This is a genomic window from Streptomyces sp. NPDC048514, from assembly GCF_043199955.1.
Lineage (GTDB): Bacteria > Actinomycetota > Actinomycetes > Streptomycetales > Streptomycetaceae > Streptomyces.
In genome coordinates, this window is the sequence record NZ_JBICWT010000017.1 from 1 (window position 1) to 56,953 (window position 56,953).

General features: G+C 72.2%; 48 protein-coding genes and 1 tRNA gene (1 of these 49 cut by a window edge). 25 read left to right on the forward strand and 24 right to left on the reverse strand.

Annotated elements, in window-relative coordinates:
- Positions 1–202: 202 nt before the first annotated feature.
- A complete protein-coding gene (locus ACGFT2_RS31950; RefSeq protein WP_393285616.1) occupies positions 203–673 on the reverse strand; it encodes a DoxX family protein in 471 nt (156 codons plus the stop codon).
- Here ACGFT2_RS31950 and ACGFT2_RS31955 point away from each other — a divergent pair.
- Positions 564–788: a hypothetical protein gene (locus ACGFT2_RS31955; RefSeq protein WP_393285633.1), complete on the forward strand. Its 225-nt coding sequence runs from the start codon at positions 564–566 to the stop codon at positions 786–788. The genes ACGFT2_RS31950 and ACGFT2_RS31955 overlap by 110 nt on opposite strands.
- Positions 789–956: 168 nt before the next feature.
- Here the strand turns inward: ACGFT2_RS31955 and ACGFT2_RS31960 are convergent, their stop codons facing one another.
- Positions 957–1,637 carry a class I SAM-dependent methyltransferase gene (locus ACGFT2_RS31960; RefSeq protein WP_393285165.1) on the reverse strand — a complete coding sequence of 227 codons (681 nt, stop codon included), beginning with the start codon at positions 1,635–1,637 and terminating at the stop codon, positions 957–959.
- A gap of 74 nt (positions 1,638–1,711) precedes the next feature.
- Complete coding sequence (locus ACGFT2_RS31965; RefSeq protein ID WP_393285167.1) at positions 1,712–2,623, reverse strand: acyltransferase domain-containing protein; 912 nt, start codon at positions 2,621–2,623, stop codon at positions 1,712–1,714.
- A 280-nt stretch (positions 2,624–2,903) separates the two neighbouring features.
- On the opposite strand from ACGFT2_RS31965, the gene ACGFT2_RS31970 reads away from it, so the two are divergent.
- Complete coding sequence (locus tag ACGFT2_RS31970; RefSeq protein WP_393285170.1) at positions 2,904–3,200, forward strand: DUF6343 family protein; 297 nt, start codon at positions 2,904–2,906, stop codon at positions 3,198–3,200.
- A gap of 202 nt (positions 3,201–3,402) precedes the next feature.
- On the opposite strand, the gene ACGFT2_RS31975 is transcribed toward ACGFT2_RS31970, so the two are convergent.
- The 4 genes from ACGFT2_RS31975 to rpsA form a co-directional block, all read right to left on the reverse strand.
- Positions 3,403–3,783, reverse strand: coding sequence for a tetratricopeptide repeat protein (locus ACGFT2_RS31975; protein ID WP_353600820.1), 381 nt, complete (start codon positions 3,781–3,783; stop codon positions 3,403–3,405).
- Between the two features lie 50 nt (positions 3,784–3,833).
- A complete protein-coding gene (gene coaE / locus ACGFT2_RS31980; protein ID WP_393285173.1) occupies positions 3,834–4,481 on the reverse strand; it encodes a dephospho-CoA kinase in 648 nt (215 codons plus the stop codon).
- Positions 4,482–4,577: 96 nt separating this feature from the next.
- Positions 4,578–5,516, reverse strand: a complete 939-nt coding sequence (locus ACGFT2_RS31985; protein WP_393285174.1) for a PAC2 family protein — start codon at positions 5,514–5,516, stop codon at positions 4,578–4,580.
- A gap of 795 nt (positions 5,517–6,311) precedes the next feature.
- Complete coding sequence (gene rpsA / locus ACGFT2_RS31990) at positions 6,312–7,805, reverse strand: 30S ribosomal protein S1 (RefSeq protein ID WP_393285177.1); 1,494 nt, start codon at positions 7,803–7,805, stop codon at positions 6,312–6,314.
- A 276-nt stretch (positions 7,806–8,081) separates the two neighbouring features.
- Between rpsA and ACGFT2_RS31995 the strand changes: the two genes are divergently transcribed.
- Positions 8,082–9,005: a class I SAM-dependent methyltransferase gene (locus ACGFT2_RS31995; RefSeq protein ID WP_393285179.1), complete on the forward strand. Its 924-nt coding sequence runs from the start codon at positions 8,082–8,084 to the stop codon at positions 9,003–9,005.
- A 318-nt stretch (positions 9,006–9,323) separates the two neighbouring features.
- The gene (locus ACGFT2_RS32000) at positions 9,324–12,062 is read left to right on the forward strand and encodes an ATP-dependent helicase C-terminal domain-containing protein (protein WP_393285182.1); all 2,739 of its coding nucleotides are present in this window, start codon (positions 9,324–9,326) and stop codon (positions 12,060–12,062) included.
- Here ACGFT2_RS32000 and ACGFT2_RS32005 read toward each other — a convergent pair.
- From ACGFT2_RS32005 to ACGFT2_RS32015, 3 genes are all read right to left on the reverse strand, one after another.
- Positions 12,052–13,044, reverse strand: coding sequence for a DUF3068 domain-containing protein (locus tag ACGFT2_RS32005; protein WP_393285184.1), 993 nt, complete (start codon positions 13,042–13,044; stop codon positions 12,052–12,054). The two genes, ACGFT2_RS32000 and ACGFT2_RS32005, sit on opposite strands and share 11 nt — an antisense overlap.
- Positions 13,045–13,071: 27 nt before the next feature.
- Entirely contained in the window at positions 13,072–13,206 is a 135-nt protein-coding gene (locus ACGFT2_RS32010; RefSeq protein WP_393285187.1) for an SPW_0924 family protein, read from the reverse strand.
- A 219-nt stretch (positions 13,207–13,425) separates the two neighbouring features.
- On the reverse strand, positions 13,426–15,180 hold the full coding sequence (locus tag ACGFT2_RS32015) for a lytic transglycosylase domain-containing protein (protein ID WP_393285189.1): 1,755 nt from the start codon (positions 15,178–15,180) through the stop codon (positions 13,426–13,428).
- Between the two features lie 319 nt (positions 15,181–15,499).
- On the opposite strand from ACGFT2_RS32015, the gene ACGFT2_RS32020 reads away from it, so the two are divergent.
- Complete coding sequence (locus tag ACGFT2_RS32020) at positions 15,500–16,378, forward strand: DUF4184 family protein (RefSeq protein ID WP_393285192.1); 879 nt, start codon at positions 15,500–15,502, stop codon at positions 16,376–16,378.
- Between the two features lie 735 nt (positions 16,379–17,113).
- Here ACGFT2_RS32020 and polA read toward each other — a convergent pair.
- A complete protein-coding gene (gene polA / locus ACGFT2_RS32025) occupies positions 17,114–19,840 on the reverse strand; it encodes a DNA polymerase I (RefSeq protein WP_393285193.1) in 2,727 nt (908 codons plus the stop codon).
- 291 nt (positions 19,841–20,131) lie between these two features.
- On the opposite strand from polA, the gene ACGFT2_RS32030 reads away from it, so the two are divergent.
- From ACGFT2_RS32030 to ACGFT2_RS32070, 9 genes are all read left to right on the forward strand, one after another.
- A complete protein-coding gene (locus ACGFT2_RS32030; RefSeq protein ID WP_393285196.1) occupies positions 20,132–22,444 on the forward strand; it encodes an FdhF/YdeP family oxidoreductase in 2,313 nt (770 codons plus the stop codon).
- 167 nt (positions 22,445–22,611) lie between these two features.
- On the forward strand, positions 22,612–23,103 hold the full coding sequence (locus tag ACGFT2_RS32035) for a PaaI family thioesterase (protein WP_393285198.1): 492 nt from the start codon (positions 22,612–22,614) through the stop codon (positions 23,101–23,103).
- A 177-nt stretch (positions 23,104–23,280) separates the two neighbouring features.
- Entirely contained in the window at positions 23,281–23,718 is a 438-nt protein-coding gene (locus ACGFT2_RS32040; protein ID WP_393285200.1) for a hypothetical protein, read from the forward strand.
- A complete protein-coding gene (locus ACGFT2_RS32045; protein WP_393285203.1) occupies positions 23,715–24,350 on the forward strand; it encodes a Tat pathway signal sequence domain protein in 636 nt (211 codons plus the stop codon). Before ACGFT2_RS32040 ends, ACGFT2_RS32045 begins: the two co-directional genes overlap by 4 nt.
- 303 nt (positions 24,351–24,653) lie before the next feature.
- Positions 24,654–25,889 (forward strand): branched-chain amino acid ABC transporter substrate-binding protein, encoded by a 1,236-nt coding sequence (locus ACGFT2_RS32050; RefSeq protein ID WP_393285205.1) that lies wholly within the window; start codon positions 24,654–24,656, stop codon positions 25,887–25,889.
- Between the two features lie 111 nt (positions 25,890–26,000).
- Positions 26,001–26,933, forward strand: a complete 933-nt coding sequence (locus ACGFT2_RS32055) for a branched-chain amino acid ABC transporter permease (RefSeq protein WP_393285208.1) — start codon at positions 26,001–26,003, stop codon at positions 26,931–26,933.
- Positions 26,934–26,938: 5 nt separating this feature from the next.
- A complete protein-coding gene (locus ACGFT2_RS32060) occupies positions 26,939–28,771 on the forward strand; it encodes a branched-chain amino acid ABC transporter permease (protein ID WP_393285211.1) in 1,833 nt (610 codons plus the stop codon).
- A 3-nt stretch (positions 28,772–28,774) separates the two neighbouring features.
- Positions 28,775–29,713, forward strand: coding sequence for an ABC transporter ATP-binding protein (locus ACGFT2_RS32065; protein WP_393285213.1), 939 nt, complete (start codon positions 28,775–28,777; stop codon positions 29,711–29,713).
- Complete coding sequence (locus tag ACGFT2_RS32070; RefSeq protein ID WP_393285216.1) at positions 29,710–30,426, forward strand: ABC transporter ATP-binding protein; 717 nt, start codon at positions 29,710–29,712, stop codon at positions 30,424–30,426. The genes ACGFT2_RS32065 and ACGFT2_RS32070 overlap by 4 nt, the downstream gene beginning before the upstream one ends.
- Positions 30,427–30,559: 133 nt before the next feature.
- Here ACGFT2_RS32070 and ACGFT2_RS32075 read toward each other — a convergent pair whose 3' ends face one another.
- On the reverse strand, positions 30,560–31,210 hold the full coding sequence (locus ACGFT2_RS32075) for an ANTAR domain-containing response regulator (RefSeq protein ID WP_393285219.1): 651 nt from the start codon (positions 31,208–31,210) through the stop codon (positions 30,560–30,562).
- Between the two features lie 95 nt (positions 31,211–31,305).
- Here ACGFT2_RS32075 and ACGFT2_RS32080 point away from each other — a divergent pair.
- Positions 31,306–31,389, forward strand: a tRNA-Leu gene (locus ACGFT2_RS32080).
- A gap of 107 nt (positions 31,390–31,496) precedes the next feature.
- Here ACGFT2_RS32080 and pyk read toward each other — a convergent pair.
- Positions 31,497–32,933, reverse strand: coding sequence for a pyruvate kinase (pyk, locus tag ACGFT2_RS32085; protein WP_393285222.1), 1,437 nt, complete (start codon positions 32,931–32,933; stop codon positions 31,497–31,499).
- Positions 32,934–33,140: 207 nt separating this feature from the next.
- Between pyk and ACGFT2_RS32090 the strand changes: the two genes are divergently transcribed.
- Positions 33,141–34,946, forward strand: coding sequence for a bifunctional metallophosphatase/5'-nucleotidase (locus ACGFT2_RS32090; protein WP_393285225.1), 1,806 nt, complete (start codon positions 33,141–33,143; stop codon positions 34,944–34,946).
- 35 nt (positions 34,947–34,981) lie between these two features.
- Here the strand turns inward: ACGFT2_RS32090 and ACGFT2_RS32095 are convergent, their stop codons facing one another.
- The 5 genes from ACGFT2_RS32095 to ACGFT2_RS32115 form a co-directional block, all read right to left on the reverse strand.
- Positions 34,982–36,394, reverse strand: a complete 1,413-nt coding sequence (locus ACGFT2_RS32095) for a lysine N(6)-hydroxylase/L-ornithine N(5)-oxygenase family protein (protein ID WP_393285228.1) — start codon at positions 36,392–36,394, stop codon at positions 34,982–34,984.
- Entirely contained in the window at positions 36,391–37,752 is a 1,362-nt protein-coding gene (locus ACGFT2_RS32100) for a pyridoxal phosphate-dependent decarboxylase family protein (protein ID WP_393285230.1), read from the reverse strand. Before ACGFT2_RS32100 ends, ACGFT2_RS32095 begins: the two co-directional genes overlap by 4 nt.
- A 288-nt stretch (positions 37,753–38,040) precedes the next feature.
- Positions 38,041–40,527, reverse strand: a complete 2,487-nt coding sequence (gene pepN / locus ACGFT2_RS32105; RefSeq protein ID WP_393285233.1) for an aminopeptidase N — start codon at positions 40,525–40,527, stop codon at positions 38,041–38,043.
- 107 nt (positions 40,528–40,634) lie between these two features.
- Positions 40,635–40,967 carry a chorismate mutase gene (locus tag ACGFT2_RS32110; protein ID WP_393285235.1) on the reverse strand — a complete coding sequence of 111 codons (333 nt, stop codon included), beginning with the start codon at positions 40,965–40,967 and terminating at the stop codon, positions 40,635–40,637.
- A 33-nt stretch (positions 40,968–41,000) separates the two neighbouring features.
- Complete coding sequence (locus ACGFT2_RS32115; RefSeq protein WP_393285238.1) at positions 41,001–41,891, reverse strand: helix-turn-helix domain-containing protein; 891 nt, start codon at positions 41,889–41,891, stop codon at positions 41,001–41,003.
- Between the two features lie 277 nt (positions 41,892–42,168).
- Here ACGFT2_RS32115 and ACGFT2_RS32120 point away from each other — a divergent pair, with 277 nt between their 5' ends.
- Together ACGFT2_RS32120 and ACGFT2_RS32125 are read left to right on the forward strand one after the other, a co-directional pair.
- Positions 42,169–43,923, forward strand: coding sequence for a beta-galactosidase family protein (locus tag ACGFT2_RS32120; RefSeq protein ID WP_393285619.1), 1,755 nt, complete (start codon positions 42,169–42,171; stop codon positions 43,921–43,923).
- 69 nt (positions 43,924–43,992) lie between these two features.
- Positions 43,993–44,904, forward strand: coding sequence for a hypothetical protein (locus ACGFT2_RS32125; RefSeq protein WP_393285239.1), 912 nt, complete (start codon positions 43,993–43,995; stop codon positions 44,902–44,904).
- Between the two features lie 300 nt (positions 44,905–45,204).
- Here the strand turns inward: ACGFT2_RS32125 and ACGFT2_RS32130 are convergent, their stop codons facing one another.
- Both ACGFT2_RS32130 and ACGFT2_RS32135 read right to left on the reverse strand, forming a co-directional pair.
- On the reverse strand, positions 45,205–46,110 hold the full coding sequence (locus ACGFT2_RS32130; RefSeq protein WP_393285242.1) for an SDR family oxidoreductase: 906 nt from the start codon (positions 46,108–46,110) through the stop codon (positions 45,205–45,207).
- A 31-nt stretch (positions 46,111–46,141) separates the two neighbouring features.
- Positions 46,142–47,044, reverse strand: coding sequence for an SDR family oxidoreductase (locus ACGFT2_RS32135; RefSeq protein ID WP_393285622.1), 903 nt, complete (start codon positions 47,042–47,044; stop codon positions 46,142–46,144).
- Between the two features lie 136 nt (positions 47,045–47,180).
- Here ACGFT2_RS32135 and ACGFT2_RS32140 point away from each other — a divergent pair, with 136 nt between their 5' ends.
- Genes ACGFT2_RS32140 through ACGFT2_RS32160 form a run of 5 tightly spaced genes read left to right on the forward strand, consistent with a single transcriptional unit; the run spans position 47,181 to position 51,215 of the window.
- Entirely contained in the window at positions 47,181–47,924 is a 744-nt protein-coding gene (locus ACGFT2_RS32140) for an enoyl-CoA hydratase family protein (protein ID WP_393285243.1), read from the forward strand.
- On the forward strand, positions 47,925–48,776 hold the full coding sequence (locus tag ACGFT2_RS32145) for a CoA transferase subunit A (RefSeq protein WP_393285246.1): 852 nt from the start codon (positions 47,925–47,927) through the stop codon (positions 48,774–48,776).
- On the forward strand, positions 48,773–49,513 hold the full coding sequence (locus ACGFT2_RS32150) for a CoA-transferase subunit beta (RefSeq protein WP_393285249.1): 741 nt from the start codon (positions 48,773–48,775) through the stop codon (positions 49,511–49,513). Before ACGFT2_RS32145 ends, ACGFT2_RS32150 begins: the two co-directional genes overlap by 4 nt.
- Positions 49,513–50,577: an NAD(P)H-dependent flavin oxidoreductase gene (locus tag ACGFT2_RS32155; protein ID WP_393285252.1), complete on the forward strand. Its 1,065-nt coding sequence runs from the start codon at positions 49,513–49,515 to the stop codon at positions 50,575–50,577. The genes ACGFT2_RS32150 and ACGFT2_RS32155 overlap by 1 nt, the downstream gene beginning before the upstream one ends.
- On the forward strand, positions 50,574–51,215 hold the full coding sequence (locus tag ACGFT2_RS32160) for an SIMPL domain-containing protein (protein ID WP_393285255.1): 642 nt from the start codon (positions 50,574–50,576) through the stop codon (positions 51,213–51,215). The genes ACGFT2_RS32155 and ACGFT2_RS32160 overlap by 4 nt, the downstream gene beginning before the upstream one ends.
- A 134-nt stretch (positions 51,216–51,349) precedes the next feature.
- On the opposite strand, the gene ACGFT2_RS32165 is transcribed toward ACGFT2_RS32160, so the two are convergent.
- Genes ACGFT2_RS32165 through ACGFT2_RS32175 form a run of 3 tightly spaced genes read right to left on the reverse strand, consistent with a single transcriptional unit; the run spans position 51,350 to position 53,957 of the window.
- Positions 51,350–52,507: an acetyl-CoA C-acetyltransferase gene (locus ACGFT2_RS32165; RefSeq protein ID WP_393285257.1), complete on the reverse strand. Its 1,158-nt coding sequence runs from the start codon at positions 52,505–52,507 to the stop codon at positions 51,350–51,352.
- A gap of 26 nt (positions 52,508–52,533) precedes the next feature.
- Positions 52,534–53,145, reverse strand: a complete 612-nt coding sequence (locus tag ACGFT2_RS32170; protein ID WP_393285259.1) for a TetR/AcrR family transcriptional regulator — start codon at positions 53,143–53,145, stop codon at positions 52,534–52,536.
- Between the two features lie 26 nt (positions 53,146–53,171).
- Positions 53,172–53,957 carry an SDR family oxidoreductase gene (locus tag ACGFT2_RS32175; RefSeq protein WP_393285262.1) on the reverse strand — a complete coding sequence of 262 codons (786 nt, stop codon included), beginning with the start codon at positions 53,955–53,957 and terminating at the stop codon, positions 53,172–53,174.
- Between the two features lie 38 nt (positions 53,958–53,995).
- On the opposite strand from ACGFT2_RS32175, the gene ACGFT2_RS32180 reads away from it, so the two are divergent.
- Entirely contained in the window at positions 53,996–55,150 is a 1,155-nt protein-coding gene (locus ACGFT2_RS32180) for an acyl-CoA dehydrogenase family protein (RefSeq protein ID WP_393285264.1), read from the forward strand.
- Positions 55,150–56,106, forward strand: a complete 957-nt coding sequence (locus ACGFT2_RS32185) for an acyl-CoA dehydrogenase family protein (RefSeq protein ID WP_393285266.1) — start codon at positions 55,150–55,152, stop codon at positions 56,104–56,106. The genes ACGFT2_RS32180 and ACGFT2_RS32185 overlap by 1 nt, the downstream gene beginning before the upstream one ends.
- A gap of 156 nt (positions 56,107–56,262) precedes the next feature.
- Here ACGFT2_RS32185 and ACGFT2_RS32190 read toward each other — a convergent pair whose 3' ends face one another.
- Positions 56,263–56,953, reverse strand: the 3' portion of a protein-coding gene (locus ACGFT2_RS32190) for a vWA domain-containing protein (RefSeq protein ID WP_393285269.1). 35 nt of this gene lie beyond the right edge of the window; 691 of the gene's 726 nt are visible here — the last part of the coding sequence; the start codon falls outside the window, past its right edge; its stop codon occupies positions 56,263–56,265.

Genomic DNA, 56,953 nt, shown 5'->3' on the forward strand with positions numbered 1-56,953 from the left:
AAGGAGACCCTCACCCTGAAGCCCGAGGGCATCACGCTGACGCTCAACCCCCGCACCCCCGCCCACCCCCGCCACCCCCCCCAGCCCGGCGACCCCCCCCCCCCCCCCCCACAAAACCCCCCCCCCCCCCCCCCCCCCCCCCCGCGCGGGGCCCCCCCCCCCCCCCCCCCCCCCCACGGCACACGTGACCGTCCGAGCGGAGTCACCGCTGCCGCACCAGGCGCATCAACTCCCCGTTGGAGCCGCGGCGGGCCCAGGCGATCAGGGTGAGCGGCACGATCAGGATGAGCGGGGTGGCCGCGTTCTGGCCGTCGAACACGGTGAGCTGGACGATGAACGCGCCCACCATGAGCGCGCCGAGAGCCATCGCGGCGACGGACTGCAGGACGGGGATCAGCAGCGCCGCGCCACCGGCGAGTTCGAGCGCGCCTATCGTGAACATCGCTCCGCTGCCCCAGCCCATCTTGTCGAAGGACTCGACCGCCGACGGGTGGGCGATGAGCTTGGGCAGCGCGCTGGCGACGCCGTAGAAGAGGGCCAGCAGCACCTGCACGGAACGCAGGGTGATCCGCGCCCACCGGGCCCACCGGACGTGGCCGGACGCCGAGACAGCGGACGTCAAGACGGTAGACGTCGACACGGCGGAGGCAGTGGCCGAGCGGTCACGGCCCACCGACGGCATAGACCCGGTGGTCGCCTCGGACGACGTCGGCGTCGGCGTCGGCGTCGGCGTCGGCGTCGAAGAGCCGGCCGGAGCGGTGGTTCTGGACATGGAGGTCTCCCGGTGAAGCGGTGCGGATTGCTTTCACCGAGGTAGACCGGCGGTGTCCCGACAACTCATCGCTCGCCGCGGACCCGGTACGAAGGCGGTTTACTGGACCCGTCCCTTCGCACGGCTCCTCTCGCACCTCTCGCCCCTCGCGCCCCTCTCGCCCCACGACAGGCGCCGCGGTCGCCTACGTCTTCGGTACCGCTCTCACCCATGTCCCGTCCGGCGTGAGATAAGCGTCCACCTCCAGTCCCGCCTCCGCCAGGGCCGATTCGAACTGCTCCTTCGTCAGCGGCCGGGACAGGAATCTCTGTGTCCAGACCGCGTCCGGGAACACGTACTCCGCCAGGACCGAGTGCACCCCCTCTCCGACAGGCTCCACCGACACGATCCGCACGGTGAGACCGCTGGGATCGACCCGCTCTCGGGGGACGTTCGTGTGGTAGTCCTCGCCCTCCCGCTGGAGGAGCACGCAGCCGCCCTCCACGACATGCTCGGCGCAGGCACGCAGCATGCCCCTGCGCACCTCCTCGTCACCGTTGTGCACGAGGAACGACGCGAGCATCACCACGTCGAACCTCTCACCGAGGTCCAGGTCCTCGATCGGGCTGCATATCGTGCGCGCCCCACGGACCCGGGACAGCATGTCGGCGGACTCGTCCACCGCTGTGACCGTGAAGCCGCGCTCCACCAGGGGACGCGTCACCCGGCCCACTCCGCTGCCCAGCTCCAGGATGTGCGCCCCGGCCGGTACCGCCCCGGCGATGATGTCCGGCTCCTCGCCCACCGGCAGCCGCTCGTACAACTCGACCGCACAGCCGTCCGGGGTGATCGCCCCGGGGCCCGTGCCCTCGTATCCCTCACGCATTTCGACCGTCATGCCCGATCAACGGCCCTGCGCCGCAACCCCGTTCCCGTTCGACCATGGTTCACCCGTTCGAGTTATCCGGTCCGGAACGGGAACCATCCGTGTCCGATGTACCAGTGGCCGCCCGACCGCAGATGGTCCCCCACCGCGCGCTCCACCGACGTGCGGCGGGGCAGCTCGGCCACCGGCAGGTCCGGCTTGCCGAAGACGAACTGGACGGGCTCGGTGTCGACCGGTTCGGTGTCCTCGCGGGCGACCCGGAACCTGTCCTGGAAGCGGACGATGTTGGAGTCCGCGGGCAGGTATGGCCTCAACTGCGGGTCGAGCAGCCAGGAATGGCACAGCACCGCCTGCGGGTGCTCCTCGGGAAAGTGCAGTGCGAAGAATTCGCGGGCCAGCGCCAGGGCGCGGTCGCAGGCGGACGGGGTCAGCCGGCCGTGGAAATCGGGGATGTGGAGGTTCAGGCAGGGATCGCCCGGCGCCGAATCCAGTCCGGCGGCGGCGAGTACAGGCGCCGTGCGCTGTCCGATCCGGGACCGCTCGAACTGCAGCCGCCCGAGTTGGTACAGCTCGCCGCGGAAGTGCCGGACCAGCCAGCGCCGGGACTGGACCCCGGTCCTGCCGTGCCGCCGGCGGTGCACCGCGATATGACGGCCCAGGTCGGCCAGGGTGCGCCGGGAGACGTCGGCCGGGATCCCGCGTTCCCGGTGGTGGGCGAGGGTGTACGGGTGCGCGGCGAGGAAGACGTACAGGGGAAAGGTGTCGGTGAGTTCGGCCGGCGCCGAGGCGAACAGCTCGCCCAGGGCGGGGGTGCGCCCCAGGTCTCCGAGGTCCTGGAACAGTTCCTCGACGCAGGCTTCCAGAAGCCTCAGCGTGTCCGGATCGCCGGCCACCCTGGGGCGCAGTGCGATCAGGTCGTTGATGTCCTCGTGCGGCACGGTCAGGTCAAGGAGCAGGTCGGGCAGGTCGTCCGCATCCGGCAGCACGACGGTTCCCCCTTCGACTTACGGCGTGGTCCACGGCACCCGCACCCGTCGGCGCCCGGGCGCCGGGCACCCAGCACCGAGCCCCGAGCCCCGAGCCCCGAGCCCCGAGCCCCGAGCCCCGACAAGCCTGGCCGTCCGGCCCCGGCGTTCGGCGCCATCGCGCGGCGCCATCGTGCGGCCCCGCGTTCCGGCCCGGCGCTCGGCGCCATCGGCCCGGCCCCGGCGAGCGTTGATGCGCCTTGTCGTCGAAGAGTACGTTGCAAGGAGGAGAAGTGATCCGATGCGTACGGGTAGTGAACCGGCGACCGCGCGCAGTGCACTGCGAGCGCGGTTCTGGCTGAGCGTGTGGGGGCTGGCCTGGGCGGTCTTCGGCACGGCGGCGTTCGCGCTCGCCGGGCGCCCCGGGTGGGCGGCGGCCTGCGGAGTACTGTGGCTGGTCGTCACCGTGGACATGGCCATGATCCTCAGGCACATCCGGCAGGGTCCGCACTACCAGCCGGGTCACGACGTACCGCCGTACCGGCCACCGGAGAACGGGCCTACCGTCCCGAGGCCGCCGAGGCACCGGCATCCGTGACCGGGCCGCACGCCACGGCTCGTGGATCCGCACGCCACGGCTCGTGGATCCGCACGCCACGGCTCGTGGATCCGGCGCACGCGCCGCGATGCGGCCGAAGCACCGCCAGGGCGCTCGCCGGAACGCACGTGGGCGCTCAGCGCGCTTGCCGGAACGGCACGTGGGCGCTCCGGGCGCTCGCCGGAACGGCACGCGGGGCCGCTCAGTCGTCGAAGTGGGCCGCCTTCAGGTACTCCGGGTTCGGGTCGAGCGCGGCGGCCAGCCGGAAGTGGCGCTTGGCCTGATCGGGACGGCCCTGGCGCTCATAGGTGCGGGCGAGCGCGAAGTGCGCGAACGCGTTGTCCGGCTCGCGCTCCAGCACGATGGTGAACTCCAGCTCGGCGGGACGCAGTTGCGCCGCGGCGAAGAAGGCTCGCGCGCGGAGCAGACGAGCGGCCGTGTTCTCGGGGTACGCGGCGATGACTCCGTCGAGCAGCTTCACCGCGCCCCGCGGGTCCCGTGCGTTGAGCAGGTGTTCGGCGGCACGGAAGTCGATGACATGCGTCTCCGGAGTACGTCCGGCGGAACCGCTGATCTCGGGCACGGCAAAGTCCTTCCCTCGCTACGCCCTTTCAACGCCCGCGGGCGCGCCCGTTATTCCACGCCGCCGGCCTCGGGACCGCCGCCGCCGGCAGCCTTCTCGCCGCCACGTTCCCGCCGCACCAGCTCTTCCCACACCTCGGCGACGCGCTGTCGCAGGGCGTCCAGCGGTACGTCGTTGTCGATCACGAGGTCCGCGATCTCCCGGCGCTGCTCGCGGGTCGCCTGCGCGGCCATACGCGCGCGTGCGTCCTCCTCGGACATGCCGCGCAGCCGGATCAGCCGGTCGAGCTGGGTGGCGGGGCTGGCGTCCACGACGACCACGAGGTCGTAGAGCGGTGCGAGGCCGTTCTCGGTGAGGAGGGGGACGTCGTGGATCACCACGGCGTCGTCGGCCGCGGCGGCCTCCAGCTCGCGGGAGCGGCCACCCACCAGGGGGTGGACGATCGAGTTGAGCACGGCCAGCCGGTCGGGGTCGGCGAAGACGACCGCGCCGAGACGCGGCCGGTCCAGGCTGCCGTCGGCGGCGAGGATCTCCTCGCCGAAGGCCTCGGCCACGGCCGCGAGGCCGGGGGTACCGGGCGCCACGACCTCGCGCGCGATGCGGTCCGCGTCGATCAGCACGGCCCCGTGCTCCACGAGCAGCCGTGACACCTCGCTCTTGCCGGCACCGATACCGCCGGTCAGGCCCACTTTCAGCATGAGCGGAAGCTTAGGCCCTGCCATCGGCGGAGCCACCACCCCCCGCAGCCACCACCCCCGCAGCCCCCATGACCGTCTCCCTACGGCGCCCGGCCCCTAGCTGTCGCCTTCGCGCTCGGCGAGGAAGCGTTCGAACTCCTGGCCGATCTCGTCGGCCGAGGGGATCTCCACCGGCTCGGCGAGCATGTTGCCCCGGCTCTCGGCTCCCGCCGCCGCGTCGTACTGGTGCTCGAGGCCCTGGATGAGAGCGGTCAGTTCCTCGTCGCCCTCCTGGATCTGCCGGTCGATCTCCGTCTGCGTGCGGTGCGCGTCGGCGCGCAGGGCGTGCGCGACACCGGGGAGGACGAGGCCGGTGGCCGCCGTGATGGCTTCCAGCACGGTCAGCGCTGCGTCCGGGTACGGAGAACGGGCGATGTAGTGCGGGACGTGCGCGGCGACGCCCAGGACGTCGTGCCCGGCCTCCATCAGGCGGTACTCGACCAACGACTCGGCACTGCCGGGCACCTGGGCCTCCTCGAAGGGGCTGCGGTGGCCGGGGACGAGGTCGGTGCGGTTGCCGTGCGGGGTCAGGCCCACGGGGCGGGAGTGCGGCACGCCCATGGGGATGCCGTGGAAGTTCACGGAGAGACGGACCCCCAGCCGCTCCACGATCTGGCGGACGGCACCCGCGAACCGCTCCCATTCGACGTCCGGCTCGGGACCGGACAGCAGCAGGAAGGGGGCGCCCGTGGCGTCCTGGACGAGGCGCACCTCGATGGCCGGCACCTCGTAGTCGTCCCAGCGGTCCCGCTTGAAGGTCAGCAGGGGCCGGCGGGCCCGGTAGTCGACGAGCCGGTCGTGGTCGAAACGGGCCACGACCTGGTGGGGCAGTGAGTCGAGCAGGCGCTCGACGATCTGGTCGCCGGTCTCACCCGCGTCGATGTATCCGTCGAAGTGGTAGAGCATGACAAGGCCGGCCGACTCCTGGGCGAGCGCCATGTCGACAACGGCGAGGCCCTTCGGCTCCCATGCGTACAAACCCTGCGGATCAAGCACTGTGACCGCTCCTCCTCGTATCCGACATGGACAACGCGCCCTGGGGTGTGGGCATTCCCGTCCCGGATCGCTGATCAGGCATCTCCTGTCGCACCTCTTGACGGCCCGTCAACCGGTTCGCACGTGCACGGAGAAGGCGTTCACATACACGTCCACTATTCATGAACGAGATCTCGCACGGGACTTCGCCCGCACGGTCAGTGGGCCGACCGTGACCAGCGGCCGGAAAGACATCGTGGTCGACACGGCCAAAGGGTGTGTCGCGGACGGGGTCACGGTGCACGGGCTGGACATGGAGGGTGGGCACTGCGATCGAGCACGGGCGGCGCGCTCAGGAACTCGCGGTTCTGCGACACCGGGCACGACGGCAGGGGCATGGGCGAGGGCGTGCACGTGGGCCGACAAGTCGACTTTGACGGGCGCCGCCGGCTCGACCCGTCTGGCGATCGTCGTCACCAGCTACGGCACCGGCTCCGGCACGACGGTCTCCAGCTCCAACACACTGACCAGGGGGCAAGAGCCTGACCAACATCACCGTGCCCCCTGACAGGCGCGCGGCACGGGAACTGCGCCGCAGGCCACGACGAGCCGCACCCGACGACGGCGACCAGGGCCCCCGCGCGCGAGTCCGCCCGGCGACGGTCAGCCACCGCGCGAGCACGCGCCCCCATCCGCGGCGGCGCGCCCGACGACGGCGACCAGGGCCCCGCGTGAGCAGGGCCGGGGCATGCAAGAGGGGCCGCACCCTGCAGGGTGCGGCCCCTCCGACTACCGGCTAAGCCTCAGCGGCAGCGTTCAGCTCTGGCCACCGGCCAGCTTCTCGCGAAGCGCGGCGAGCGCCTCGTCCGAGGCCAGGGCACCGGAGGTGTCCGCACCCTCGGAGGAGTACGAACCGCCACCCGACGCGGCCGGAGCGGCAGCCTCGCCACCCTCGGCGGCAGCGGCGGCGTCGGCCTCGCGGGACTTGATGACCTGCTGCTGGTGCTGCTCGAAGCGGGTCTGCGCCTCGGCGTACTGGTGCTCCCACGCCTCCCGCTGGGTCTCGTAGCCCTCGAGCCAGTCGTTGGTCTCGGGGTCGAAGCCCTCGGGGTAGATGTAGTTGCCCTGGTCGTCGTAGGACGCGGCCATGCCGTACAGGGTCGGGTCGAACTCGACCGAGGCCGGGTCGGTACCGAAGGACTCGTTGGCCTGCTTCAGCGAGAGGCTGATGCGACGGCGCTCGAGGTCGATGTCGATGACCTTGACGAAGATCTCGTCGTTGACCTGGACGACCTGCTCCGGGATCTCCACGTGGCGCTCGGCCAGCTCGGAGATGTGGACCAGACCCTCGATGCCCTCGTCCACGCGGACGAACGCACCGAACGGAACCAGCTTCGTGACCTTGCCGGGCACGACCTGGCCGATCTGGTGGGTGCGGGCGAACTGCTGCCACGGGTCTTCCTGGGTCGCCTTCAGCGACAGGGAGACACGCTCGCGGTCCATGTCGACGTCGAGAACCTCGACGGTGACCTCCTGGCCGACCTCGACAACCTCGGACGGGTGGTCGATGTGCTTCCAGGACAGCTCGGAGACGTGGACCAGGCCGTCGACGCCACCCAGGTCCACGAAGGCACCGAAGTTGACGATCGAGGAGACGACGCCGGAACGGACCTGACCCTTCTGGAGGGTCGTGAGGAACGTCTGGCGGACCTCGGACTGGGTCTGCTCCAGCCAGGCACGGCGGGACAGGACCACGTTGTTGCGGTTCTTGTCCAGCTCGATGATCTTGGCCTCGAGCTCCTTGCCCACGTAGGGCTGGAGGTCGCGAACACGGCGCATCTCGACCAGGGAGGCCGGGAGGAAGCCGCGGAGGCCGATGTCGAGGATGAGACCACCCTTGACGACCTCGATGACGGTACCGGTGACGATCCCGTCCTCTTCCTTGATCTTCTCGATGGTGCCCCAGGCACGCTCGTACTGGGCGCGCTTCTTCGAGAGGATCAGGCGGCCTTCCTTGTCCTCCTTCTGGAGAACAAGGGCTTCGATCTCGTCACCGACGGCGACGACCTCGTTGGGGTCGACGTCGTGCTTGATCGAGAGCTCGCGGCTCGGGATAACGCCTTCGGTCTTGTAACCGATGTCGAGCAGGACCTCGTCCCGGTCGACCTTCACGATGACGCCGTCGACGATGTCGCCGTCGTTGAAGTACTTGATCGTCTCGTCGATCGCGGCGAGGAAGGCTTCCTCGTTACCGATGTCGTTGACCGCTACCTGCGGGGTGGTGGCGGTGGTCTCGGTGCTGCTCGTCATGTGGGAAAGGGCTCCGGTACGGACATTGAGTCGTAGGTACTGCTACGCCGGGAGCCCGTATCGCTCTGAAGAAGCCGGACAGCCAAGGAAGCGCCACCCCGAAAACACTGGTGACGCCTCGAAAACCGAGGGGACATACAACAGATGCGAGCGCAGCCTACTACGTCTGAGGTGCGCAGGCCCGCAGCGCAACTTGTAGCATACGGGGGCAGCCGGGAAGGGTCAATGCGCGAAGGCGCACACCCGGGGCGGATCCCCGCAATCGCGGACAAAGAAATGTCCCAGGAGGCCGCGCAGGGCCTGTGGCGACGCTTCCGCGGCCACCCCCGGCGGCTTGGACGGAAGAGTACGACGAGGGAGCCGATCATCCAAGAGTCGGAGACGTACGAGCCCGGCGGTCCCGAAGACCTCGACGCGGAGGCGACCCGGCGTGACGCGGGGATCGCGGAGAGTTCCCGCGCGAACCGGGGCTGGTGGGACCGCAACGCGGACGAGTACCAGATCGATCACGGCACGTTCCTCGGGGACGACCGTTTCGTGTGGGGCCCGGAGGGCCTGGACGAGGTGGAGGCCGAGCTGCTGGGTCCCCCGGAGGAGCTGAAGGGCAAGGACGTCCTGGAGATCGGCGCCGGTGCGGCGCAGTGCTCGCGGTGGCTGGCCGGTCAGGGGGCCCGCCCGGTGGCCCTGGACCTCTCGCACCGCCAGTTGCAGCACTCGCTGCGGATCGGCGGATCGTTTCCCCTTGTCTGTGCCGACGCCGGCGCGCTGCCCTTCGCGGACGGCTCCTTCGACCTCGCGTGCTCCGCGTACGGGGCGCTGCCGTTCGTGGCCGACCCGCGGCTGGTACTGCGCGAGGTGCGGCGGGTGCTGCGGCCGGGTGGCCGGTTCGTCTTCTCGGTGACGCATCCGATCCGCTGGGCGTTCCCGGACGAGCCGGGTCCGGAGGGCCTGTCGGTGTCCTCGTCCTACTTCGACCGCACGCCCTACGTCGAGCAGGACGCGGAGGGCCGCGCGGTCTACGTGGAACACCACAGGACCCTCGGCGACCGGGTGCGGGACGTCGTGGCCTCGGATTTCCGTCTGGTGGACCTGGTGGAGCCGGAGTGGCCGTCCTGGAACAGCTCCGAGTGGGGCGGCTGGTCGCCGCTGCGCGGGAACCTGATCCCGGGGACGGCGATCTTCGTGTGTGAACGGGACTGACGCCTCTTCTCACGTCTCGCCTCTCTTCACGTCTCGCCTTTTCTCACGTACGTGCGCGAGCGGGCGGGGCTGACACCTGCTGTCTCTCGCCGCCTTCTCTTGCCCGCGCGCAGGCCCGCGCGGGCCTGCGCGCGGGCAAGAGCGCGGACGAGAGCGCGGACGAGAGCGCGTGACCGGCCAGCACGTGCGACCGACGCAACCGCGTGCGCGCGCACGCGGTTGCGCGTGGATATGCGCACGCGCGCGTGGGCCCTCGCCGGGTGCGGGGAAGGGCGTACGCGCGCGGGATCGTTCCCGGCGTCGTACGACACTGGGGGCGTGATCCGTTACGACGCCCTGGACGCGCTGCCCGTGCGCTCCGCCCTGCCCGACCTGACCGACGCCCTGGAGACGGACGGCACGGCGGTGCTCGTGGCCCCGCCCGGCACCGGCAAGACGACGCTGGTGCCGCTGGTACTGGCGGGGCTCGTCGGTGACGGCCCCGCGCGCCGGGTCGTGGTGGCCGAGCCGCGGCGGATCGCGGCGCGGGCCGCGGCCCGGCGGATGGCCTGGCTGCTCGGCGAGGGGCCCGGCGAGAGCGTGGGCTTCACGGTGCGCGGCGAGCGCGCGGTGGGCCGCCACACGCGCGTGGAGGTCGTGACGACCGGAGTGCTGCTGCAGCGGCTGCAGCGCGACCAGGAGCTGGCGGGCGTCGATGCCGTCGTCCTCGACGAATGCCACGAGCGGCATCTGGACGCCGACACGGTGGCCGCGTTCCTGTGGGACGTACGGCAGGCACTGCGGCCGGAGCTGCGGCTGGTGGCCGCGTCGGCGACCACCGACGCGCAGGGGTGGGCGCGGCTGCTGGGCGGGGCGCCCGTGGTGGAGGCCGCAGGCGTCGCGCATCCCGTGGAGGTGCTGTGGGCCGCTCCGGCCCGCCCGGTACGGCCGCCGCACGGGATGCGCGTCGATCCCGCGCTGCTCGCGCATGTGGCGTCGGTGGTGCGGCGGGCGCTGTCCGAGCGGGCGGGGGACGTGCTGTGTTTCCTGCCCGGTGTGGGGGAGATCGCGCGTGTGGCCGGTCAGCTCGGGGATCTCGGTGGCGTCGACGTGCTCCAGGTGCACGGACGGGCGCCGGCGGCCGTGCAGGACGCGGTGCTGGCGCCGGGGGCACGGCGCCGGGTGGTGCTGGCCACGTCCGTGGCGGAGTCGTCGCTGACCGTACCCGGGGTCCGGGTGGTGGTGGACTCGGGACTCGCGCGGGAGCCCCGGGTGGATCACGCGCGGGGGCTGAGCGGCCTCACGACGGTGCGGGCGTCACGGGCGGCCGGGCGGCAGCGGGCGGGGCGCGCCGGGCGTGAGGCGCCCGGGGTGGTGTACCGGTGCTGGACCGAGGCCGAGGACGTCCGTCTGCCGGCGTTCCCGGCGCCGGAGATCAAGGTGGCCGACCTGACCGCGTTCGCCCTTCAGGCCGCCTGCTGGGGCGATCCGGACGCCTCGGGCCTCGCGTTGCTCGATCCGCCGCCGGGCGGGGCGATGGCGGCGGCGCGGGACGTGCTGTCGGCCGTGGGGGCGGTGGACTCCGCCGGGCGGGCCACGGAGGTCGGAGCACGACTGGCCCGGCTGGGGGTGCACCCGCGGCTGGGGCGAGCTCTGCTGGACACGGCCGGCGACGGTGCCGCGGTGGTCGCTCTGCTCTCCGAAGAGGTGCCGCGGGAGTACGGCGACGATCTGGCCGGTGCCCTGCGGCGCGCGCGGCGTGGTGGTGACGGCTACGCGGCGCGCTGGGCCGCGGAGGTGCGGCGGCTGCGGGCCGTGGCGTCGGGGCCGTCCCGGCCGGCAGCCCAGCGCTCCCGTCCGGAGGAAACCACCGGAACCGGACCGCGCCCCCGGCCCGAAGAGACCGCCGGAACCCCAGCGCGCCCCCGGCCCGAAGAGACCGCCGGAAGCCCAGCGCGCCCCCGGCCCGAAGAGACCGCCGGAACCCCAGCGCGCCCTCAGCCCGAAGAGACCGCCGGAACCCCAGCGCGCCCTCAGCCCGAAGAGACCGCCGGAACCCCAGCGCGCCCCCGGCCCGACGAGAGCGCCGGGACCCGAGCGTGTGGGGACGACGAGCTCACCGGGGTCGTCGCGGCTCTCGCCTTTCCGGAGCGGGTCGCCAGGTTCGACGGCGGCTCGTATCTCATGGCGTCCGGCACCCGGGCCGAGGTGGCGGACGGGTCGGCGCTGCGCGGGGCGCCCTGGATCGTCGTCGCCGTGGCCGACCGGCCCACTGGAAAGGGGCACGCGCGCGTGCGGCTCGGGGCCGTCGTGCGTGAGGACGTGGCGCGGGCCGCGGCCGGGGCGCTGCTGGCGGAGGCGGACGAGGTGCACTGGGCGGACGGGGAGGTGGTGGCCCGGCGTGTGGAACGGCTGGGAGCCGTCGAACTGGCCGTGCAGCCTCTCGAACGCGCCGACCCGGCCCTCGTGCGCGCCGCCCTGCTCCAGGGGTTGCGGCAGGAAGGGTTCGGGCTGCTGCGCTGGTCGCCGGACGCGGAGACGCTGCGGCAGCGGCTGGCGTTCCTGCACGCGCACCTCGCAGAGCCGTGGCCCGACGTGTCGGACGACGCGCTGCACGCGCGCGTGGCGGAGTGGCTGGAGCCGGAGCTGAGCAGGGCCCGGCGACGGGCCGACCTCGCCCGGATCGACGCCGGGCAGGCGCTCGCGCGGCTGCTGCCCTGGGCGAGCGGGGACGCGGCGCGGCTGGACGAGCTGGCGCCGGAGCGGATCGCCGTACCGAGTGGGTCCAGGATCCGGATCGACTACGGAGATCCCGAACGGCCGGTCCTCGCGGTCAAGCTGCAGGAGATGTTCGGACTGCGGGAGACGCCGGCCGTGGCGGGGGTACCGCTGCTCGTGCATCTGCTCTCCCCCGCCGGGCGGCCCGCCGCCGTGACGGCCGACCTGGCCTCCTTCTGGACGGGCGGCTACAAGGGCGTACGGGCGGAGCTGCGCGGGCGTTACCCGAAGCATCCCTGGCCGGAGGACCCGTCGACCGCCGAGCCGACGCGGCACACCAACGCGCGGCTCAGGCGCTGACCGGCTCGGGCTCCTGCGGCTGCGCGGGCGTGGGGTCCCGCGGGCGGCGGGCGCGGGCCTCCAGCGCGAGGGAGAGCCCGAGGAGCAGCAGGCCGACGGCCAGGGAGCCCCACGGCGCGTACGAGGTGAGTGCCAGGACCAGGGTGCGGTTGTGCCTGACGAGGGCGACCGTGTGCTCGATGTAGTCCTCGCGCATCTTCACGTGCCCGGAGAAGGCGGTGACCTTGGCGCGGCCGCCGAGCAGGGTGCCGCCGCGCAGTTCCTCCCGGTGGATCTCCTCACCGTAGACGGGGGCGCCGGTGACGGGTTCGACCCAGAACCTGCGGACGGTGGTGTACCAGCGGGTGGTGCCCGTCCTGGCGACCGACTCCGGCGTGATGCCCTGGACCGGCATGGTCTTCGGCATCGGGACCTTGGTCCACGGGACGGTCTGTTCGAAGTAGTAGACCTCCAGGCCGCGGAAGTTCCGGGTGCCCTGGTAGTGGATGGGGCTGGTGGTGCGGGTCTGGGCGTCGAAGTACTCGTAGTCCCTTCTCTGGGTCAGGAAGGGCCACTTGAACTCGATGCCGTCGCGCCGGACCGGGTCGCCGTCGACCGACTCACCGGTCGCGTGGACGGGGGCCTGGCTGTGGGCGTCGAAGATGTAGCGCTCCGGGACGCGGGAGACCATCTTGCCGTCGGGGCCCTGCACGTACGACAGGCTGTCCCAGACGACGACCGGCCGCCCCGCCGTCCGCTCGATGCTCCGCGCGGCCTCCACGTTGCCCTTGAGGGTCTGCACGATGGTGACCCGGGAGACCTTTTTCGCCCGCATGGTGCCGTAGTCGAGGAGGGTCGCCCCCCTGGCCTCCAGGACCATGTCCTGGTACTGGTTCGCGGGGATGCGGGCCAGGCGGGGAAAGGCGTACCAGCGCAGCAGTGGGGCCAGCGCCGCGCAGAACACGGCACAGGCGAGCAGGGTCAGGCTTGCCTTGCGGCGCATCGCGGCCTCCTTCCCGGGCGGGTGCGGCTACGGGTGCGAGGGCACCGTCGTCAGCAGCGGCTTGGGGGACGTCCGGCCCGACGGTGAGCCCGTCGCGCTGATCGTGAGGACCAGGACGAGCGCGAGGGCGAGACCGGTCGCGGCGGCGATCAGGGCGCGCATGCGGGGCCTCCCGGCGGGCGGTCGGTGTCCTGAGTGGATGCCGGCGGCTCGCCAGGGTTCCTCGCGGGCCGCCGGACCTCGGACGGGCCAAGGTTCCTGATGGCTCGTCAGGTCCGGCACCGTAGCAACGGCCGGGTGAGATGAGAACAGGGGTGCACGCACGAACGAGGGCGCCCTCACCGCCGGAGCGGGAAGGGCGCCCTGTCGTGACGCGTGGGCTCAGGAGGAGGCGGAGCGGCTCGGGGACGGGCTGTCCGAGGGTTCGGCGGCGACGGCCACCGTCAGTTCCACGGTGAGCGTCGCGCCGCCCGTGGTGGTGATGCGGAGCAGGAAGGTGCCGGAAGTGTCGTCCGCGTACAGCTTCGGCAGCTTCAGCAGGCCCTTGCCGTCGGTCAGGAGGCCGGTGAGCGTGCGTACGGGCTTGCCGTCGGCGTCCTTGAAGTAGGGGCCCTTGTCGTTCTCGGTGGCGTCGGTCGCGGACTTGATCAGGGTGGCGGTGGCCGCGACCTTGTCCGCCACGGCGGTCTTGTAGGTCGCCTTCACCTCCACCTGCTCGGCGAACTCGGCGCCCGGGGCGCAGGTCAACGGGGTGTCGGTGGTGCGGGCCAGGGTGTCGGCGGCGCGCGCGGTGACGGCGGCCGTGTAGTCGACGCCCTTGACCGAACGCCCGACGACGGCCGCGGTCACCTTGAAGTCGCCGATCTTCTCGCCCGCTCGGAGCACCGGGGCGAGAGCGACGCCCTTGCCGTCCGTGGCGACCGTGGCGACCGTCTCGCCGCCGCTGAAGGTGGCGTCGGTGTCCCCGGTGATGGTGAACCTGACCCTGACCTTGCCGACGGACTTGCCGGTTCTGGTCTCGGCACGGGTGCTGATCCGCTGGGTGAAGGCGTCGCCGGCCATCGTCGTGAGCTTGGCGGTACCCGCGTCCTCGAGGTGGTCCACGATGTCGGTGTTCGTCGGCGGCGGCGTCGGCGGGACGGGCGGCTTCGGCGGGGTCGGCGGCTTCGGCGGGGTCGGGCTGGGGCTTTCGTCTCCGCCGCCGGGCTGCTGCGGCTTCGGGGGCTTCGAGTGGGGCCTGGTCCGCGGCGGGTCCGAGGGCTTGGGGGCCGGGCCGGGCCGGGTGCCCTGGTCGCCGTGGTCGCTGCGGTGGGACGGCACGGTGCCGGTTCCGTCGGGCACCGAGTGGGAACCCTTGCGGTAGTACTCCAGCCAGTTCAGGACCAGGTCCAGATAGTCCTGCGAGTTGTTGTAGCTGAGGATCGCGCGGTGCAGGCCCTGGTCGGTGGACATGTCCCAGTCGTTGCGGCACAGATAGTGGCCGGCGGCGTGGGCGGCGTCGTAGACGTTGTTCGGATCCTTCTTGCCGTCGATGTTGCCGTCGCGGCCCGCCCATGCCCAGGTGGACGGGATGAACTGCATGGGGCCGACGGCCTGGTCGTACTGGCTGTTGCCGTCGTACGCGCCGTGGTCGGTGTCCGGGATGAGGGCGAAGCCGTTGCCGTCGAGCTGCGGGCCGAGGATCCGGCCCAGCGTGGTGCCGTTCGCGTCGACCCGGCCACCGCGGGCCTGGCCCGACTCGACCTTGCCGATGGCTGCGAGCAGCTGCCAGGGCAGGTTGCAGCCGGGTTTGGTGGCGCGCAGTTCGGTCTCGGCCTTCTTGTAGGCGTCGAGGACCGTCGCCGGGATACCGGCCTCGGTGTCACCCCGGGAGACGGGGGTGCCGATGGGCGACGTGGGGCCGGGGTTGGGGCTGTTCAGCGGCGGCAGGTCCGTGTAGTACGGCGAGCTGCCGGTGGCGTCCTGACCGGTGGCCGTGTCGGGTGCGGGCGTGGAGGCGCCGGCCGCCTCGTGTCTGCCCTGGTCCTCGCCGGTCGCTCCCGGAGCCTGGGACGCGGAGAGTGCCGCGACCGCCACCGCGGCCACGGCGGTGGTCGCCGCTCCCTTGCGCAGCCGCCTGCCGAAATGCGCCGCCATAGAGTGAACCCCTCCCGCTGGACGCCCCGGGGCGCCCTCTCCGTCCGTCTGCCTCGCCCTGGTCTGACGGCTGAACCGGTACTGCGGTTGCCCCTGTGCCGCTTTTTCCTTGAGTGCGAAGTGTGTTCGACCGTGCGCCCGGCACGGTGACCGAGGTGACCCTACGACAACTTGCTTTGCACGGGCAGGTGCACGCCCGGTTTTCACCGGTTGGCCGACTTTCGTTGTCGCACGGGTCGCCGGTGGGCGGTCACGCATACTTGACGGGCGTGATCACCGGTTCCGGCGCCATGGCCGACGACCTGACGAGGGGGCCCTGTTGCCGTTCACTCTCAGCCACGCGGCGGCCGTGCTGCCGGCGGTCCGGGCGGACGGAAGCCGTCGCGCCCGGCTGGTGCCGGCGATCCTCGTCGCCGGCTCCTTCGCGCCCGATCTGACCTTCTACGCGGCGAGTTTTCTGCCCGGTGCCATGGAATTCGGCGCCGTCACCCACGCGTTCGCCGGGGTCGCCACGGTGGACGTGCTCATCGCCTGGGCCCTGACGGGGCTGTGGCTGCTCGTGCGGGAGCCGTCGGTGGCACTGCTGCCGCGCGCCCGGCAGGGCCGGCCGGCCGCTCTGCTGCGCTGCGGCGGCCCGCACGCGCGCGTGCGGGCCGCCGAGGTGGCGTGGTGGTACGTCTCCGCGGTGCTGGGTGCGCTGACCCATGTGGTGTGGGACGCGTTCACCCATCACGACCGGTGGGGGACGCGACTGGTTCCGGCCATCGGGCGGGACCGTCCGGCGGGCCTGCCGCTGTACTCGTGGCTGCAGTACGGCTCGTCGGCGGCGGGCGCCCTGGTGCTCGCGGTCTTCCTGGTGCGAGCGCTGCGGCGGACACCCGACGGCGAGCCGGTGGGGGTGCCGGCGCTGTCCGTGCGGGACCGGTGGTGGGCGCTGCTGGTGATCGGCGGCTGTGTGCTGGCCGGTGCCGTGCAGCGGGTCGCGCGGTGGTCGGGGCGGCAGGGCGCGTCGGGACGGCTGTGGGAGCTGGTGCCCACCCTGTGCTTCGGGGCGGGCACCGGAGGGGCGCTGGGACTGCTGCTGTACGCCGTCTGCGTCAGGGTGTGGCGTCCGGTCCCGGTTCCGGACGGCTCCGTGGCTGCGGTGAGCGCCGCCGGCCCGGCCGGGGCGAGCCGGGGGCGGGCGGTCTCTCGGTGAGCGAGGCGACGAAGACGGTGAGGGTGTGCCGGGGGCGGCGCGCCCGCGAAGTCAGGGTGAGCACGAGGGCGAGGTAGCCGCGGACCAGGTCCGCCCATGCGCGCCAGTCCGGGGCGTGGTCCGCGCGGGCGGTCGGACCGGCGAATCTGCGCCGGAGGCCGCGGGCGGTCCTGCGGACGGTCGTGTCCAGGTCGGCCGGGATGCGGGCGGTGCTTGCGTCGGCCGCGAGGGCCGGGACCGGCGAGGCAGGCAGGGCCTGCGCGGAAGCGGTGTCCGCCCGGACCCAAGGGGCTGCCTCGGGCGTCCGGCGGTGAAGCATGCGTATACCCATGCCCGCAGTTTTGCGGCTTCGAGGGGTGGGGGGCGTTCTGGCGGGGGCCACGTGAGTGACGGCCCCTCCGGAGGTTCGGCCGACCTGATGGCCGGCGCGGTGTGGCTTGCGCTGATGAGGGCGGGGAGCGGAGGTGCCGTGGCGGGGCACGGCGCCGGGAAGCCGAGTGTCGTGCACACGGCACCCTTGCCGGAGCCCCCCGGGGCTCCGGCAAGGGTGCCGAAGCCCGGGGCCGGGAGTGCTGTCCGACAACGCGCGTCGTCGCCCGAAGAGCGGCCGCGCGGCATCGGGTACGTGCTCTCGGCGTGCCGGCTCCAGGCCCGCGTACCGGGCGTACTCGGGTCCGGGGCCGGCGAGAGTGCGTGCCGGCGTCGCGCGGCAGACGGCAATCGTCGGACAGGCCCCTAGTGCGCTGCGGACTCCCAGTCCGGGCCCACGCCCACCGAGACGTCCAGCGGGGCGCGGAGCTGGACGGCGTTCGCCATCTCCCGGCGGACGATCTTCTCGGCGGCCGCCCGCTCACCGGGCGCGATCTCCAGGACGATTTCGTCGTGGACCTGCAGGAGCATGCGGGACTGGAGGTCCGCCGCCCGCAGCGCGTCGCCCACCTTGAGCATGGCGATCTTGACGATGTCCGCCGCCGTGCCCTGGATGGGCGCGTTGAGGGCCATGCGCTCGGCCGCCTCCCGGCGCTGCCGGTTGTCGCTGTTGAGGTCGGGCAGATAGCGGCGGCGCCCGAAGAGCGTCGCCGTGTACCCCGTCGCCCGGGCCTCGTCGACCGCCCGGCGCAGGTAGTCCCGGACCCCGCCGAAGCGCTCGAAGTACGCGTCCATCAGGGCGCGTGCCTCCGCCGCCTCGATGTTCAGCTGCTGGGAGAGGCCGAACGCCGACAGACCGTATGCCAGGCCGTACGACATGGCCTTGATCTTGCGGCGCATCTCCGCGTCCACCGCGGCGGGCTCGACGCCGAAGACCTGGGAGGCGGCCGTGGTGTGCAGGTCCTCGCCGGAGGTGAACGCCCGGATCAGGCCCTCGTCCTCCGAGAGGTGTGCCATCACGCGCAGCTCGATCTGGCTGTAGTCGGCGGTCATCAGGGACTCGAAGCCCTCTCCGACGACGAAGCCGCGGCGGATCGCCCGGCCCTCGTCGGTGCGGACCGGGATGTTCTGCAGGTTCGGGTCCGTGGAGGAGAGCCGGCCGGTCGCGGCCACCGTCTGGTTGAAGGTGGTGTGGATCCGGCCGTCGCCCGCGATGGTCTTGATCAGGCCCTCGACGGTGACGCGCAGCTTCGCCTGCTCACGGTGGCGGAGCATGATCACCGGAAGTTCGTTGTCGGTCTGGGCGGCGAGCCAGGCCAGCGCGTCGGCGTCCGTGGTGTAGCCGGTCTTGGTCTTCTTGGTCTTGGGCAGGGCCAGTTCGCCGAAGAGGACCTCCTGGAGCTGCTTGGGCGATCCCAGGTTGAACTCGTGGCCGGCTGCGGCGTGGGCCTCTTTCACGGCCTGCTGCACGGCACCGGCGAACGTCTGCTCCATCGCTTCGAGGTGCGCGCGGTCCGCCGCGATGCCCCGCCGCTCCATGCCGGCGAGCAGGGCGGAGGTCGGCAGCTCCACGTCCCGCAGCAGATCCGCGGCGCCCACCTCCTCGATGCGGGCCGTGAAGACCTCGCCGAGGTCCAGGACGGTGCGGGCCTGGATCATCAGGGCCTCGGCCTCGGCGCCCTCGTCCGCGCCGAACGCCAGCTGGCCGTCGGCCGCGGCGGCGGGGCCCAGCTCGCGGTGCAGGTACTCCAGCGACAGCGCGTCCAGGTCGAAGGAGCGGCGGCCCGGCTTGACCAGGTAGGCGGCGAGCGCGGTGTCCATGCGCACGCCCTCGATGCTCCAGCCGTGCTCGGCGAAGACGCGCATGGCGCCCTTGGCGTTGTGGAACACCTTGGGGCGGTCCGCGTCGGCCAGCCAGGCCCTGAACGCGTTCTCGTCGGCCTCGTCCAGCTCGGCGGGGTCGAACCAGGCGGCCGCTCCCCCGGGCGCCGCGAGGGCGACCTCGGCTACCGAGCCGGCACCCAGCGCCCAGGTGTCGACGGTGGCGACGCCCAGGCTCTGGTCGCCGTGCCCGGCCAGCCAGGGGGACAGCTCGCCGGTGCGCAGGATCGTGCCGTCGATCGCCACGCCGTCCGTGGCGACCGGGGTGGCCTCGGCCTCCTCTTCACCGGGGTCGACCGCGAACAGGCGCTCCCGCAGGGACGGATTGCGGATCTCGAGGGTGTCCAGGATCATCGCGACGGCCTTGCGGTCGTACGGGGACCGCTCCAGGTCGGTGACCGTCCGCTCCAGCTCGACCTGGCGCTCCAGCTCGGTGAGGACGCGGTTGAGCTTGACCGACTCCAGGTGGTCGCGGAGGTTCTGCCCGGCCTTGCCCTTGACCTCGTCGACCCGCTCGACCAACTCCGCGAAGGAGCCGAACTGGTTGATCCATTTCGCGGCGGTCTTCTCGCCGACGCCCGGGATGCCGGGGAGGTTGTCGGACGGGTCGCCGCGCAGGGCGGCGAAGTCCGGGTACTGCGCGGGCGTCAAGCCGTACTTCTCGAAAACCTTCTCCGGGGTGAACCGGGTCAGCTCCGAGACGCCCTTCGTCGGGTAGAGCACGGTGGTGTGCTCGGAGACCAGCTGGAAGGAGTCGCGGTCACCGGTGACGATCAGCACCTCGAAGCCCGCGGCCTCGGCCTGGGTGGCGAGCGTGGCGATCACGTCGTCCGCCTCGAAGCCGGGCACGGCGAAGCGCGGCGCGTGCATCGCGTCGAGCAGCTCGCCGATCAGCTCGACCTGGCCCTTGAACTCGTCCGGCGTCTTGGAGCGGTTCGCCTTGTACTCCGTGAACTGCTCGGAGCGCCAGGTCTTGCGCGAGACGTCGAAGGCCACCGCGAAGTGCGTGGGCGCCTCGTCACGCAGGGTGTTGGCCAGCATCGACGCGAAGCCGTAGATCGCGTTCGTCGGCTGGCCGGTCGCGGTCGTGAAGTTCTCCGCGGGCAGCGCGAAGAACGCGCGGTAGGCCAGCGAGTGCCCGTCCATGAGCATCAGCCGCGGACGGGTGCCGCCGGGGGTCTTGTCGGTCTTCTTCGATGCTTTCTCTGCCACGTCCCCGATCCTGCCACGCCGCACCGACACTCCGGGCCGGGCGCCTCCACCGGGCGCCTCCACCGGGTGTGACCACCGGCACGGCGGCCGGGGCGGCGGACGGCCCGGCCCGTTCGGCCCGCCGATCACCGCCGTCGTGACCGGTCGCCGTCGCCATGGAGCACGAGGGCGAGTGCGGAGACCGTGGACAGGGTGACGGCGTCGTTGTCGGTCGTCCGTGGGAGGATCGACGGCGTACGTCGCACACGCAGTCGAGGTACATCTCACACGCAGTCGAAGGGGAGCGTGCTGATGGCGACGAAGCCGCCCAAGGGTGATCCGGTTCAGGACGCGCCGCAGGTCACGGAGCCGAAGCACGCGGCCGCGGGGTTGCCGGCCATCGGGCACACCCTGCGCATCGCCCAGCAACAGATGGGCGTGAAGCGCACCGCGCTGACCCTGCTGCGCGTGAACCAGAAGGACGGCTTCGACTGCCCGGGCTGCGCCTGGCCCGAGCCGGACCACCGGCACGCGGCGGAGTTCTGCGAGAACGGCGCGAAGGCGGTCGCCGAGGAGGCCACGCTGCGCCGGGTCACACCCGAGTTCTTCGCCGCGCACTCCGTCGCCGACCTGGCCACCAGGAGCGGCTACTGGCTGGGCCAGCAGGGGCGGCTCACGCACCCCATGTACCTCCCCGAAGGGGGAGAGCACTACGAGCCGGTCGGCTGGGAGCGCGCCTTCGACATCGTCGCCGAGGAGATCGCCGCCCTCGGCTCCCCCGACGAGGCCGTGTTCTACACCTCGGGCCGCACCAGCAACGAGGCGGCGTTCCTGTACCAGCTCTTCGCTCGCGAGCTGGGCACGAACAACCTGCCGGACTGCTCCAACATGTGCCATGAGTCGTCGGGCTCGGCGCTCTCCGAGACGATCGGCATCGGGAAGGGCAGCGTCCTGCTGGAGGACCTGTACCAGGCCGATCTGATCATCGTCGCCGGGCAGAATCCGGGGACGAACCATCCGCGCATGCTCTCCGCGCTGGAGAAGGCCAAGGCGAACGGCGCGCGGGTGATCAGCGTCAACCCGCTGCCCGAGGCCGGCCTGGAGCGCTTCAAGAACCCGCAGACCGCTCAGGGCATGCTCCGGGGCGCCACGCTCACCGATCTGTTCCTGCAGATCCGCATCGGCGGCGACCAGGCGCTGTTCCGCCTCCTGAACAAGCTGATCCTGGAGACGGAGGGCGCGGTCGACGAGGAGTTCGTGCGGGAACACACCCACGGGTACGAGGAGTTCGCCGAGGCCGCCCGGGCCGCCGACTGGGCCGAGACGCTCTCGGCCACCGGCCTCACGCGCGCGGAGATCGAGAAGACCCTCGGCATGGTTCTCGCGTCGAAGCGGACCATCGTCTGCTGGGCCATGGGTCTCACCCAGCACAAGCACGCGGTGTCGACCATCCGCGAAGTGGTCAACTTCCTGCTGCTGCGCGGCAACATCGGCCGTCCGGGCGCGGGCGTGTGCCCGGTGCGGGGCCACTCCAACGTGCAGGGTGACCGCACGATGGGCATCTTCGAGCGGCCGGCGCCGGCCTTCCTGGACGCGCTGGAGAAGGAGTTCGGGTTCGCGCCGCCGCGCGAGCACGGCTTCGACGTCGTACGGGCCATCCGCGCGCTGCGCGACGGCGAGGCGAAGGTGTTCTTCGCGATGGGCGGCAACTTCGTCTCGGCCTCCCCGGACACCGAGGTGACCGAGGCGGCGATGCGGCGCGCCCGGCTGACCGTGCACGTGTCGACCAAACTGAACCGCTCACACGTCGTCACCGGCGCCCGGGCGCTGATCCTGCCCACGCTGGGGCGGACGGAGCGTGATCTGCAGGGCGGCGGTGAGCAGTTCGTGACGGTGGAGGACTCCATGGGCATGGTGCACGCCTCCCGCGGGCGCCTCGCGCCCGCGGGTCCGCGGCTCAGGTCCGAGCCGGCCATCGTCTGCGGCCTCGCGCTCCGGGTGCTCGGCGAGAACAGCGTCGTGCCGTGGGAGGAGTTCGAGAGGGACTACGCGACGATCCGTGACCGCATCGCGCGCGTGATCCCCGGATTCGAGGACTTCAACGCACGCGTGGCCCGGCCCGGCGGCTTCGTGCTGCCGCACGCCCCGCGCGACGAGCGCCGCTTCCCGACCGCCACGGGCAAGGCGAACTTCACGGCGGCGCCGGTGGAGTACCCCGCGCTGCCCGAGGGCCGGCTGCTGCTGCAGACACTGCGCTCGCACGACCAGTACAACACCACGATCTACGGTCTCGACGACCGCTACCGGGGCATCACGGGCGGGCGCCGGGTGGTGCTGGTGAATGCGGACGACGCGCGCGGACTCGGGGTCGCGGAGGGGTCGTACGTGGATCTGGTGAGCGAGTGGAAGGACGGGGTGGAGCGACGGGCGCCCGGTTTCCGGGTCGTGCTGTATCCGACGGCCCGGGGCTGCGCGGCGGCCTACTACCCCGAGACGAACGTGCTCGTCCCGCTGGACGCCACGGCCGACACCAGCAACACCCCGGCCAGCAAGTCCGTCGTCGTACGCCTCGAGGCCCACGCCGGGGAGGGCGCCCCGGAACCCGCGCGGGAAGGCGCCCGGTGACCAGGCCGGCAAGGCGCCCGGAACCCGTCCACGACGGCCCCGGGACCCGGGCGGCGCCGGGGCGGGCACCGGGGCCGTGACCGCACGGAAGGCCGTCTGGAACAATCGGCGACCGACTGAGCGTTTGCTCAGCCAAGGAACAGGTGTACGAAGAACGGAGCCGGCCGATGGGCGAGCAGCAGCGAGTGAAGTTCCCGCAGGAGGTCATCGACGAGTACGCGGCGCTCGGTGTGGATCTGCCCGCCCTGTTCTCGGCAGGACACCTCGGCACCCGGATGGGGGTGCAGATCCTGGAGGCGTCGGCGGAGAAGGTCGTCGGGACCATGCCGGTGGAGGGCAACACCCAGCCGTACGGCCTGCTGCACGGGGGCGCGTCCGCGGTGCTGGCGGAGACGCTCGGTTCGGTCGGCTCCATGCTGCACGGCGGCACCTCGAAGATCGCGGTGGGCGTGGATCTGAACTGCACCCACCACCGCGGGGCCCGTTCCGGCCTGGTGACCGGCGTGGCCACCCCCGTGCACCGGGGCCGGTCGACGGCGACGTACGAGATCGTGATCACCGACGAGGATGACCGCCGGGTGTGCACCGCCCGGCTGACCTGCCTGCTGCGGGACGTGAACCCGGGCGACGAGGCACACGCGCGCCCCGTCGGCGGCTGACCGGTTCCCGCCGGACCGCCGCTCCCCCAGCCGGGCTCCGGACACCGCCCCCCCAGCGGGCTCCGGACACCGCTCCCCAGCGGTCCCCCGCCCCTGACCGTCCTCCACCACCGGCCTCCGGCCACCGACCCCCGCCGGCCCGTTGCCCCTCGCCGTCCTTCCCTCTAGCTTCGGCACATGGGACGGCGAGGAGGCCTCCGGGCGGGGGCGGTGTTCCTGGCGGCCGGACTCGCGCTGCCGGCGCTGCTGTGCGCGACGGGCTGCGACCGGTCCGGCGGCCCCCGGCACACCGCTCCCGCGCACACCCCGGACCCCGGGACACCGGCCGCCGGGACACCGCCGGCCGCGTCACCGGTGGCCGACGCCGACCTGTGCACGAGGCTCGTGGCGCACTGGGCGCGCGAGGTGCTCGACAGCGGTACCTACGGCGATTACCAGTCGATGGGTCTGTCCAATGGGCAATACGAGATCCTCAGGGGCGTCGTGGACGCGGCGCGCGGCGTGCGGCGACGCCAAGGGATCGCCCGGGCGGAGGAGTTGATCGCCCGTCAGGCCCGTGCGGCGTGTACCGAGCGCTACCGGCACGGCGCCCCGAGCGGAGGTCCCTGGCGATGAGCGGCATCGGTCCCGTCGAGCCCGGCGAGGGCACGGGCGTCCGGGACAACCCGGATACCGGGGGCCCTCGTTCGGCCGGGCGGACACGCGCGGCGCTCGTCTCGCACCACCACCGGCACCGGCGGGTCACGTTCGCTCTCCTCGCGCTGACCGTGCTGCTGGGCGGCGGTGGCTACCTCTTCGCCACCCGGCCACGGCAACCGCCGCCGCACGTCACACCCCGCCCGGCACAAGTGCCGTATCCCGCACAGGCGGTGGGCGTGACGTATCTCGACGGCCGGGCCACCGCGGCGGGTGCACCGCCGCGGAGCTTCAGCTTCACGGTGCTGGTGAGCGTGGAGTCGGGGCCGCCGGTCACCGTGACCGGGGTGACCCAGCCGTACGCGGGACTGTCCCTGACGACGGACCCCCCGGCGCCCTTCCGGACGAAAGCGGGTTCGGCCCGGAAGATCACCATCACGATGCACGTGACGCAATGCCGGAAAGTACCTATGGACGCCGGACTTCCTTTCGTGGACGTAACTCTGCGTAATACGCGGGCAATACAGAATCACAGTTTCATCCTCGGCCCCCGCTACGCACAGCACCTCTCCCAGGCCCTGAAAGCCGCCTGCGGCAACAGGGGCGGGTAATCACCAAAACCCTTGAGACGCCTGAACGGATCAAGGTGCGTCCTGCAAGTTCTCACCATGTGGACAGGGCGAAACGGCCGGAATTCCGCCGTTCCCCCCACGCGGTACCGCTCTGCATTACCTCGTGTCATAACAAGAGCGTCACAGCATTGGTCAGACTCTCCTCCACGTTCCCCACACACGCTTAGAGTCACGGCCAGTCACCGCGCCGTCGGATTCTCACTCCGGCCCGTCACTCTTCGGCCAGGCGCGCGGCTCGACCGTTTCCACGGGGATGCGGTCGTCCAGGGGAAAGGACTGATCGTGCGTCAACGTTCGCTCATCGCCATCACCGCCGCTCTGGCGGCGGGAGCGCTCACCCTCACCGCCTGCGGCTCGCGCGACAGCGGCGACAAGGGCTCCGACTCCGGCAACGGCGGCACCACCGTCACCATCGGCGTCGACGCCCCGCTGACCGGCGACCTGTCCGCGCTCGGCCTGGGCATCAGGAACTCGGTGGACCTCGCGGCCAAGCAGGCCAACAAGAAGAACTACGTCAAGGGCGTCACCTTCAAGGTCGAAGCCACCGACGACCAGGCGCAGCCCTCCTCCGGCCAGACCAACGCCACCAAGTTCGTCGGCAACAAGGACGTCCTCGGTGTCGTCGGCCCGCTGAACTCCTCCGTGGCCCAGTCGATGCAGAAGGTCTTCGACGACGCCAAGCTGGTCGAGGTGTCGCCGGCCAACACCAACCCGGCGCTGACGCAGGGCGACGACTGGCAGAAGTCGAAGGCGCGGCAGTACAAGTCGTACTTCCGCACCGCGACCACGGACGCCATCCAGGGCCCGTTCGCCGCGCAGTACGTCTACAACAAGGCCAAGAAGACCAAGGTCTTCGTCATCGACGACAAGAAGACCTACGGCGCCGGTCTCGCCGCCACCTTCTCCGAGGAGTTCAAGAAGCTCGGCGGCAAGGTCGTGGGCACCGAGCACATCAACCCCGACACCAAGGACTTCTCCGCGGTCGCCACCAAGGTGAAGAACTCCGGTGCCCAGGTGGTCTACTACGGCGGCGAGTACCCGCAGGCCGGCCCGCTGAGCAAGCAGATCAAGGCCGCCGGCGCGAAGGTCCCGCTGGTGGGCGGCGACGGCATCTACGCCGACGACTTCATCAAGCTGGCCGGTGCCTCGGGCGGCGGCGACCTGGCCACCTCGGTCGGCGCCCCGGTCGAGACGCTGCCCTCCGCCAAGGAGTTCGTCGCCAACTACAAGGCGGCGGGCTACAAGGAGGCGTACGCGGCCTACGGCGGTTACTCCTACGACTCGGCCTGGTCGATCATCGAGGCCGTCAAGAAGGTCGTGGACGACAACGACGGCAAGCTGCCGGACGACGCCCGCGAGAAGATCACCCAGGCCATGCAGAACGTCTCCTTCGACGGTGTGACCGGCAAGGTCTCCTTCGACGAGTACGGTGACGCGACCAACAAGCAGCTCACCGTCTACTCCGTCACGGGTACCACCTGGAAGGCCGTGGAGTCCGGCACCTACAACGGCAGCTGACCCACACACCCGCACCACCAGAGCCGCGCGGGGCGCTGTTCCACTGGCGTCCCGCGCGGACTCGCATCCGGCCTCATCCGTCGAACGTCCGAAAGTCTCGGAGGACATGCGGTGAACGAACTGCCGCAGCAGCTGGTCAACGGCCTGCTACTAGGATCCATGTACGGGCTGGTCGCCATCGGCTACACAATGGTCTACGGCATCGTCCAGCTCATCAACTTCGCCCACGGCGAGATATTCATGACCGGAGCCTTCGGCGCGCTCACGGTCTACGCGTACGTCCTTCCCGACGGCACCTCGATGTGGGTGGCCCTGCCGCTCATGCTCGTCGGAGCCATCGTGGTCGCCGTCACCGTCGCCGTCGGGGCGGAACGGTTCGCCTACCGTCCGCTGCGCACCGCCCCCCGCCTCGCGCCCCTGATCACCGCCATCGGCCTCTCCCTCGCGCTGCAGCAGGCGGTGTGGGCCTGGTACCCCGGGGCCAAGTCCGCCCGCACGTTCCCGAGCATCCCGGGCGGCCCCTTCGAGATCGGCAACGTCACCATCCAGACCGGTGACGTCTTCCTGGTCGCCGCCGCCCCGCTCTCCATGGCGTTCCTCGCCTACTTCGTGATGCGCACCCGCACCGGACGCGGCATGCAGGCCACCGCCCAGGACCCGGACACCGCGAAGCTGATGGGCGTCAACACGGACCGCATCATCGTGATCGCCTTCGCCCTCGGCGCCACCTTCGCCGCCGTCGGTTCCGTCGCCTACGGCCTGAAGTACGGCCAGATCGACTTCCGCATGGGCTTCATCCTCGGCCTGAAGGCCTTCACCGCAGCCGTCCTCGGCGGCATCGGCAACATCTACGGCGCCATGCTCGGCGGCCTCGTCCTCGGTGTGGCCGAGGCACTGTCCACCGCCTACATCGCGGACATCCCCGGCATGGACAAGTTCGGCAGCCAGTCCTGGGCAGACGTCTGGGCGTTCGTACTCCTCATCCTCGTGCTGCTGTTCAGGCCACAGGGCCTGCTCGGCGAGCGCGTGGCGGACAGGGCGTGACACCGATGACCACACAGACCACCGCATCCGAGACCCCGGAGACCCCGGACGCCACCACGGCCGCGCAGTCCGGTCTCATCGGCCTTCCCGCCCCGCTCGGACGAGCCCTCGCCACCGGCGGCGGCGCGCTCACCGTCGTCTCGACGTTCCTCGCCTGGACCTGGACCTCGGAGTTCCCCGGCGACCTCACCGTCTACGGCTACCCGGGCGGCCTGCAGGTCCTCGTCCTCATCGGCGGCGCCCTCACCGCGCTCTTCGGCCTCTCCTCCTACGGCGTCAAAGGCCTGGGGTGGCTCACCCCGGGCAGCGCCGACGGCGCGCTGAAGCTGTCCGCGCTCGGCGCCTTCGCCACCACCTGGTTCACGGTCATCGCGATCAGCTCCAAGCTCGGCGGCGTGGTGAACCTGGAGCCCGGCGGCTTCGTCGCCGCCCTGGCCACGCTGGCGGCCCTGACCGGCGCACTGGCCCTGCCCTTCGAGCGGCCGGCCCCGGAACTCATCGACCCGGACGACACCGCCTGGGAGCAGTTCCGCCACAGCCGGCGCCAGAACTGGAACACCTTCAAGGCGGCCTTCGCCTCCCGCACCCCGGCCCCGGCCGCCAAGCTGCCCGCCTACGCCGAGATCCTCGTCATCGCCGCCGTGATGGCACTGGGCCTGATCGTCTTCACCTACGGCATCGGCACCGAGTACGACGAGCTGTTCATCGGCTTCCTCATCACCGCCGGCTGCGGCTTCGGCGCCATCGCCAAGGCCGGGCTCGTGGCCCGGGTCTCGGCGATCACCGCCCGCCACCGCATCATCACCATGACCGGTGCCTTCGTCGCCGCGGCCGCCTTCCCGCTCACCCAGTCCGACGACCAGTACGCGACAATCGGCGTCTACATCCTGATCTTCGCCACGGTCGCCCTCGGCCTGAACATCGTCGTCGGCCTGGCCGGCCTGCTCGACCTCGGTTACGTCGCCTTCCTCGGTGTCGGCGCCTACACCTCGGCCCTGGTCTCCGGTTCGCCGTCCTCGCCCCTGCACGTGCAGTGGCCGTTCTGGGCCTCGGCGGTGCTCGGTGCGGTCGTCGCCATGGTGTTCGGCGTCCTCATCGGCGCTCCGACCCTGCGGCTGCGCGGTGACTACCTGGCCATCGTGACGCTCGGCTTCGGTGAGATCTTCCGCATCACCGTCCTCAACATGGACGGCACGTCCGGCCCGGACGTCACCAACGGCTCCAACGGCATCTCCTCGATCCCGAACCTGGACATCCTCGGGTTCGACTTCGGCCAGGAGCATCAGCTCTTCGGCGCCACCATCGGCCGGTTCGCGAACTACTTCCTGCTGATGCTGCTCGTCACGCTCATCGTGGTCGTGGTGTTCCGGCGCAGCAGCGACTCCCGCATCGGCCGCGCCTGGATCGCCATCCGCGAGGACGAGACCGCCGCGCTGGCCATGGGCATCAACGGGTTCCGGGTCAAGCTCATCGCGTTCGCCCTGGGCGCCTGCCTGGCCGGCCTCGCCGGCTCCGTCCAGGCCCACGTCACCTACACGGTGACTCCGGAGCAGTACCAGTTCGCCCACGTCGTGCCGCCCAACTCGGCGTTCCTGCTGGCCGCCGTCGTCCTCGGCGGCATGGGCACCATCGCCGGTCCGCTGGTCGGCGCGGCCCTGCTCTACCTGATCCCCGCCAAGCTCCAGTTCCTGGGCGACTACCAGCTCTTCGCCTTCGGCGTCGCGCTCGTGCTGCTGATGCGCTTCCGCCCCGAGGGCATCATCCCCAACCGGCGCCGCCAACTCGAATTCCACGAAGAGGCCGAAGCGCCCGCCGTCCTCAGCAAGGCAGGGGCCTGACCGATGACCACCGACACCACCACCAAGGGCGCCGCCCCCGGCGCCTCCGCACCCGGCGAGGTCGTGCTCGACGCCCGCGGCGTCACCATGCGCTTCGGCGGCCTGACCGCCGTACGCAATGTCGACCTCACGGTCAACAGCGGCGAGATCGTCGGCCTGATCGGCCCCAACGGCGCCGGCAAGACGACCTTCTTCAACTGCCTGACCGGCCTGTACGTCCCCACCGAGGGCGAGGTCCGCTACAAGGGCGCCGTCCTGCCGCCGAAGTCCTTCAAGGTCACCGCGGCCGGCATCGCACGCACCTTCCAGAACATCCGGCTGTTCGCCAACATGACGGTTCTGGAGAACGTGCTCGTCGGCCGGCACACCCGCACCAGGGAGGGCCTGTGGTCCGCCCTGCTGCGCGGTCCGGGCTTCCACCGGGCCGAGGCGGCCTCCCGGGCGCGGGCCATGGAACTCCTGGAGTTCGTCGGCCTGGAGAAGAAGGCGGAACACCTCGCCCGCAACCTGCCCTACGGCGAGCAGCGCAAGCTGGAGATCGCCCGGGCGATGGCGAGCGAGCCCGGCCTGCTGCTCCTGGACGAGCCGACCGCCGGCATGAACCCGCAGGAGACCCGGGCCACCGAGGAACTGGTCTTCGCCATCCGGGACAGGGGCATCGCCGTGCTCGTCATCGAGCACGACATGCGCTTCATCTTCAACCTCTGTGACCGCGTCGCCGTCCTGGTGCAGGGCGAGAAGCTCGTCGAGGGCGACAGCGCGACCGTGCAGGGCGACGAGCGGGTCGTCGCCGCCTACCTCGGCGAGCCCTACGAGGACGCTCCCGGTGACGAGGAGGTCGCCGAGGTCGAAGCGGCCGAGGCAGCCGAGGCGACCGAAGCGGCCGAGGCGCACCCCGAGACCACGACGGACGCCGCGCCCGGCAAGGAGAACGACCGATGACCGCACTGCTCGAAGTGGAGGACCTGCGGGTCGCCTACGGCAAGATCGAGGCCGTCAAGGGCATCTCCTTCAAGGTCGAAGCCGGTCAGGTGGTCACCCTCATCGGCACCAACGGCGCCGGCAAGACCACCACGCTGCGCACGCTGTCCGGACTGCTGAAGCCGGTCGGCGGGCAGATCCGGTTCAACGGAAGGTCCCTGAAGAAGGTCCCGGCGCACGACGTCGTCTCGCTGGGGCTCGCCCACTCCCCCGAGGGGCGGCACATCTTCCCGCGCATGACCATCGAGGACAACCTGCGCCTCGGCGCGTTCCTGCGCAGCGACAAGCCGGGCATCGAGAAGGACATCCAGCGCGCCTACGACCTCTTCCCCATCCTCGGGGAGCGCAGGAAGCAGGCCGCCGGCACTCTCTCGGGCGGTGAGCAGCAGATGCTGGCGATGGGCCGCGCCCTGATGTCCCAGCCGAAGCTGCTGATGCTGGACGAGCCGTCCATGGGCCTGTCACCGATCATGATGCAGAAGATCATGGCGACGATCGCCGAGCTGAAGTCCCAGGGCACCACGATCCTGCTGGTCGAGCAGAACGCCCAGGCGGCGCTCTCGCTGGCCGACCAGGGTCATGTCATGGAGGTGGGCTCCATCGTGCTGTCCGGCACGGGACAGGACCTGCTGCACGACGAGTCCGTGCGCAAGGCCTATCTCGGCGAGGACTGACCGGTCCGGCCGGCCGGGAACGCGGCGAGGCCCGCGCCCTCTTCTCCGGGGCGCGGGCCTCGCCGTGCGTGTGCGGGGGCTCCCCGCGGGGGCCGTGCGGTGACTCCGCGGTGGCTCCGTGCGGGGCTCGGACCTACTTCCCGGCCTTCTTCTCCTCGCTGTCCGCGATCACGGCCTCGGCGACCTGCTGCATCGACATGCGGCGGTCCATGGAGGTCTTCTGGATCCAGCGGAAGGCGGCCGGCTCGGTCAGGCCGTACTCGGTCTGCAGGATGGACTTCGCCCGGTCGACCAGCTTGCGGGTCTCCAGCCGCAGGGTGAGGTCGGCGACCTCCTGTTCCAGCTGCTTCAGCTCGGTGAAGCGGGAGACGGCCATCTCGATCGCCGGGACGACGTCGCTCTTGCTGAACGGCTTGACCAGGTAGGCCATGGCACCCGCGTCCCGGGCCCGCTCCACGAGGTCGCGCTGCGAGAAGGCGGTGAGCATCAGGACCGGCGCGATGGACTCCTCGGCGATCTTCTCGGCCGCGGAGATGCCGTCCAGCTTGGGCATCTTGACGTCGAGGATGACCAGGTCCGGCTTGTGCTCGCGGGCCAGCTCGACGGCCTGCTCGCCGTCCCCGGCCTCGCCGACGACGGTGTACCCCTCCTCCTCGAGCATCTCCTTCAGGTCGAGGCGGATCAGGGCCTCGTCCTCGGCGATGACGACACGGGTCGTCAGCGGAGGCACGTGCGACTTGTCGTCGTCGGGCGCGTCTACGGGCTGGGGCGACTCGGCGGTCACAGGGGCTCCTCGTTCGGGGCAGGGGTACTGCTGACAAGAGCCTACCTAGCTGCACCTCCCGCCGGTGAGCCGGTACACTCCACCAGAGTTACCGAGCCGGGTTGGCGCAACTGGTTGACGCGGAGGTCTCAAACACCTCTGTCCGAAAGGACGTGTGGGTTCGAATCCCATACCCGGCACTCGTAAGCGGAGGATCACCTGCGGGTGATCCTCCGCTTTGTGCAGCGTCCCGTCACCGTCGGTGACCCGGAGTGGCCGCATGAACGGCCATGGGGGCCGCCGGCCGTCACTTCGGGCTGTCGTCCTCGCCGATGTGATGGACGCGGACCATGTTGGTCGAGCCGGAGACCCCGGGCGGCGAGCCCGCCGTGATCACCACGATGTCGCCCTTCGCGCAGCGGCCGTACTTCAGCAGCAGCTCGTCCACCTGGTCGACCATGGCGTCCGTGGAGTCCACGTGCGGGCCGAGGAAGGTCTCGGCGCCCCAGGTGAGACTCAGCTGGGAGCGGGTGGCCGGCTCGGGGGTGAACGCCAGCAGCGGGATCGGCGAGCGGTAACGGGAGAGCCGGCGGGCCGTGTCTCCCGACTGGGTGAACGCCACCAGGAACTTCGCGCCGAGGAAGTCGCCCATCTCGGCGGCGGCCCGGGCGACCGCGCCGCCCTGGGTGCGCGGCTTGTTCCGCTCGGTCAGCGGCGGCAGGCCCCCCGCCAGGATGTCCTCCTCGGCCGCCGCGACGATCTTCGCCATGGTGCGCACGGTCTCGATCGGGTGCTTGCCGACGCTGGTCTCGCCGGAGAGCATCACGGCGTCCGTGCCGTCGATGACCGCGTTGGCGACGTCGGAGGCCTCGGCGCGGGTCGGGCGCGAGTTGTCGATCATCGAGTCCAGCATCTGGGTGGCCACGATGACCGGCTTGGCGTTGCGCTTGGCGAGCTTGATGGCGCGCTTCTGGACGATCGGGACCTGCTCCAGCGGCATCTCCACGCCCAGATCGCCGCGCGCGACCATGATGCCGTCGAAGGCGGCCACGATGCCGTCGATGTTCTGCACCGCCTGCGGCTTCTCGACCTTGGCGATCACCGGGAGGCGGCGGCCCTCCTCGGCCATGATCCGGTGCACGTCCCTGGCGTCGTCACCGCTGCGGACGAAGGAGAGGGCGACGACGTCGAAGCCGGTGCGCAGCGCCCAGCGCAGGTCGTCCTCGTCCTTCTTGGAGAGGGCGGGGACCGAGACGGCGACGCCGGGGAGGTTCAGGCCCTTGTGGTCGGAGACCATGCCGCCCTCGACCACCCGGGTGCGGACCCGGGGGCCGTCGACGGCGGTGACCTCCAGGCAGACCTTGCCGTCGTCCACGAGGACGCGCTCGCCGGGGGTGACGTCGGCGGAGAGGCCGGCGTAGGTGGTGCCACAGCCGTGCCGGTCGCCTTCGGCGCCCTCCTCCACGGTGATGGTGAAGACGTCGCCGCGTTCAAGGAGTACCGGCCCTTCGGCGAAGCGGCCGAGGCGGATCTTCGGGCCTTGAAGATCGGCGAGGATTCCGACGCTGCGGCCGGTCTCGTCGGCCGCCTTCCGCACCCGCTGATAACGCTCCTCGTGCTCGGCGTGCGTGCCGTGGCTGAGGTTGAAGCGGGCGACGTCCATTCCGGCCTCGACCAGTGCCTTGATCTGGTCGTACGAGTCGGTGGCGGGCCCCAATGTGCAAACGATCTTTGCTCGGCGCATGTTTCGAGCCTAGGCCTTACCCGTCGGTAGAGAATCCGGGCCGCATGTCGACTCAACAACCTTTGCGTGAAGCGTTATTGACAAGTGTTGAATTGGGCGACCCCTCGCTCCGATGAGCGAATTTCTCACCCGTGAAGCCTGGCGCAGAGGGTCATGCACAGGTCAGAATCTACGCGCGTCGTCGACCAGCACCGAGGAGAACGAGAGATGCCGTTGAACCGCCGGAAGTTCCTGAAGAAGTCCGCCGCCACCGGGGCGGGGGTGGCGGTCGCCGGCACGGCGGCGGCTCCGGCGGCCGAGGCTGCGGAGCACGGGAGGCCGGGACACCACGCGAAGCGGTACTCCCTGACCGTGATGGGCACGACCGACCTGCACGGCAACGTCTTCAACTGGGACTACTTCAAGGACGCCGAGTACTCCGACAAGGCCGGCAACGCGCTGGGCCTGGCCCGGATCTCCACCCTGGTCGACCAGGTGCGCAAGGAGAAGGGCCGCCGCAACACCCTGCTGCTCGACGCCGGTGACACCATCCAGGGCACCCCGCTGGCCTACTACTACGCCAAGGTCGACCCGATCACCGCCAAGGGCGGCCCGGTGCACCCGATGGCGCAGGCGATGAACGCGATCGGGTACGACGCGGCGGCGCTCGGCAACCACGAGTTCAACTACGGCATCGAGACCCTGCGCAGGTTCGAGGACCAGCTGGACTTCCCGCTGCTCGGCGCCAACGCGGTCGACGCCAGGACGCTCAGGCCGGCCTTCCCGCCGTACTTCATCAAGAAGTTCCACGTGCCCGGCGCCGAGCCGGTCAAGGTCGCCGTGCTCGGCCTGACCAACCCCGGCATCGCCATCTGGGACAAGGCCTACGTGCAGGGCAGGCTGAAGTTCGAGGGCCTGGAGGAACAGGCCGCGAAGTGGGTGCCGAGGCTCAGGTCGATGGGCGCCGACGTGGTCGTCGTCTCCGCGCACTCGGGCACGTCGGGCACGTCGTCGTACGGCGACCAGGTGCCGTACGTGGAGAACGCGGCGGCGAACGTCGCCAAGCAGGTCCCCGGCATCGACGCGATCCTGGTCGGCCACGCCCACGTGGAGATCCCGGAGCTGAAGGTGGTCAACGACCAAACCGGCAGGACGGTCGTGCTCTCCGAGCCGCTGTGCTACGCCGAGCGGCTCACCCTCTTCGACATCGAGCTGGTCTTCGCCAGGGGCGGGTGGGAGGTCGAGTCGGTCTCCGCCTCGCTGCGCAACTCCAATACGGTCGCCGACGACCCGAAGATCACCAAGCTGCTCGCCGACGAGCACGAGAGGGTCGTCGCGTACGTCAACCAGGTCGTGGGCAGCGCGACCGAGACCCTGACCACCGTCGAGGCCCGCTACAAGGACGCCCCGATCATCGACCTGATCACCAAGGTCCAGGAGGACGTGGTCAAGGCCGCGCTCGCGGGCACCGAGTACGCCTCGCTGCCGGTGATCGCCCAGGCGTCGCCGTTCTCCCGGACGTCCGAGATCCCGGCCGGCGACGTGACCGTCCGGGACCTGTCGAGCCTGTACGTCTACGACAACACGCTGGTCGCCAAGCTGCTGACGGGCGCCCAGGTGCGCGCCTACCTGGAGTACTCGGCGGAGTACTACACGCAGACGGCGGCCGGCGGCCCGGTGGACGTCGAGAAGCTGACCAACGCGGGCGGCCGCCCGGACTACAACTACGACTACGTCTCGGGCCTCTCGTACGACATCGACGTCGCCCAGCCGGCCGGGTCCCGGATCAGGAACCTGGCCTTCGGCGGGGCTCCGCTGGACGACACCCGGCAGTTCGTGCTCGCGGTGAACAACTACCGGGCCAACGGCGGCGGCGCGTTCCCGCACGTCGCCGCGGCCAAGGAGCTGTGGTCGGAGTCGACGGAGATCCGTACCAGGATCGCGGAGTGGGTGACCGCGAAGGGCGTCCTGGACCCGAAGGACTTCGCCTCGGCCGACTGGAGGCTCACGCGGAACGGCACCCCCGTGTTCTAGCACCGCTCGTCCGCCCCGCTCACCGGCCCCGCTCGTCAGCTGCCTTCGACGAGCGGGACCAGCCGTTGCGCCTGCCGGGCCTGCGGCATCCGGGACTGGACCTCGTCCAGGCCGAAGGTGGTGAAGGCCGTCCGGACCGGCAGCGGGTAAGGGTCCTTCGCGGTGAGCGTGTTCAGGATGGTGGCGCTGCGCCAGGCGGCGAGGCCGAGGTCGGGGGCGCCGACGCCGTGGGTGTGCAGCTCGGCGTTCTGGACGTACACCGAACCGGTGACCGACGGGTCGAGGACCAGCCGGAAGCCCTCGTCGATGCGCGGTCGTTCGCTGCTGTCGCGGCGCAGATAGGGGTCGAGCCCGGCGAGGATCCGGCCGAGAGGGCGTTCCCGGTAGCCGGTGGCGAGGACGACCGCGCCGGTGGTGAGCCGGGAACGGCTGTCCTGCTGGAGATGGTCCAGATGCAGTTCGACCTTGGTGGTGGCGATCCGGCCGGCCGTACGGACACTGACGCCGGGGGTGAGGACCGCGTCGGGCCAGCCGCCGTCCAGGGTGCGCCGGTACAGCTCGTCGTGGATCGCGGCGAGCGTGCCGGCGTCGATCCCCTTGTGCAGCTGCCACTGGGCGGCGACCAGCCGGTCGCGGACCGGTTCGGCGAGGGCGTGGAAGTAGCGGGTGTAGTCGGGCGTGAAGTGCTCCAGGCCGAGCTTGGAGTACTCCATCGGCGCGAACGCCTCCGTGCGGCCGATCCAGTGCAGCTTCTCGCGGCCGGACGGACGGCGCCTCAGCAGGTCGAGGAAGATCTCGGCGCCGGACTGTCCGGAGCCGACGACGGTCACGTGCTCGGCGGCGAGGACGGTCTCTCGGTGGGCCAGGTAGTCGGCGGCGTGGAGGACGGGCACACCGGGCATGTCCACCAGCGGCCTGAGCGGGTCGGGCACATAGGGGACGGTGCCGACCCCCAGGACGATGTTGCGGGTGTAGGTGCGGCCCAGGGCCTCGGCCTCGCCGTCGGCGTCGAGCTGGGTGAAGTCGACCTCGAACACGTCCCGTTCGGGATTCCAGCGGACGGCGTCGACCTGATGGCGGAAGTGCAGCCCGGGCAGGCTCTGTGCGACCCAGCGGCAGTAGGCGTCGTATTCCGCGCGCTCGATGTGGAAGCGCTCGGAGAAGTAGAAGGGGAAGAGCCGCGCACGGGTCCTGAGGTAGTTCAGGAACGTCCAGCGGCTGGTGGGGTCGGCGAGGGTCACCAGGTCGGCGAGGAAGGGCACCTGGATGGTGGCGCCATCGATGAGCAGGCCGGGGTGCCAGTCGAATCCGGGGCGCTGCTCGTAGAAGACGGCGTCGAGTTCGGCGAGCGGGTGGGCGAGGGCGGCGAGGGAGAGGTTGCACGGTCCGATGCCGATGCCGACCAGGTCGCGGGGTGATGCGGGCTCTTGGCGTGGGGGGATGGTCATCTGGGGGTCGTTCCTTCTGCGAGTTTCAGGAGCTGGGCCAGGTCGTCCGGCCGGGCCTGGGGGTTCAGGAAGGTGGCCTTGAGCCAGAGGCGGCCGTCGAGCCGGGCGCGGCCGAGGACGGCCCGGCCCTCGTGCAGCAGCCTGCGTCGTACGGCGGCCACGGCGGCGTCGTCGGCCGCGGCGGGCCGGAAGAGCACCGTGCTGATGACGGGCCCGGCGTACAGCTCGAAGTACGGGTGTTCCCGGACCAGCTCGGCGAATTCGCGGGCGCGGGCGCAGACCTGGTCGACCAGGGCGCCGAGTCCGCGGCGGCCCACGGTCTTGAGGGTGACCGCGATCTTGAGGATGTCGGGGCGGCGGCTGGTGCGCAGGGAGCGGCCGAGCAGATCGGGGAATCCGGCCTCGGTGTCGTCGTCGGCGTTCAGGTAGTCGGCGCGCTGGTGCAGTACGGCGAGTTCACGCGGGCGGGCGACGGCGAGCAGGCCGGCGGCGACCGGCTGCCAGCCGAGCTTGTGCAGGTCGAGGGCGACGGTGTGGGCCGTCTCGAGTCCGGCGAGCCGGTGGTGGTGCCGGTCGCTGAAGAGCAGGCCTCCGCCGTAGGCGGCGTCGACGTGCAGGCGCGCGCCGTGGGCGGCGCACAGCCCGGCGATCTCGGGCAGCGGGTCGATGAGGCCGGCGTCGGTGGTGCCGGCGGTGGCGGCGACCAGCAGCGGGCCGGGTTCGGAGGTGAGGGCCTCGTGCAGGGCGGCCGGGTCGAGGACGCCGCGCGGCGCCGGGACGACGACCGGGTCGGGCAGCCCCAGCAGCCAGGTGGCGCGTGGCAGGGAGTGGTGGGCGTTGGCGCCGCAGACCAGCCGGACGCCGGCGCCCTGCGTCTCACGGGCGAGCAGCAGGGCGAGCTGGTTGGACTCGGTGCCGCCGGTGGTGACCAGCGCGTCGGCGAGCCCGGCCGCGAGGGCGAGGGCGCGGGTGACCACGGCCTCCAGGGCGGCGGCGGCCGGAGCCTGGTCCCAGGAGTCCATGGAGGGGTTGAGGGCGCTCGCGGCCAGGTCGGCGGCGGTGGCCACGGCGAGCGGCGGGCAGTGCAGATGGGCCGCGCACAGCGGGTCGGCGGGGTCGGCGGCGCCCTCGGCGAGGATGTGCACGAGGGTTTGCAGAGCGCCTGGGTCGCCCTCGTCCGGCAGGACGTCCCCGACGGCGTCGGCGACGCGCGCGGCCACGGCCTCCGGTCCGCCGGCGGGCAGCGGTCCGCCGCGCGCCCGGGCGCCCGCCGCGAGCGCGTCGAGTACGGTGCCGAGCAGCGGTCGCAGGACGTCGGGACCGTCCAGTCCCGAGGCGAGGGGCGGCGGCGTGCTCATGGGCTCTCCTCCGGGGCGCGAGGACGGAGTGCGGAGGCTGCGGCACGGATGTTTCCGTCCGGGAGCTTCCAGCTTGTACGGGAAACGGTCCGCGCGTCCCTGAAGTCCGGCCATCAGTACCCGAAAGTGGGTACTGCCGTACGGGGAAAACGTGTTGGAGAGCCCACGGAGCCCGCCGTGCGCCCCGGTCTCCTCCCCCGTCCCCTCCCCCTCGTGTTCGCGCCCCTCGCCTTCGCCTTCGCCAGGCGCTTTCGCCTTCGCCCGGCGCCTTCGCCCGGCAGCGCCGTATCAGGCCCGTTCGTCGCGTACGCGCAGGGCGCGGGACAGGTCGTCGAGGCGGTCGGCGAGGGTGCGGCGCAGCGCCGGGGTGAGGTCCCTCTCGCGTACGCAGTCCTCGCCCAGGCGCAGGTTCTCGCTGTCCACGGCGTGGGCCGGGAAGGCCCAGCGTCCGGCGGCGACGCCGATGGCGGGGCCCCGGCGGGCGGCGACGGCGACGGCGTCCGCGTAGAAGCGCGGCACGTACTCCCGTACCAGCTCGGCCTGCTCGGGCTGCCAGAAGCCCTGCGCGGTGGCCGTGAAGAGGTAGTTGGACAGATCGTCGCCGGCGAACATGGCCTCCCAGGCCGTCCGCTTGGCCTCCGGATCGGGCAGGGCGGCACGGCAGCGGGCGGCACCCTCCTGGCCGGTGGCACTCGGGTCGCGCTCCAGCTCCGCCGCGATGGCGGCCTCGTCGGTGGCACCGAGCACGGCGAGCCGGCCGAGGATCCGCCAGCGCAGTTCGGGGTCGAGTTCCGGCCCGCCGGGGACCGTGCCGTCGGCGAGCCAGGCGGCGATGGCGTCGGGGTGGGCGGCCACGCCGATCAGATGCCGTACGGCGATCAGGCGCAGGCCGGGGTTGTCGCCGTCCTCGGTGCGCCGCAGCAGGTCGCGGCAGAGGGAGGTGAGCGTGGCCAGCGCGGCCGGGCGCTCCTCGGCCGGCAGGTACTGGTCGGCGATCTGCCCGGAGGCGAACGCCAGGACGCCCTGGACCACGGCCAGGTCGGTCTCGCGCGGCAGATGGGCGCGGGCCGTCTCCAGGTAGGCGGCGGGCGGGAGTTCGCCGTCGCGCACGGCGTCCCTGAGGGCGTTCCACACGACCGCGCGGGTGAGCGGGTCGGGCAGGCCGGACAGGGCGGTGCGGATCGCCGTGAAGGAGCCGTCGTCGAAGCGGACCTTGGCGTAGGTCAGGTCGCCGTCGTTGAGCAGCAGCAGGGCGGGGCGCTTGCCGACGGGCTGCGGGGCGGTCTGCGGGACGTCGAGCTCGAGGCGCTCGCGCAGCACCAGCCGGCCCTCGTCGGTGATGTCGTGGTCGTACAGTCCGGCGAGGAGGCGGTGCGGGCGGCTGCCCGCGTGGTCGACGGTCAGGGTGCAGGCGCCCGCGTCGGCGGAGATCCGGGGCGTGAGCGTGTCGACGCCGGTGGTGCGCAGCCAGGAGTCCGCCCAGGCGTGCACGTCCCGGTCGGTGGCCGAGGCGAGGGAGTCGATGAAGTCGGCGAGGGTGGCGTTGCCGAACTTGTGCCGGGCGAAGTGGGTGTTGATCCCGGCGAGGAAGTCCTTCTCGCCGAGCCAGGCGGCCAGCTGGCGCAGCGCGGAGGCCCCCTTGGCGTAGGAGATGCCGTCGAAGTTGAGCAGCGCGGAGGCCGTGTCGTCGACGTTCTCGGGGGCGACCGGGTGGGTGGTGGGCCGCTGGTCGGCGTCGTAGCCCCAGGCCTTGCGGGTGACGCCGAACTCGGTCCAGGGGCCGGTGAACCGGGTGGCCTCCGCGGTGGTCCGGTAGCCCATGTACTCGGCGAAGGACTCGTTCAGCCAGATGTCGTCCCACCACTTGAGGGTGACGAGGTCGCCGAACCACATGTGGGCCATCTCGTGGGCGATGACCATGGCGCGGGTCTGCCGCTCGGTGTCGGTGACGGCGGAGCGGTAGACGAAGTCGTCACGGAAGGTGACCAGGCCCGGGTTCTCCATGGCGCCCGCGTTGAACTCGGGGACGAACGCCTGGTCGTAGGAGTCGAAGGGGTACGGCTCCTCGAACTTCTCGTGGTACCGGTCGAAGCACGCGCGCGTGACGTCCAGGATCTCGTCGGCGTCGGCGTCGAGGTACGGCGCGAGCGAGCGGCGGCAGTGCAGGCCGAAGGGCAGCCCGCGGTGTTCGGACCGCACCGAGTGCCAGGGGCCGGCGGCCACGGCGACGAGGTAGGTGGAGATCGGCGGGGTGGCCGCGGCCCGCCACACGCCGCCGCCCTGCTGCTCCGTGATGCCGTTGGCGAGGACCCTCCAGCCGTCGGGCGCCCGCACGGAGACCTCGAAGGCGGCCTTCAGGTCCGGCTGGTCGAAGGCGGCGAAGATGCGCTGGACGTCGTCCATGAACATCTGCGAATAGACGTACGTCTCACCGTCGCTGGGGTCGGTGAAGCGGTGCATGCCCTCGCCGGTGCGGGAGTAGCGCATGACCGCGTCGACGCGCAGTTCGTGCTCGCCCGCGGTGAGGCCCCGCAGCGGCAGCCGGTCCTCGTGCAGCGATTCCGGGTCGAGGGGCTGCCCGTCGAGCGTGACCTCGCGCAGTTCGACGGGCTTCAGCTCGACGAACGTGTCCCCGTCGGACCGTGCGGTGAACCGGATCACGGTGCGGGAGCCGAAGGTCTCCTCACCGGTGGTGAGGTCCAGTTCGACCGTGTAGCGGTGGACGTCGAGGAACTGTGCTCGGAGCTGCGCCTCATCGCGCGTGAGTACGGACATGCAGGCCATGCTGCCTGATGGGACCGACAGGGCACAGAGGCGGATCGGAAAACGACTTTTGTCCGGTCCACCCCTTTCCTCCGGCAATCGTGCTGTTGCCCGGCGGGTCAGAGCCCGTGGGTGTCCTCCGCGATGCGCTCGTGGTGGCGGATCACCTCGCCGATGATGAAGTTCAGGAACTTCTCGGCGAACGCCGGGTCGAGCTTGGCGCTCTCGGCGAGGCGGCGCAGCCGCTCGATCTGCCGGGCCTCGCGCGCCGGGTCGGCGGGCGGCAGCTGGTGCACCGCCTTGAGCCTGCCGACCTGCTGGGTGGCCTTGAAACGCTCGGCGAGCATGTGGACGACGGCCGCGTCGATGTTGTCGATGCTGGCGCGCAGCCGGTCCAGTTCCTGGCGGACCTCGGGGGCCACGTCACCGCTACCGGTGTTGCTGGTGGTCATGGGTCTCCACCCTAGGGGTTCGCCGGGGCCTGGCTACGAAGTGTCCGGAGAGTGGATCACCGGTGGGTCGCCGGGGTCGGGGACGCGGTCGCTCCAGCCGCCGGGGACGGTGCGGCCCTGCTGGGCGCGGAAGCGGACCGGGGCGAGTCCGACCCGGCGGGTGAACAGCCGGGAGAAGTAGGCGGGGTCGCCGTAGCCGACGCGGCGGGCGACGGCCGCGACGGGCAGTTCGGTGCCGGCCAGCAGCTCCTTGGCGCGGCCGAGGCGGATGCCGAGCAGGTAGTCCTTGGGGCTGCACCCGGCCGCCCGGCGGACCGCGGCGCGCAGCTCCGCGGTGGTCATCCTGTGCCGGGCGGCGTGGTCGGCGACGCTCATCGGGGTGCAGGCGTCCCGGGCCAGGGCCTCGAGGACCTGGTCGCCGTCCGGGGCGAGGTCGGCGCGGGCGCGGCGCAGCGCGACGAGCAGTTCGTGCACGGCGGCACCGGTCTCGACCTCCAGCAGGGGGTTGCCGCGGCGGGCGGCGCGGGCGATGCGGGCGACGACCGCGCGCGGGGCGGCCGCGTCGGAGAGCGGGACGACGGGCCGCTCGGGCTCGATGTAGCCGAGTTCGGCGTACGTGGTGGCGGCGGGTCCGGTGAAGTCGACGAAGCCCTCGTCCCAGCCGGTGTCCGGATCGGGCGCGTAGTGGTGGGACACGCCCGGGGTGAGCCAGAGCAGGGCGGGCGCGGTGACGGCCGTACGGCGGCCGTCGGCGCCCCGGTACCAGCCGCCGCCGGAGCTGATCACGACGGCCACGTGGTGGTCGAGGGTGCGCGGGCCCACCGTGGGCAGCGCGCCGTACTGGAGGCCGACGCCGAGGCAGACCAGCCCGAGGCGGTGGTGGGCGGGGCCGGGGCTGAAGAACCGCATCCAGGTCCGGTACATCGCTACGACCGCATCCAGGTCCGGTACATCGCTGCTCCTCCCGGCGTCGGCGTCGGCGGACTTTTGTCCAAGCAGCGCCGATCTTCGTCCATGGCGCGCGGTGCCGCCAGAGGTGAGGCTGGGGTGCCCGGCGAGGTCAGGGTGGGGGCGGCGGGGGCATCGGCGGGTTCACGTCAGCGGCGGGGGCATCAGCGGGTTCACGTCAGCGGCGCCGGCATCGGCGGGTTCACGGTGGGGACGGGGCATGAGCGGGTTCACGAAGGGGCGGGGCGGGCGCATGAGCGGGTTCACGGTGGGGCGGGAGGACTTCCTGCTGGACGGGCGGCCGGTGCGGCTGCTGTCCGGGGCGCTGCACTACTTCCGGGTGCACGAGGCGCAGTGGCCGCACCGGCTGGGGATGCTGCGGGCCATGGGCCTGAACTGCGTGGAGACGTACGTCCCCTGGAACCTGCACGAGCCGGGCCCTGGACACCACCGCGACGTGCAGGCGGTCGGCCGGTTCCTGGACGCGGTCCGGGAGGCGGGCCTGTGGGCGCTCGTGCGACCGGGCCCCTACATCTGCGCCGAGTGGGAGAACGGCGGCCTGCCGTCGTGGCTGACGGGTGAACTGGGTTCCCGCGCGCGTACCCGTGACGAACGCTGGCTGTCCCACGTGCGGAACTGGTTCCACCACCTGCTGCCCGAGATCGTGCCCCGGCAGGTCGACCGCGGCGGCCCCGTGCTCATGATGCAGGTCGAGAACGAGTACGGCAGCTACGGCAGCGACGCGGGCTACCTCGCCGATCTTGCCGGCCTGCTGCGGGCGGAGGGCGTCACGGTCCCGCTGTTCACCTCGGACGGTCCCGAGGACCACATGCTGACCGGCGGCTCGCTGCCCGGCGTGCTCGCCACGGTGAATTTCGGCTCCCACGCGCGCGTGGCCTTCGAGACGCTGCGCCGGCACCGCCCCGAGGGCCCGCTGATGTGCACGGAGTTCTGGTGCGGCTGGTTCGACCACTGGTCCGGTGAGCACACCGTGCGGGATCCCGGCGAGGCCGCCGAGGCCCTGCGGGAGATCCTGCGGTGCGGGGCGTCGGTGAACCTCTACATGGCGCACGGCGGCACGAGTTTCGGGGGCTGGGCGGGAGCCAACCGGGGCGGCGACCTGCACGAGGGCCCGCTCGAGCCGGACGTGACGTCCTACGACTACGACGCGCCGGTGGACGAGTACGGCGGGGCGACGGAGAAGTTCTGGCGCTTCCGCGAGGTGCTGGCCGAGTACCACACCGGCCCGCTGCCCGAACCGCCACCGCCGCCCGCCGCCCTGGGCGCGCCGGCCGAGGCCGCGCTGACCGGATGGGCCTCGCCGGACGACGTGCTGGAGGCACTGGGCGGTGCCGAGACCGTGACCCCGGTGCCGCCGTCCTTCGAGGACCTGGGGATCACCCGGGGCCTCGTGCGCTACACGGTGGAGGTGCCGGGGCCGCGGCAGCCGTACCCGCTGGCCGTACGCGGGCTGCGCGACCTCGCGACGGTGTACGTGGACGGCGAACCGGCCGGGGTGCTGACCGAGGAGGAGCCCCGGCTGAAGGAACCGGTCGCCGGCCCCGCGCGCGTGGAGCTGTGGGTGGAGTCCCTCGGCAGGGTGAACTACGGGCCCCGCTCGGGCGAGGCGAAGGGCATCACCGGGGGCGTCCTGCACGAGCGGCAGTACCTGCACGGGGTACGCGCGCGTGGGCTGGACCTGGACGCCTTCGCCGACGGTGTGGCGCGGGTTCCCTTCGGCGCACTGCCCGAGGAGGGCGCACCGGGGCTGTACCGGGGCGCGCTCACCGTCGGCGCGGCCGGGGACGCCCGGCTCACCCTGCCCGGCTGTACGCGCGGCTTCGCCTGGATCAACGGCTTCGGCCTGGGCCGCTACTGGTCGGCGGGCCCCCAGCGGTCCCTGTACGTCCCCGGGCCGGTGCTGCGGGCGGGCGAGAACGAGCTGTGGCTGCTGGAGCTGGGGCAGAGCGGCCCGGCCCGGCCGGCGCCCCGGCTGCTGCCGGTGTGACCGGCCGCGTCCCCCGCCTACAGTGGAGAGGAGTTCCGGCGTCTTCGGGGGTGCGGAGGGGGTGCGGACGTGGCGAACGGCGGACCCGTCGAGCACGGCTACCCGCACCTGGAGACGGTGCGGGCCGCCCTCACCGCGCTCTACAGGCGCCTGTCCCACGACGGCGTCCGGACGTTCGCGACCAGCCTCGCCCCGGCCGACGTGGCGTTCTGCGACACCGACGACCTGCATCTGGGCGCGCAGCGGGTGGCGCGCGAGATCGTGCGGCACTTCCGGCTGCCGGATGCGCGGCTCGTCGTCGGCTTCCGGGAGATGACCCATGCGGCGAACGTCGAACTGACGGCGGGGCCGGAGTACTTCGTCGAGCTGAACGACCGGTTCCGCACCCATCGCCGCGACATCGGGGCGGCACTCGCCCACGAGGTCGCCCACGTCTATCTGCACCGTCTGGACCTGGTCTTCCGCACCACGGCGGAGAACGAGATCCTCACGGACACGGTGACGACCTACCTGGGCGCGGGCTGGCTGCTGCTGGACGCCTTCCGGCAGGACGAGGTCTCCTCCCAGAAGCTCGGCTACCTCACCCCGGAGGAGTTCGGGTACGTCCTGGCCAAGCGGGCGCTGCTCCTCCACGAGGACCCCTCCCCGTGGTTCACCAGCCCGCAGGCCTACACCGCCTACACCAAGGGCATGGCCAAGGCACGCCAGGACGAGCAGCAGCCGCCGTTGACCGCGGCCGGCTGGGCGGGCCGGCGCCGCTACGCACACGACCGCCGGCACGCGTCGGCCGGCCGGCCGACGGCACCGGACGTGCCCGACGGCCCTCCGACGGCACCGTACGCCTTCGCTCCCGACCCCGCCGGCCGGCTCCGTGTCTCCTTTCCCTGCCCGACCTGTCACCAGCGGATCAGGGTGCCGGTACGGGGGCGCGTGCGCGCGCGGTGCGGGTTGTGCCGGACGGTGCTGGAGTGCGACACCTAGCCTCCCGCCCCGCCCGCCCCGCCCGTGTACCGACGGCAGAGGGGGCCGGCCATCCTGTACCGGAGTTTCGAACACTTCCGGCACCGATCGCGGGACCGAGAGCGGACGCGGACACCGTCGGCCGAAGCAGGCCCGAACCCGGCCGCGGAACCGGAAGCGGACGCGGACACCTTCGGCCGAGGCGGACGCGGACACCGTCGGCCGAGGCGGACGCGGACACCTTCGGCCGAGGCGGACGCGGACACCGTCGGCCGAGGCGGACGCGGGCAGCGTGGGCTGCGGTGTCCTGCGGCCCCGCGGCTAGGCCCCGTAGACCGGGCCGGGGGGTGCCGCGGCCGTCAGCAGTTCGCGGGCCGCCTCCCCCGCCTCGGCCGGAGACCACCGGGTTCCCTTGTCGGCGGTGGGACCGGGCCGCCAGCCTTCCATGACGGTGATCCGCCCGCCCTCCGCCTCGAACACCCGCCCGGTCACGCCGATGCTGCCGGCCGAGCCGAGCCAGACCACGAGCGGGGAGACGTTCTCGGGTGCCATGGCGTCGAATCCGGCGGCCGGCGCCGCCATCGTCCCGGCGAAGGCACGTTCCGTCATGCGCGTGCGGGCGGCGGGGGCGACGACGTTGACCTGCACGCCGTAGCGGGCCAGCTCGGCCGCCGCGACCAGGGTGAGACCGACGATGCCGGCCTTGGCCGCGCTGTAGTTGCCCTGCCCGACCGAGCCCAGCAGACCGGCCCCGCTGCTGGTGTGGACGACCCGGGCCACCGGGGCGCGCCCCGCCTTGGCCTCGGCCCGCCAGTACGCGGCCGCGTGCTTCAAGGGCAGGAAGTGGCCCTTGAGATGGACGCGGATCACCGCGTCCCAGTCGTGTTCGTCGAGGTTGACCAGCATCCGGTCGCGCAGGAAGCCGGCGTTGCTGACGAGGGTGTCGAGCCGGCCGTACCGCTCCACTGCGGTACGGATCAGGGACGCGGCCCCCTCCCCGGTGGCGATGTCACCGCCGTGTGCGACCGCCTGGCCGCCCAGGGCCAGGATCTCGGCGGCGACGGCGTCCGCCGGGTTCTCCCCGCCCGGTGCCCCGTCCAGCGCGACACCGAGGTCGTTGACGACGACGCGGGCCCCCTCGGCCGCGAAGGCGAGGGCGTGGGCGCGTCCGAGCCCACGGCCGGCTCCGGTGACGACGACCACCCGGCCGTCGCAGATTCCGCTCATCTCACTCTCCTGACGGACGTTCGGACACGTGTCAGCTCTCCGCACGGACGGACGGACCACCGGGACAGCCGGCGTCTTCCGGAGGGCCGGCGTCCGCCGGACGGCCAGTTCCTCCAGGGCGGCCAGTTCCTCCAGGGCGGCCGGCGCCTCCCGGGAAGCCGGCGCCCGCCGGACAGCCGGCGTCTTCCGGCGCCGTCCGGCCGGCGGCACCGGCGGTGGTCGCCGCGGTCAGGAAGGCCGGCCGCTCGCCGCCTCCGTGCACGTGCAGGCTCGCCCCGCTGATGTAGGCGGCCGCGTCGGAGGCGAGGAAGACGGCGGCGGCGCCGACGTCGGCGGGGGCGGCCAGCCGGCCGAGCGGGACCGTGCCGGCGACGGCGGTCAGGCCGTCGGGGCCGCCGTAGTGCAGGTGGGCCAGTTCGGTGCGGACCATGCCGACCACGAGCGTGTTGACACGAACCTCCGGCGCCCATTCCACGGCCATGGAGGCGGCCAGGTTCGCCAGGCCCGCCTTGGCCGCGCCGTAGGCGGCCGAGCCCGGGGAGGGCCGGCCCCCGCTGACGCTGCCGACCATCACGATCGAGCCGCGGCCGCGCCGCAGGTGCTCGTACGCGGCGAGGGACGCGGTCAGCGGTGCGATCAGGTTCAGCTCGACGACCTTCGCGTGCCGTTCGGCGCCGGCGTCGGCGAGCAGCCGGTACGGCGTCCCGCCCGCGTTGTTGACGAGCACGTCGAGGTGGGGCAGCGCGTCGAAGAACGCGCGCACGGCCGCCGGGTCGCGCAGGTCGAGCGGGCCGAACTCCACGCCTTCCAGCGGCTGTTCCGGGGGTCTGCGGGCGCAGGCCAGGACCCGGGCCCCGGCCTCGGCGAAGGCCCGCGCGATCCCGGCACCGACTCCCCGGGTGCCGCCGGTGACGACGACGGTCCGGCCGCGCAGCGAACTGTCCACAGGGTGCGCCGTCGAGTTGTCCACAGGCTCTCCCGCTCGTCGGGGCCGGCTGCTAGCTTCGAAGCCTCACACCTAACAAATGTTTGGTGGAATGGCGTTGAGTGCGAAGGTAGCTGATGCGTCCATGGGTGTCTCCACCTCGTCCCCGGAAAAGGGGATTTCGCTCGTCACGGTCGACTTCCCACCGGTGAACGCGCTGCCGGTGGCCGGATGGTTCGCGCTGGCCGAGGCCGTGCGCGCGGCGGGCCGCGACCCGGAGACGCGGTGCGTGGTGCTGGCCGCCGAGGGACGCGGTTTCTGCGCGGGCGTGGACATCAAGGAGATACAGGCGGCCGGACAGCGGGCCCTGATCGGCGCCAACGAGGGCTGTGCCGAGGCGTTCGCCGCGGTCTACGAGTGCCCGACACCCGTCGTCGCGACGGTGCAGGGTTTCTGCCTGGGCGGCGGCATAGGCCTGGTGGGCAATGCGGACGCGGTCGTGGCGAGCGAGGACGCGACGTTCGGGCTGCCCGAGCTGGACCGGGGCGCGCTGGGTGCCGCCACGCATCTGGCCCGGCTGGTCCCGCAGCACCTGATGCGCGCGCTGTACTACACCGGGCGCACGGCCACCGCCGCCGAGCTGCACCGGCACGGCTCGGTCTGGCGTGTGGTGCCGCGCCCGGACCTGCGGGCGGCGGGACTCGAGCTGGCCCGGGAGATCGCCGCCAAGGACGGGCGGCTGCTGCGCATGGCCAAGGCCGCCATCAACGGCATCGATCCGGTCGACGTGCGCCGCAGCTACCGCTTCGAGCAGGGCTTCACGTTCGAGGCCAATCTCAGCGGGCTGGCCGACCGGGTCCGCGACACGTTCGGAAAGGAGGGCGCGTAGGTGGGTGACAAGACGATGACCGCCGACGAGGTGGTCGCACGGCTCGAGAGCGGCATGACGCTCGGCATCGGCGGCTGGGGGTCCCGCCGCAAGCCGATGGCCCTCGTCCGGGCGCTGCTGCGCTCCGCGATCGGGGACCTCACGGTCGTCTCGTACGGCGGCCCGGACGTCGGCATGCTGGCCGCGGCCGGCCGGATCCGCAGGCTGGTCACGGCCTTCGTCACGCTCGATTCGATCCCGCTGGAGCCGCACTACCGGGCGGCGCGTGAGCGGGGCGGGTTCGAGCTGACGGAGGTGGACGAGGGCATGTTCCTGTCTGGCCTGCAGGCGGCGGCGCACCGACTGCCCTTCCTGCCGGTGCGCGCCGGGCTCGGCTCGGACGTCATGCGGGTCAACCCGCACCTGCGGACGGTGACGTCGCCGTACGCGGACGGGGAGACGTTCGTGGCCATGCCGGCCCTGCGGACGGACGCGGCCCTGGTGCACGTCAACCGCGCCGACCGGCTGGGAAACGGCCAGTGCCTGGGTCCGGACCCGTACTTCGACGACCTGTTCTGCGAGGCGGCGGACGCGGCCTACGTCTCGTGCGAACACCTCGTGGAAACCGCCGAGTTGACCAAGGACGACGGCCCGCAGTCGCTGCTGCTCAAGCGGCTCGCGGTGACCGGCGTGGTGGAGGCGCCCAACGGCGCGCACTTCACCTCCTGCGCGCCGGACCACGGCAGGGACGAGGAGTTCCAGCGGTGCTACGCGTCCATGCCGTGGCCCGAGTTCAGGGAGCGGTTCCTCGGCCGGGACGAGGCCGCGTACCGGATGGCGGTGCGGGAGTGGCGGAAGGAGCAGGGGAGATGAGCGTCACCCGGGCCGAGACGTGCGTCGTCGCCTGCGCCGAGGCCTGGCGGGGCGCCGGGGAGATCCTGGCCAGCCCGATGGGCCTGGTCCCTTCGCTGGGCGCGCGGCTGGCCCGGCTCACCTTCGCGCCGGACCTGCTGCTGACCGACGGCGAGGCACTGCTGGTCCGGCCGGACGGGACTCCCGAGGGCTGGCTGCCCTACCGGCAGCATCTGGCGCTGGTGGCGGGCGGCCGCCGGCACGTGATGATGGGCGCCAGCCAGCTCGACCGGTACGGCAACCAGAACATCTCCTGCGTCGGCGACTGGGCACACCCCCGCCGGCAGTTGCTCGGAGTCCGGGGGGCACCTTTCAACACGTTGAACAATCCCACGAGTTACTGGATCCCCAGGCACTCGCGGCGGGTGTTCGTGGAGCGGGTGGACATGGTGTGCGGGGTGGGCCACGACCGGGCGGCGGAGCTGGGCCGCTCGGCCCGCTTCCACCGCCTCGTCAGGGTCGTCTCCGACCTCGGCGTGTTCGACTTCGCCACGCCGGACCGCTCGATGCGGCTGGTCTCGCTGCATCCGGGGGTGGACGTGGAGCAGGTGCGCGAGGCGACGGGGTTCGCGCTCGCCGTGCCGGACGAGGTGCCGTACACGCGAGAGCCCGATGCGGCGGAGCTGCGGCTGATCCGTGAGGTGCTGGACCCGGGCGGGGCACGGGCGCGTGAGGTACCGGAGGGGGTGAGGGGCTGATGGAGACGGCGCTCACCCGGCTGGTCGGGGTCCGCCATCCGATCGTGCAGACCGGTATGGGCTGGGTGGCCGGGCCCCGGCTGGTCTCGGCGGCGGCGAACGCGGGCGCCCTCGGCATCCTGGCCTCGGCGACGATGACGCCCGACCAGCTGCGCGCGGCCGTCCGGGAGGTCCGGTCGCGTACGGAGGCGCCGTTCGGGGTGAACCTCCGGGCCGACGCGGGTGATGCGGGCGACCGGGTGCGGATCATCCTGGAGGAGGGCGTGCGGGTGGCCTCGTTCGCGCTGGCACCCTCGCCCGGGCTGATCACCCGGCTGAAGGAGGCGGGGGTGGTGGTCATCCCGTCCGTCGGGGCGCGACGGCATGCCGAGAAGGTGGCGGCGTGGGGTGCGGACGCGGTGATCGTGCAGGGCGGCGAGGGCGGCGGGCACACCGGTGAGGTGGCGACGAGCGTGCTGCTGCCCCAGGTGGTGGACGCGGTGCGGATACCGGTCGTGGCGGCGGGCGGCTTCTTCGACGGGCGGGGACTGGTGGCGGCTCTGGCGTACGGGGCGGCCGGGGTGGCGATGGGCACACGGTTCCTGCTGACCTCCGACTCGACGGTGCCGGACGTGGTGAAGGCGCGGTATCTGGCGGCGACGGTCCGGGACGTCACCGTGACCCGGGCGGTGGACGGCCTGCCGCACCGGATGCTGCGCACGGATCTGGTGGAGGCGCTGGAGCGGTCGGGCCGCGCCCGGTCCCTGGCACGCGCGATCCGGGAGGCGGCCGGTTTCCGGCGCCTGTCGGGCCTCACCTGGCGGCAGTTGATCCGGGACGGCCGCGCGCTCCGGCACGGCAGGGAGCTGACCTGGAGCCAGGTGCTGCTGGCCGCGAACACGCCGATGCTGCTCAGGTCGGCGATGGTGGACGGGCGTACGGACGTCGGTGTGATGGCGGCCGGTCAGGTCGCGGGGGTGATCGACGATCTGCCGTCGTGCGCGGAGCTGGTGGAGCGGGTGATGGCACAGGCCGCGGAAATCATCGGTGGGCTGCAGGTGGGGGGTGCTTCAATGCGCGCATGACGGAGACGATCGGGCGGCCCTGGGGAATCAGCGTGTTCGGGGCGGGCAGCGTGCGGGTGGAGCCGCAGCTGGTGCGGGTGCGGCTCACGGTGGACGTGCTGAAGGCGACCCCGGAGCAGGCGTTCCAGGAGGCGGGCGCGGCCGTGTCCCGGCTGCGGGAGACCCTGCGCCGGCACGGGATACCGGACGCGTCGGTGTCCGGGTCCCGGCTGAAGCTGGCCTCGGAGTACGACGGTTACGGCGGCGAACGGAAGTTCCTCGGCTACCGCTGCCGGGCCTCCTACGCCGTGGAGACGGAGGCGCTCGACGACCTTGAGCGGCTCATCGTGGACGCGGTCGACGCGGGCGCCCACCAGATCGACCAGGTCGAGTTCGACGTGCACGACAAGCCCGCGCTGCGGGACGAGGCGCGCCGCCGGGCGGTGGCGGCCGCCCGCCGCAAGGCGCAGGTCTACACGGAGGCGGCCGGGGTCTCACTGGGCGGAGTGGTCCATGTGCAGGACGTGGACTCCGAGTCGCACGAGTTCCGCCAGTACCGCGGACACGGGGGTGGCGGCGGTGCCTCGGCGGGCGATCTGGCCCCCGGGATGGTCGAGGTGTCCGCCGGCGTGCTTCTGGGATTCGCCCTCGCCGACTGAGCCGCCCCGGCGGTGCGCCGCGGACGAGGCCGTCCAGCGGGCCCGCTCGCCGGCGGGCCCGTCCCGCCCCGGACCCGACCCGCCGGGCGAGCCGCGCCGCGTTCGTGGCCCGGGGCCGCGGGTCCAGGCCGCGCTCAGAGCCGTTCGATGATGGTCACGTTGGCCTGGCCGCCGCCCTCGCACATGGTCTGCAGGCCGTAGCGGCCTCCGGTGCGCTCCAGTTCGTGCAGGAGGGTCGTCATGAGGCGGACGCCGGTCGCGCCGAGGGGGTGGCCGAGGGCGATCGCGCCGCCGTTGACGTTGACCCGGTCGGGGTCGGCGCCCGTCTCCTTCAGCCAGGCGAGGACGACCGGCGCGAAGGCCTCGTTGATCTCCACGAGGTCGATGGCGTCGATGGTCAGGCCGGTCCTGCGCAGCGCGTGCGCGGTGGCCGGGATCGGCGCGGAGAGCATCCGGATGGGGTCCTCGCCGCGCACGGAGAGGTGGTGGACGCGGGCGCGCGGACGCAGGCCGTGGTCCCGTACCGCCCGCTCGGAGGCGAGCAGCATGGCGGCGGCCCCGTCGGAGACCTGGGAGGAGCAGGCGGCGGTGACGGTGCCGCCGTCGAGGACGGGCTTCAGTGCGGCCATCTTCGCCAGGGAGGTGTCCCGGCGCGGGCCCTCGTCGACCGCGACCTGGCCGTAGGGGACGGTCTCGCGCTCGAAACGGCCGGTGTCGATCGCCCAGACGGCCCGCCGGTGCGAGCGCAGGGCGAACTCCTCCTGGTCCTCCCGGCCGATGTGCCACCGGGCGGCGATCATCTCGGCGCCGGCGAACTGGTTGACGGGCTGGTCGCCGTAGCGGGCGCGCCAGCCGGTGCTGCCGAGGAAGGGGCCGTCGGTGAGGCCGAGGGGGCCGGCGGCCTGCCGGGAGGCGAAGGCGATGGGGATCTGGGTCATGTTCTGCACGCCGCCCGCGACCACCAGGTCCTGGGTGCCGGAGAGCACGGCCTGGGCGGCGAAGTGCACGGCCTGCTGGGAGGAGCCGCACTGCCGGTCGACGGTCACCCCCGGCACCTCCTCGGGCAGCCCGGCGGCCAGCCAGCAGGTGCGGGCGATGTCACCGGCCTGCGGCCCCACCGTGTCCAGACAGCCGAAGACGACGTCCTCCACGGCGGCCGGGTCGATCCCGGTCCGCGTCACCAGCGCGGTGAGCACGTGCGCGCCCAGGTCGGCCGGATGGGCGGCGCCGAGCCCTCCCCCGCGCCGCCCGACGGGCGTACGGACCGCTTCGACTATGTAGGCCTCGGCCATGGTAACTCCCTGGGCTGCAAGGGTCGTTATGCGCGTACGGCGATCCCGTCCAGCACCATCGACAGATACTGGCGGGCGATCTCCTCGGGGCTGTGCTGTCCGCCGGGCCGGTACCAGGAGGCCGCGACCCACACGGTGTCCCGCACGAAGCGGTAGGTGAGCCGGACGTCCAGGTCGGCGCGGAAGACCCGTTCGGTCACCCCGCGTTCCAGCGTGGACAGCCAGGCCCGCTCGAACCGGCGCTGGGATTCGGCCAGGAAGGCGAACCGGTCCTGGTCGACAAGCTGCCTGCTCTCCTTCTGGTAGATCGCGACGGCGGCGCGGTGCCGGTCGATCTCCCGGAAGGACTCGGTGACCAGGGCCTCCAGCGTCTCGCGGGGGCCGAGTGCGGAGGCGAGGACGGTGTCGTAGCCGTCCCACAGCTCGTCGAGGAAGGTGCGAAGGATCTCCTCGAGCATCGACTCCTTGGAGTCGAAGTGGTAGTAGAGGCTGCCCGCGAGCATCCCGGCATGGTCGGCGATCCTGCGGACGGTGGTGGCGTTGTAGCCGTGCTCGGCGAAGACCTCGGCAGCGGTGCTGAGGAGTTCGCCGCGGCGGGCCGCGGCGGCGGTCACCTGGGACTTCTTCTTGGTCGACACGCACCCATTGTGGTCCGCCCCGGTCGTCAGGGATGCCGGCTGCTGACGGCGACGACCTCGCCGGTCATGTACGACGAGTAGCCGGAGGCCAGGAACACGATCACGTTGGCCACCTCCCAGGGCTCGGCGTACCGACCGAAGGCCTCGCGCGCGGTGAGTTCGTCGAGCACGTCGGCGGAGGTGACCTTGACCAGGTGCGGGTGCATGGCCAGGCTCGGGGCGACCGCGTTGACCCGCACGCCGTACGCGGCGGCCTCGATCGAGGCGCAGCGGGTCAGCGCCATCACCCCGGCCTTGGCGGCGGCGTAGTGCGCCTGGCCGGCCTGGGCGCGCCAGCCCACCACCGAGGCGTTGTTGACGATCACGCCGCCGCGGGTCTCCCGCATGGCGCGCAGGGCCGCACGGGTACACCGGAAGGTGCCGGTCAGGGTGACGTCCAGGACGCGCGTCCACTGCTCGTCGGACATGTCGACGAGTTCGGAGGTGCCGCCGAGGCCCGCGTTGTTGACGACGACGTCCAGCCGCCCGTGCCGGGCCAGGGCCGCGTCGAACAGGGCCCGCACCTGTGCGTCGTCGGTGACGTCGCACGGCACGGCGGTCACCGCGCCCGGGAACTCCCGGGCCAGTTCGGCCTCGTACTCCTTCAGCCGGTGCGGGTGGGCGTCGCTGACGAGCACGCGCGCGCCCTCCTCCAGGAACCGGCGGGCGGTCGCGCCGCCGATCCCGGTGCCCGCCGCGGCGGTGATGACGGCCGTGCGCCCCCGCAGCAGTCCGTGCCCGGGTTCGTAGACCGGGCTCTCGACGCCTGTCATAGGGCCACGCTAACCTACCAAACACTTGTTAGGGAAGGATGGTGACGGCGACCGTGGACCTGACCCACTCCGGGGCCGACGAGGAGTTCCGTGCGGAGGCCCGGGCCTGGCTGGAGGCGCACGTGCCGCGCACACCGCTGCCCTCCCTGGAGACGGCGGAGGGTTTCGCGGCGCACCGCGCGTGGGAGGCGGAACTGGCCGCCGACCGCTGGTCGGTGGTGTCGTGGCCGCGTGAGTACGGCGGCCGGGACGCCGGGCTGCTGCGGTGGCTGGTCTTCGAGGAGGAGTACTGGGCGGCGGGCGCGCCGGGCCGGGTCGGCCAGAACGGCATCAGCCTGCTCGCGCCGACGCTCTTCGACCACGGCACGCGGGAGCAACGCGCGCGTGTCCTGCCGCCGATGGCGTCCGGCGCGGTGGTCTGGGCGCAGGCCTGGTCGGAGCCGGAGGCGGGCTCCGACCTGGCCTCGCTCACCTCGCGGGCGGTACGCGCGGACGGTGGCTGGCTGCTGACCGGGCACAAGACCTGGTCCTCGCGGGCGGCCTTCGCGGACCGGGCCTTCGGGCTCTTCCGCAGCGACCCCGGGGCCGGGAAGCCGCACCACGGGCTCACCTACCTGATGTTCGACCTGCGGGCGCCCGGCGTCACCGTCCGCCCGATCGGCCGGCTCGACGGGAAGCCGGCCTTCGCCGAGCTGTTCCTGGACGACGTCTTCGTGCCGGACGAGGACGTGATCGGCGAGCCCGGGCAGGGCTGGCGGATCGCGATGTCCACGACGGGCGAGGAACGCGGGCTCACCCTGCGTTCCCCGGGCCGCTTCCTCGCCGCCGCGGACCGGCTGCTCGCCCTCTGGCGCGGCGAGGGGTGCCCGGAGCACGCACGGGCGAGGGTGGCCGACGCCCTGATCGGCGCCCGCGCCTACCAGCTCTACACCTACGCGGCCGCCTCCCGCTTCCTGGAGGGCGACCGGCTGGGCCCGGAGTCCAGCATGAACAAGGTGTTCTGGTCCGAGCTGGACCTCGCGCTGCACGAGACCGCACTGGATCTGCTCGCCGGTGCGGGCGAGGCGGCGGACTCCGCCTGGGCCGAGGGATATCTCTTCGCGCTCGCCGGCCCGATCTACGCGGGCACGAACGAGATCCAGCGCGACATCGTCGCCGAGCGGCTGCTCGGCCTGCCGAAGGGCCGCCGCTGATGCGCTTCCTCCTCGACACCGAGCAGCGCGCCTTCGCCGGGTCGCTGCACGCGATGCTGCGGGCGGCGCACACCCCGGCGGTGGTCCGGGACTGGAGCCGCGGCGACCACGCGAGCGGCCGGGCGCTGTGGTCGCGGATCGCCGCGGCGGGGGTGTTCGGGCTGGCGATCCCGGAGGAGTACGGAGGGGCGGGGCCCCGTCCGGTGGAGCTGGCGGTGGCCTTCGTCGAGCTGGGACGGCACGCGGTACCGGGTCCGCTGGCGGAGACGGTCGCGGCGGCCGTGCTGCTCGGTGCGCCCCCGGCGGCCGGGCGCTTTCTGCCGGGACTCGCGGCGGGCACCGACATCGCGACCGTGGCGGCGCCCGCCGAAGGGGCCCTCGACACGGACGCGGCCTCTGTCCACCTGCTCGTGGCACCCGAGGGTCTGCGCCTGTCCGCGCCGGCGCCCGGTCCCGTGCGCCGCTCCCTCGACCCGGCCCGCCGGCTCACCCCGCTCGTCCCGGACGGCGAACTCCTCACCCGCGACCCGCCGTACGACCGGGCCGTCACCTGGGCCCGGCTGGCCACCGCCGCGCAGGCACTCGGGGTGGGCCTCGCCCTGCTCGACCGGACCGTCACCCATGTCGGGCAGCGCACCCAGTTCGGTGTGCCGGTCGGCTCCTTCCAGGCGGTCAAGCACCGGCTGGCCGACGCGAAGACCGCGCTGGAGTTCGCCCGTCCGCTGCTCTTCGGCGCGGCCCTGTCGATGCGCCCGGCGGACGTGGCCGCGGCCAAGCTCACGGTCTGCGAAGCGGCGTACGCCACCGCCCGGACGGCACTGCAGCTGCACGGTGCGATCGGCTACACGGCGGAGTTCGACCTGTCCCTGTGGCTGACCAGGGCGCGCGCGCTGCGCACGGCGTGGGGCACGCCCGAGCAGTGCCGGGTTCTCGTCCTACCCCGCGCCCCCGGCTAGGCGGCGCCACACCTCCCGCCCCGCACCCCCGGCCACGCGGCGCCACACCTCCCACCCCGGGGCCCCGGCCACGCGGCGCCACACCTCCCGCCCAGGGGCGCGGCCGGGCGCGGCGGCGCCTTCCGGCCCACTCGGAGAGCGCCACCGCATCGCGGTTCAGGCCGGTCGCACGATCCCCGCGGCGCGTGCGGCCGTCAGCCAGCGCGGGAACTCGCCGACGAGAAGGTCGTACAGCTCGGCGTCCGAGACCCGCCCCGGGTCCTCGCCGGCGTGGAAGAAGCCGGCGTTGTCCACGATCCGCTTGCCGGGCACCGCCAGTTCGTCCAGCTTCCGCAGGAAGTCGAACTGCCGGCTGCCGGGGTCGCCGAAGCCGACGAACTGCCAGAACAGCGGGAGTCTCGCCGCCTTGCACAGATGGCGTTCGGCGGCCGGCCTGCTGGTCGGGCCGCCGTCGGTCTGGAAGACGACCAGCGCGGGGACGGTGGCGCCGCTGTCGAGGTAGTGGTCGATGACGGCGTCCATCGCCACGTGGTAGCCGGTCCTGCCCATGTGCCCGAGCCCGGCGACGATCCGCTCGACGCTGCCCTCGTGGCCGTCGAGGGCGATGTCGGTGACGGCGTCGACGTCGGTGGAGAAGAACACCACCGGTACCCGGCCGTCGTCGTCCAGGTGCGCGGACAGGCCCAGCACCCGGTCGGCGAGCGCCTGCACACTGCCGTCGTCGTAGTACGGCTTCATCGAGCCGGAGTGGTCGATCACGAGATAGACGGCCGCCCGCAGTTCGTCCAGGCCGTGCTTGCGCAGCGAGATCCCGGCCGAGCGGTAGGCCTCGACGAGCGCCGGTGCC

Bases quoted from the DNA above. Each gene is read 5' to 3' on its own strand.
- ACGFT2_RS31960 (WP_393285165.1), bottom strand. From the start codon at position 1,637: ATGCGTGAGGGATACGAGGGCACGGGCCCCGGGGCGATCACCCCGGAC.
- ACGFT2_RS31970 (WP_393285170.1), top strand. From the start codon at position 2,904: ATGCGTACGGGTAGTGAACCGGCGACCGCGCGCAGTGCACTGCGAGCG.
- coaE (WP_393285173.1), bottom strand. From the start codon at position 4,481: ATGCTGAAAGTGGGCCTGACCGGCGGTATCGGTGCCGGCAAGAGCGAG.
- rpsA (WP_393285177.1), bottom strand. From the start codon at position 7,805: ATGACGAGCAGCACCGAGACCACCGCCACCACCCCGCAGGTAGCGGTC.
- ACGFT2_RS31995 (WP_393285179.1), top strand. From the start codon at position 8,082: ATGTCCCAGGAGGCCGCGCAGGGCCTGTGGCGACGCTTCCGCGGCCAC.
- ACGFT2_RS32005 (WP_393285184.1), bottom strand. From the start codon at position 13,044: ATGCGCCGCAAGGCAAGCCTGACCCTGCTCGCCTGTGCCGTGTTCTGC.
- ACGFT2_RS32010 (WP_393285187.1), bottom strand. From the start codon at position 13,206: ATGCGCGCCCTGATCGCCGCCGCGACCGGTCTCGCCCTCGCGCTCGTC.
- ACGFT2_RS32015 (WP_393285189.1), bottom strand. From the start codon at position 15,180: ATGGCGGCGCATTTCGGCAGGCGGCTGCGCAAGGGAGCGGCGACCACC.
- ACGFT2_RS32030 (WP_393285196.1), top strand. From the start codon at position 20,132: ATGGCGACGAAGCCGCCCAAGGGTGATCCGGTTCAGGACGCGCCGCAG.
- ACGFT2_RS32035 (WP_393285198.1), top strand. From the start codon at position 22,612: ATGGGCGAGCAGCAGCGAGTGAAGTTCCCGCAGGAGGTCATCGACGAG.
- ACGFT2_RS32040 (WP_393285200.1), top strand. From the start codon at position 23,281: ATGGGACGGCGAGGAGGCCTCCGGGCGGGGGCGGTGTTCCTGGCGGCC.
- ACGFT2_RS32045 (WP_393285203.1), top strand. From the start codon at position 23,715: ATGAGCGGCATCGGTCCCGTCGAGCCCGGCGAGGGCACGGGCGTCCGG.
- ACGFT2_RS32060 (WP_393285211.1), top strand. From the start codon at position 26,939: ATGACCACACAGACCACCGCATCCGAGACCCCGGAGACCCCGGACGCC.
- ACGFT2_RS32065 (WP_393285213.1), top strand. From the start codon at position 28,775: ATGACCACCGACACCACCACCAAGGGCGCCGCCCCCGGCGCCTCCGCA.
- ACGFT2_RS32070 (WP_393285216.1), top strand. From the start codon at position 29,710: ATGACCGCACTGCTCGAAGTGGAGGACCTGCGGGTCGCCTACGGCAAG.
- pyk (WP_393285222.1), bottom strand. From the start codon at position 32,933: ATGCGCCGAGCAAAGATCGTTTGCACATTGGGGCCCGCCACCGACTCG.
- ACGFT2_RS32090 (WP_393285225.1), top strand. From the start codon at position 33,141: ATGCCGTTGAACCGCCGGAAGTTCCTGAAGAAGTCCGCCGCCACCGGG.
- ACGFT2_RS32095 (WP_393285228.1), bottom strand. From the start codon at position 36,394: ATGACCATCCCCCCACGCCAAGAGCCCGCATCACCCCGCGACCTGGTC.
- ACGFT2_RS32100 (WP_393285230.1), bottom strand. From the start codon at position 37,752: ATGAGCACGCCGCCGCCCCTCGCCTCGGGACTGGACGGTCCCGACGTC.
- pepN (WP_393285233.1), bottom strand. From the start codon at position 40,527: ATGTCCGTACTCACGCGCGATGAGGCGCAGCTCCGAGCACAGTTCCTC.
- ACGFT2_RS32110 (WP_393285235.1), bottom strand. From the start codon at position 40,967: ATGACCACCAGCAACACCGGTAGCGGTGACGTGGCCCCCGAGGTCCGC.
- ACGFT2_RS32115 (WP_393285238.1), bottom strand. From the start codon at position 41,891: ATGTACCGGACCTGGATGCGGTTCTTCAGCCCCGGCCCCGCCCACCAC.
- ACGFT2_RS32120 (WP_393285619.1), top strand. From the start codon at position 42,169: ATGAGCGGGTTCACGGTGGGGCGGGAGGACTTCCTGCTGGACGGGCGG.
- ACGFT2_RS32130 (WP_393285242.1), bottom strand. From the start codon at position 46,110: ATGAGCGGAATCTGCGACGGCCGGGTGGTCGTCGTCACCGGAGCCGGC.
- ACGFT2_RS32140 (WP_393285243.1), top strand. From the start codon at position 47,181: ATGGGTGTCTCCACCTCGTCCCCGGAAAAGGGGATTTCGCTCGTCACG.
- ACGFT2_RS32150 (WP_393285249.1), top strand. From the start codon at position 48,773: ATGAGCGTCACCCGGGCCGAGACGTGCGTCGTCGCCTGCGCCGAGGCC.
- ACGFT2_RS32155 (WP_393285252.1), top strand. From the start codon at position 49,513: ATGGAGACGGCGCTCACCCGGCTGGTCGGGGTCCGCCATCCGATCGTG.
- ACGFT2_RS32160 (WP_393285255.1), top strand. From the start codon at position 50,574: ATGACGGAGACGATCGGGCGGCCCTGGGGAATCAGCGTGTTCGGGGCG.
- ACGFT2_RS32165 (WP_393285257.1), bottom strand. From the start codon at position 52,507: ATGGCCGAGGCCTACATAGTCGAAGCGGTCCGTACGCCCGTCGGGCGG.
- ACGFT2_RS32175 (WP_393285262.1), bottom strand. From the start codon at position 53,957: ATGACAGGCGTCGAGAGCCCGGTCTACGAACCCGGGCACGGACTGCTG.
- ACGFT2_RS32180 (WP_393285264.1), top strand. From the start codon at position 53,996: ATGGTGACGGCGACCGTGGACCTGACCCACTCCGGGGCCGACGAGGAG.
- ACGFT2_RS32185 (WP_393285266.1), top strand. From the start codon at position 55,150: ATGCGCTTCCTCCTCGACACCGAGCAGCGCGCCTTCGCCGGGTCGCTG.